This window comes from Saccharopolyspora griseoalba, assembly GCF_042665275.1.
Lineage (GTDB): Bacteria > Actinomycetota > Actinomycetes > Mycobacteriales > Pseudonocardiaceae > Saccharopolyspora > Saccharopolyspora griseoalba.
Map to the genome: position 1 here is coordinate 170,891 of NZ_JBHTCJ010000007.1, position 56,331 is coordinate 227,221.

Genomic DNA, 56,331 nt, shown 5'->3' on the forward strand with positions numbered 1-56,331 from the left:
CTCGTTGCGCACGTGCGGCAGCGCGTGCACGTCGGTGCTGGTCTCGGGCACGTCCTGGCCGTCGAGCAGCAGCTCGGTGCCGATCAGGTGGGCGACCACGTCGCGCACCCGCCACCCGGGCAGCGGCGTGTCGCGCTCCCACTCCAGCTCGGAGAGCGACTCCAGCAGTCGCGCGATCGCGTCCCACTCGTCGCCGAGCGCGGCAACGATGACGTCCTTGTCCAACGCAAACCTCCCGTGAAGCTGTCGGACCTGACGAAACCACCCCACCCACCCGAGGTCAACGCACCCACCCCGTGCGAACCCGCCCACCACCCACCCGGAAAATCCTCGGATTCCCCACCCCGATTGGGAGGTGATTCGGGGGACGGATTGGGAGGTGATTCGGGGAGTGGGTTGGGAGTGATTTCGGGTGGAGGGGTCGGGGAGACTGGGCGGGTGCGATCTCAGGTTCAGCGGGCGGCGATCGCCCTGGTGCAGGTGTTCGGTCTGGCGGTGTGGTTCTCGGTGTCCGCGGTGGTGCCCACGCTCCGCGAGGAGTGGGGGATCAGCTCCGCCGCGGCGGTGTGGCTGACCGGCTCGGTGCAGCTCGGGTTCGTCACCGGGGCGATCACCTCGGCCGCGCTCAACCTCGCCGACCGGATCCGGCCGCACCTGCTGCTGGCGGCCAGCGCCGCGCTGGCCGCCGGGTGGACGCTGCTGCTGGCCGGGTTCGTCGACGGCATGGCCGCCGCGATCCCGCTGCGCTTCCTCACCGGTGTGTGCCTGGCCGGGGTCTACCCGGTGGGCATGAAGCTGATGGCCTCCTGGTCGGAGAGCCGCGGCCGGGGCTTGGCCATGGGCGTGCTGATCGCCGCGCTGACGCTGGGCTCCACGCTGCCGCACCTCATCGGCGGGCTGGGCTCGCTGCCGTGGAGGGAGGTCCTGGTCACCGCGGCCTGCATCGGGCTGCTCGGCGCGCTGGTCGCCCTCTCCCTGGTGCGCCCCGGCCCGCACCTGGCGGCGGGCGCACCGGCGCGCAACGCCCGCTACGCGCTGACCATGTTCGCCGAGCGCGGGCCTCGGCTGGCCAACCTCGGCTACTTCGGGCACATGTGGGAGCTCTACGCGCTGTGGACCTGGATCCCGACGTTCCTGCTGGCCACCCCGGCGGGCGAGCGGCTGCCCGCTTCGACCGGGATCGTCGTGTTCACCACCATCGGCATCGCCGGTGCCATCGGCTGCCTGCTCGGCGGCTGGGGCGCCGATCGCTACGGCCGCTCGCCCGCCGCGGTGACCGCCCTGGTGATCAGCGGTGCGTGCTGCGCGCTCTCGCCGCTGGCCTTCGACGCCGGACCCGCGCTGCTGATCGCCTTCTGCGTGATCTGGGGCGCCTCGGTCATCGCCGATTCGGGGGTGTTCTCCACCGCGCTGAGCGAGGTCGCCGACAGCCGCTACATCGGCACCGCGCTGACCGCGCAGACCGCGATCGGCTTCGGGCTGACCGTGCTGAGCATCCAGCTGGTTCCGGTGGTGGCCGCGGGCGTGGGTTGGCAGTTCGCCTTCCTGCTGCTGGCCCCTGGGCCGTTCATCGGCGCCGTCGCGATGCGGACCTTGGGCGCTGGGCGAGGCTAGGACGGCTGGTCCCAGCGGCGCCGGGCCTCAGCGCCGCGGACCGGCGCCGATCCGCGGTGCTGGGATCGGTTCCCGGACGAGGGCTCCGGTCTCGCCCGGTTGTTCACCCGCTGCGAGGGGAACGCGCTCACCGGGCCGAGCGGGACGCCGCGTGGTGCTAGGCGGAGCTGCCGTCCGGCTCGGCGCGGTGCCGGGGGATCGGAACGATGGGGGCCGCGAGCAGCGCGAAGGCGCCCGCGAGGGCGAAGGCGGCCGGGTATCCCGCGGCCGCGATCAGGGCGCCCATCAGCGGGGGCACCGAGGTGGCGGTGATGAACTGGCCGGTGTTCTGGGTGCCCATGGCGCGACCGCTCCAGTGCGGCCCGGCGATCTCGGCGACCGCGGTGAAGGCGAGGCCGTTGTGCGCCACGGCCACGATCGAGGCCACGACCATGAGCGTCACCGCCAGCGGAGTGCCGGCCAGCAGCGCGAGCCCGCCCATCGCCGCGGCCGAGCCGAAGGCGATGCAGCGGATGGGGCGCAGCCTGCTGCCGATCCGGTCCGACCACGCGCCCGCGCCCACCCGCGCCAGCGCGCTGCACACCTGCGAACCTCCGACCAGCCCGCTGGCCGCCGCGGTGCTCCAGTGCTGCTCGGCGATCAGCCACACGAGCATGTAGGTCCAGGCGGTCTGCTGCGGCACGGTCAGCGCGATCGACACGCCGTGGATGCGCACCAGCCGCCGGTCGCCCCGGTAGGGGTTGGCGGAGCGGCCGTCCCGCCGCGCCTCGACCCGGGGCGGTCGTGGTGGGTCCACGATCAGCGCTGCCACCAGCGCGGTGGCCACCGCGCAGATGCCGGCCACGGTCAACAGCGTGATCAGCAGCCCGCGCGCCTCGACCAGGTTGGGCACGAGCACGGCGGTCGCGCCGACGCCCAGCGGCTGCGCGGCCTGCCGGATGCCCATCGCGATTCCGCGTCGCTCCGGCGGGAACCAGCCCGAGACCACGCGCCCGCTGGCGGAGTTGGTGCTGGCCCCGGCCGCTCCGCCGAGGAGCAGGAAGACCGCCAGCAGCACCAGCGAGCCGGAGGTCGCGGCGGCCGCGGCGCTCAGCGCGAGCATGCTCAGCCCGATGATCAGCGATCGCCGCTCGCCGACCCGATCGACGATCGCGCCCCAGATGATCAGCGTGCAGAGCGTGCCCGCCAGGGGAGCGGCGGCGATCAGCCCGGCCTGGGAGAGCGGGAGACCGCGCTCGAAGTGCAGGTTCGGGATCAGCGCGGGCGCGGAGTTGATGAACACCGTCGCGGCCAGCTGCGCGAACATCGAGACCGCGAGCATCAGCCAGCGGTTCGGGAGGCGGGTCCGGGTGGTCGGGGCGGAGGTCACCCGCCGGACGTTAAACCATTAGACGGAGTAACGAGAGTGACGGCTCGGGACTCCCGGAGCGCCAGCTATCAGTCAGGTGATTTAAAGTTGCGCGCGGCAACTGCTCGTTCGAGGAGGTCCCGTGAGCGCAACACCCGACGCGGCCGAGCAACCGGTGCGGTCGGCGAGCCTCGTCGTGGTGGTGCTGGCCTTCGCGGGCATCACCGTCTCGTTGACCCAGACCGTGGTGATCCCGCTGGTGCCGATGCTGCCGAGGGCGCTCGGCGCCTCCGCGTCGGACACCGCGTGGGCGGTCACCGCCACGCTGCTGGCCGGTGCGGTGGCCACGCCGGTGATGGGGCGGCTCGGCGACATGTTCGGCAAGCGGCGGATGCTGCTGATCTGCACCGGTTCGCTGGTGGCTGGCTCGGCGGTCTGCGCGCTGAGCGGCGCGCTCCCGCTGCTGGTGGTCGGTCGCGTGCTGCAGGGCCTGGCCGCCGGGGTGATCGCATTGGGCATCAGCATCATGCGCGACGAGGTCCCCGCCGAGCGGCTGCCCGGGGCCACCGCGCTGATGAGCGCCTCGCTGGGCGTCGGCGGCGCGCTCGGCCTGCCCGCCGCGGCGTTCCTGGCCGAGCGCACCGACTGGCACGTGCTGTTCTGGGCATCGGCCGGGATGGGGGCGCTGACCACGCTGCTGGTGCTGGTGCTCGTACCGGAATCGGCGGTGCGCTCCGGCGGGCGCTTCGACCCCGTCGGCGCGGTCGGGTTGTCGATCGGGCTGCTGAGCCTGCTGCTGGTGGTCTCCAAGGGCGCCGATTGGGGCTGGGGCAGCGCGACCACGCTGGGCCTGGTGATCATCGCGGTGGTGGTGCTCGGTGCGTGGGCCCGCTGGGAGCTGCGCGTCGAGCACCCGCTGGTGGACCTGCGCACCACGGTGCGCCGGCAGGTGCTGCTGACCAACATCGCCTCGGTGATGTTCGGGTTCGCCATGTTCGCCCAGTCGCTGGTGTTCCCGCAGGTGCTGCAGCTGCCCACCGCCACCGGCTACGGCCTGGGGAGGTCGCTGCTGGTCGTCGGCCTGGTGATGGCGCCGTCCGGGTTGGTGATGATGGCGATGTCGCCGGTCTCGGCGCGGATCTCGAAGACCAGGGGGCCCAAGGTGACCCTGATGGTCGGCGCGGTCGTGGTGGCCGCCGGGTACGGCCTCGGGGTCGTGCTGCTCTCGGCGATCTGGCAGCTGGTGCTGGTCTCCTGCGTCATCGGCGCCGGGATCGGGCTGTCCTACGGCGCGATGCCCGCGCTGATCATGTCCGCCGTGCCGCGCTCGGAAACCGCCGCGGCCAACAGCCTCAACACGCTGATGCGCTCGGTCGGGACCTCGACCTCCAGCGCGGTCTCCGGGGCGGTGCTGGCCCAGCTGACCATCTCCTTCGCGGGCCGGGCCGTGCCCTCGCACGGGGGATTCCAGGTGATCATGGGCATCGCCTGCACCGCCGCGCTCGTCGCCCTGGCCATCGCGGCGTTCCTGCCCGACCGCGACGCGCCCCTGGGAGGCGCCGTGCGGCCGCCGCTGCGGGCCGCTCGCTGAGGCCGGGCGTTCCCGAGCGCGGTTCGCCCGGGAACGCCTCGCCCGAGGCGGATCAGCCGGTGATGGGCTCACCGCGGGGCGGGATCGCCTCGGCCTCGGCCGGGTCGATCTCCTGCAGCGAGCCGTCGGCCGCGGTCCGGGCGATCGCGTGCATCGCCGTCAGCGCCGACCGGATCTGGAACTGCTCCTGACCGGGGATGTCGCTGAGCTCGACGAGCACGCTGCCCGAACCGCGCAGGCCGTAGGCGTTGCGCGCGATGCCCTGGTAGTCCCCGCCGGGGTACTGCGAGACGTTCGCACCGCCTTCGTCCATCGCGCGCTGCGCGGCGACCGCGGTCTGCTTGGCCAGGTCGAGGTCCTCCTGCGCCACACCGGAGATCGTCGGCCACATCAGCGAGGCGGTGATCTCCCGGCCGTCCTCGCCGACGTAGCGGCCCTGCATGTGGTAGTCGACGGTGATCTCCGGCCGGAAATCCGCGTGGTGCCGCTGGATCAGGCCCGCTTCGGTCGCCGGGTTGTCCTCCGGGGCGAGCGCCGGGTCGTGGTAGCGGTTGATGTCGTAGCCCTTGCCGGCCTCGCCGTACTCCGGATTCGCCTCCGGGTCGTAGTTGTAGCGCCAGTTCTGCTCGTGCCCGTCCGGGTTGGCGCGCACCACGACGTCCACGGTCAGCCGCTCGCGCAGCTCGCGCTGCTCGGGGGTGTTGCCCACGCCCACGTCGCGCAGGAACTCCACGGCGGCGGGCGTGCTCAGCGGCTCGTCGCCGTGCTGCTGGGTGACGTAGAGGACCCGCAGCGGGCCGTGCCCGACCCGCGCGCTCCACACCGGCCGTCCCCGGTTGGACTCGCCGATCGGGCTCACCCGCACGGCGCCGCGGCTGCGCAGCTGCAGGTCGAACAGCTGGCGGGTCAGCTCGGCGTTGCTGGGGCGGGGATCGATGTCCCGCGCGGCGGAAGCGGGGAGCACGAGGCCGACGACGGCGGCCAAGGCGGGCAGAAGCGAGAGAACGGCGAAACGCGTTGTTCTGGCCATGATCGGGCAGTCTGCTGCGCCGAACCGGTCCCGACAAGGCGAATCCACCCGATGGCGCAGCGGGCGCGCTACTCGTCGTCGGCGTGCTGGCACCAGCCCCACCGGGTCGAGCCGTAGCGCCAGACGCCGTCGGGCGGCGGGTACTGGCCGTGCAGGACCCAGCGGCCATCCCGCCACGACCAGTGCAGGTACGACTCCTCCCAGGGGCGCAGCTGCAACTGCCTGCGCTCCTCGGCTTCCACGCACACGTCCCAGGTGCGCACGGCCCCGCGCCACAGGCGCAGCAGCCGCCTCCTCAGATCGGCTGATTCCACGACGGTCCTCCGCGGCCGGCCGAGGCCATGCCCCACGCCTCGGCACGTACCGATGGTGTTCCCGTCGCCCGGCCCGGTGAAAGCGCCACCGCGGATTCTCTGGACTTCGTCCCACCATGCGGTCAACCTCGAACCTCCGGCCCGGCGGAGCTCGGCTGCGGGCGAGTCTCGGCTTGGGGAGCGGCGTTCGGGGCTCTACGTTGCGGGTGGCGGAAGGAGTTCGACATGGAGCTCGCGGGCAGACGGGCGCTGGTGACCGCCGGTGCTCGGGGCATCGGACGGGCGATCGCGGATCGGTTCCAGGAGCTCGGGGCGCGGGTGGTGGTCACCGACGTCGACGAGGCGGCGGTGGCCGAGGCCGACTCGGCCGGGTTGCTCGCGCGGGTCTCCGACGCCGCCGACGAGGACGCGGTGCGCTCGCTGGTCTCGGCCGTCGGGGGCGAGCTCGGCGCGCTGGACGTGCTGGTGAACAACGCGGGCATCGCCGGGCCGACCGGACCGGTCGACGAGATCGACAGCGCCGAGTGGGCCAGGACCTTCGCGGTCAACACGCACAGCCAGTTCTACTGCGTCAAGCACGGGCTGCGGCTGCTGCGCGCCGGTGCCGAGCCCTCGATCATCAACCTGTCCTCGGCGGCCGGGCGGCTGGGCATGGCCGGGCGCAGCGCCTACTCGTCGTCGAAGTGGGCGGTCGTCGGGTTCACCAAGACCCTGGCCATCGAGCTCGGCCCGGAGGGCATCCGGGCCAACGCGATCTGCCCCGGCGCGGTCGACGGTCCGCGCATCCGGTCGGTCATCGAGGCCAAGGCGCGCATGCTGCAGCGCCCGGTCGAGGAGATCACCGCGCTCTACGAGGACCAGTCCTCGATGCGGCGGATGGTCCAGGCCGACGACATCGCCGAGATGGCCGCCTTCCTCGCGGGCCCGCGCTCGCGCAACGTCAGCGGTCAGGTGATGGCCGTCGACGGCAACACCGAGAAGCTCTACTAGGAGGGGTCCCAGCGTGGCTCGCAAGGTCGTCATCACCTGCGCCGTCACCGGCGCCATCCACACGCCGTCGATGTCCGAGCACCTGCCGGTCTCCCCGGAGGAGATCACCGAGGCCGCGCTCGGGGCGGCCGAGGCCGGGGCCGCGGTGGTGCACCTGCACGCCAGGGATCCGCGCGACGGGCGCCCCTCGCAGAACCCGGACCACTTCGCGTCGATCCTGTCCGGGCTCAAGGACCACACCGACGCGGTCATCAACATCACCACCGGCGGCTCGCCGCACATGAGCGTGCGGGAGCGGATGAAGCCCGCCGAGGTCTTCCAGCCCGAGCTGGCCTCGCTGAACATGGGTTCGATGAACTTCGGGCTCTACCCGATGCTGGAGCGCTTCACCGAGTTCCAGCACGACTGGGAGCGCGAGGCCCTGGAGAACAGCCGGGACCTGGTGTTCAAGAACACCTTCGCCGACATCGAGACGATCCTGGGCATCGGCGCGGACAACGACACCCGATTCGAGTTCGAGTGCTACGACATCGCGCACCTGAGCAACCTCGCGCACTTCCTGGGCAGGGGACTGGTGCGCGGCCCGATGTTCGTGCAGTCGGTGTTCGGGCTGCTCGGCGGCATCGGCGCCGACCCCGAGGACCTGATGCACATGCGCCGCACCGCCAACCGGCTGCTCGGCGCGGACTACGAGTGGTCCATCCTCGGCGCCGGGCGCAACCAGATCCCGCTGGCGACCATCGGTGCCGCGCAGGGCTCGCACGTGCGCGTCGGCCTGGAGGACTCGCTGTGGATCGGCCCCGGCGAGCTGGCCAAGACCAACGCCGACCAGGTCACCCGCATCCGCACCGTGCTCGAAGCGCTCAACCTCGAGATCGCCACCCCCGACGAGGCGCGGCAGATCCTCCAGCTCAAGGGCAAGGACCGCGTCGGGTTCTGACGGCGGTGCCGGGAACCGGACCGGTTCCCGGCACGACCGCTACAGCGACTCGACGGTGTCCGGGTACATCGCGGCCACGGCCTGATCGTGGTTCTGCGCCACGGCCTTGCGCTTGATCTTCATGCTCGGCGTGACCTCGCCGTCCTCCACGGTCAGCTCGCGGGTCAGGGCCGTCCAGCGCTTGATCGTCTCGTGCCGCGGCAGCCCGGCGTTGAGCTCCTCGACCGCCGAATCGATCAGCTCCTCGACCTTCGGGTGCGCGGCCAGCTGCGCGTAGCCGAGCTCGCCGAGGCCGTTCTCCCGCGCCCACGGCACGATCGTCTCCTCGTCGAGGGTGACCAGCGCCGTGCAGTAGGGCCGGTCGTTGCCGAAGACCACCACGTTGCTCACGTACGGGCACAGCGCCTTGAGCTTGCCCTCCACCGACTGCGGCGCGACGTACTTGCCGCCGGAGGTCTTGATCAGGTCCTTCTTCCGGTCGGTGATGCGAAGGAACTCGCCGTCGAGCTCGCCGATGTCACCGGTGTGGAACCAGCCGTCGGCGTCGATCACCTCGGCGGTCTCCTCCGGCCGGTTGTGGTAACCGCGCATCACCCCGCCGCCGCGCAGCAGCACCTCGCCGTCCTCGGCGATGCGGACCTCGGTGCCCGGGAACGGCTTCCCGACCCAGCCCAGCCGGTAGTCGTCGTGCCGGTTGACGAAGCTGGCCGCGCTGGTCTCGGTGAGCCCGTAGCCCTCCGCGATGAGGATGCCGGCGGCGTGGAAGAACTCCGCGATGTCGGGTGCCAACGCGGCGCTGCCGGAGATGAAGTAGCGCAACCGGCCGCCGAACTTCTCCCGCAGCTTGGCGAACACCAGCCGGTCGGCCAGCGCGTGCTGGGCCTTGAGCAGCGCGCCCGGCCGCTCGCCCGCGCGCTGCATCCGGGAGACGCGCAGGCCGACGTCGCAGGCCCACCGGAAGATGCGGTACTTGGCCGCGCCGCCCTCCTTGGCCTGCAGCACGACCTTGTTGTAGACCTTCTCGAAGATCCGCGGCGCACCGGCCACGAACGTCGGGCGCACCGCGGCGAGGTTGTCCACGATCTTCTCGACGCGCCCGTCGACCGCGGTCAGGAATCCCTCGCGCAGCTGCGCGACCTGCAGCACCTTGCCGAACACGTGCGACAGCGGCAGCCACAGGTACTGCACGTCGTCGGCGGAGAGCTCGCCGGCCGCGTGGATCGCCTCGGCCTCGTAGAGCCAGTTGGCGTGCACCAGCCGGACGCCCTTGGGGTTGCCGGTGGTCCCCGAGGTGTAGATCAGCGTGGCCAGGTGCTCGGGCTCGACCGCCCCGATGATCCGGTCGAACAGGTCGGGTTCGGAGTCGGCCAGCTCGCGGCCGCGGCGCTCCAGCTCGTCGAGGGTGATCACCCAGTCCCCGTCGGCGGTGCCGTCGAAGGTGATGACCTTGCGCAGCTCGGGGACCTGCTCGCGCACCGAGCGCAGCTTGTCGACCTGCTCGTCGTCCTCGGCGAAGACCACGACCGAACCGGAGTCGCCGACGATGTGGGCGCAGCCCTCCGCGGTGGTGGTCGGGTAGATCGTGGTGGTCGCCGCGCCCGCGCACAGGATTCCCATGTCGGCCAGGATCCAGTCGATCCGCGTGCTGGCCAGGATTCCGCACCGCTGCTCGGATTCCACGCCGAGCGAGTGCAGTCCCAGGGCGATCGCGCGGGCCCGGTCCCAGGTCTGATCCCACGTCAGGCTCCGCCACTCCTCGTCGACGGGGAAGCGGAAGGCCTCGGCCGAGCCCGATCGCTGGACTCGATGACGCAGCAGGTCGGGGATCGAGCGGAATTCGGAGCTGATGTCGGCACCCATGGCCGGAAGCTAACCGAGTGGGTGTGCAGGTGCAACGGTACGGCGGGCGAATCGCGAACAGGTGTTGAAAACGTGATCCGACCGCCTGGGCGGTTCCTCCCGCCCAGCGGGAGGGCGCTCGCCCGCGGCGGGGCGGACCTGGTGGCCAGGTCCGCCTGGGCGGGCAGGTCAGGTGCCGACCGCGTTGCCGAGCAGGAGCACGGCGGCCAGCACGATCAGCGCGGTGAACACGGTCAGCGGGGGACCGAGCACGGACCTGGCGAACTGCACCAGCCCGGCGACCGCGCGGCTCAGCACCGCAGCGGCCGCGAACAGCGCGACCAGGACGCCGAGCAGCATTCCTTGCAGAACAGCGGAGAGGGGTGCGGCGGCGACCTGTGGGTCGCTTGCGAGCAGCACCGCCGAAGGTATGCTTACCAAGGCGAGTCTCCCTTTTTCGGAATTGATCCCCGGATTGCGGGGGTTCGGGATTGCGCAGCGCCCCCGGGTCGTGGCCAGACGAGGACCGGGGGCGCTCGCACGTCGGCCGACGGTCTGCCGGCCTCGCGAGGGCGTGAACCGAGATGGCGAAATTCCTCGGCACGCGGCGAAATTTCACTTCACCGTTGAAGCTTTCGCCCGGTCCGCGAAAAATGCGGAGCGACCAGATTACGACTGCGTTTTGGGAAGGTCAACGCCGCTCGGCCGAGAAGCGTTGCGGCGCGGTGGAAAATCACCCGAGCGCGCTGGTCTTCACTGGTAGGGTGAAATTCGGTGAAATTCGACCGGTGCGGTTGAAGGAGCGGCGAGATGGCGCGACCGGAAGCGCTCGGCGGGACCGCGGAGCTCGGTTCGCGGCTGCGCGAGCTGCGCGAGGAGCGGCGGTTGACCCAGAGCGAGCTCGGAAGGGCGCTCGGGGTGGCGGTTTCGAGCATCTCCTCCTGGGAGGGCGGGGTGAAGATCCCGACGATGCGCAGGCTCGCCGACTACGCCACCTACTTCGCCGCGGACGCCGACGCCCGGCTGCCCGAGCTCGATTCGCTGTCGGCCGAGCAGCGCTCCGAGCGCAACCGGCTCAAGCGCGAGCTGGAGCGGCTGCGCGCGGCCGGGAAGGACCCGGTGCCAGCGGGTTCGGGGGCGCTGGACTTCTGGCGGTTCCGCGACGAGGGACCGGTGCGCATCGTGACGGGGGAGCTGTCGGCCGAGTCGATGTCGCCCGCGGCCTCGGTGGAGCAGCTCAACTACGTCGGCCTGACCGCGCACTCGGACCTGGACGCCGCCGTGGAGCTGTTCGGCCACGTGCGCGCGCTGAACCCGGGCTCGGACGTGGGCATCCAGCTGGCCCGCAAGCTGGCGGACGACGACCTGCGCGCGCATCTGGTGTTCCTGGGCAGCGGTCTGATCAACCCGTGGGTGGGGGCGTTGACCGCGGAGTGGCCGGTGCGCCAGGTCGGTGACGACTCGGTGCCGGACGGGGAGGTCTTCGAACTCGCCGGGGAGCCGCCGCGGCGGCTCAAGCCGGTGTTCCGCCACGGGCTGCTGATCGAGGACGTCGGGATGCTCGTCCGGATCCCGAACCCGAACAACATCCGGCGCACCTTGACCATCTGCAGCGGGGTGTTCACCCGCGGCGGGTTCGGCGCCGTGCGGTCGCTGACCGATCCGAAGATCCGCGCGCGCAACCACGAGTACGTGACCGGGCGGTTCGGCGAGGCGGCGAACTTCGGGCTGTTGATGCGGGTGCCGGTGATCAACCACGCCACCGGGACGCCGGATCTGCAGAACCCCGCGACCCGCCTGCACGAGTGGCACCCGGCGACCTAGGAGCTGCGCGGAAACGCTCCGCTCGGCGTGCCAGCGGCGGAACCCGGGCACCTCCTGATGTCTGGGACATCGGCGCGTCGCATGCCCGAGCAGCGCCGAGGAGGCGCCTCGGATGCCCGCATCACCGGGGGAACGCTCTTCCGACCGGCTCATGGTCGGGGCGGTGCTGACGAGCTCGGGGGCGTTGATCGACTTCGCCGAGCGGCTTCCTAGACTTGGCGCGATCGGTCGCCGGGTCGTGACGAGGGAGCAGCTTTGCGGACAGAGCGCGTGCACATCGCCGAGTCGGCGTGGGTCGCCTCCACGGCCCGGGTCGGCGAACCGTTCCGGCCGGGTCGCTCGTGGGACCGGCTCGACCGGCCCGCCGCGGTCGGCGAGCGCTGCGAGATCGCGCACTTCAGCCTGATCGGCGAGGAGTCGCAGCTGGGCGCCGACTGCACGCTGGACGCCTACTGCTGGATCGAGGACGGCGCCAGCGTCGGCGACCGCGTGGTGCTCACCCACCGCGCTTCGGTCGGCGCCAACGCCGTGATCGGCGACGGCTGCGCCATCAGCGCCGCCACCATCGCCGCGCGCAGCCGGATCGGCGATGGCTGCCAGGTCTACGGCGACCTGGTGCACCGCAGGCTCGACCCGGGCGCGCCGCTGGAGCAGGACGCCGCCCCGGTGCTTGAGGACCGCGTGTTCGTCGGTTGGGGCGCGAAGGTCGTCGGCGGGGTCACCATCGGCCGCGGCAGCTACGTCTGCGCCGGGGCCACCGTCACCAAGGACGTCGCACCCGGCATGATCGTCACCGGCGTCAACGAGATCCGCGAGCCCGACACCTGGACCGGTGCGCTGGCCGGGTCCGCGTTCTTCGCCCAGCCCGCCGAGCCGGTCCAGCGGCCCGCGCCCGCCGAAGCCGCGCCGGAACCCGAGCCGCAGCCGGTGGAGCCCGAACCCGCCGCCGAGGCGGGCTCGAGCAGGCCGGAGCACACCGCGGACACCGGGGTCATCGAGCTGCCCAAGACCTCGGCCGCCGCCGCGAGGGCGCGCGAGCGCAGTCGCCTCGAGGACTGATCCCCCGCGCGCTCGTCGGTGGGTGTGTCTACCGTCGCTGCTGGAAGCGACGAAGGGGGAACGTCATGCCGGAGCTGAACGAGGCACAACCCGAGGGCACGCCGACCTGGATCGACCTGGGGATTCCGGACCTGGACCGGGCGACCGGCTTCTACGGCGCGGTGTTCGGCTGGGAGTTCACCAGGGGCGACGCCGACACCGGCCACTACACGATGTGCTTGCTGCGCGACAAGCCGGTCGCCGCGCTGATGCAGAACGTCGACGCCGATCCGGTCGCCTACTGGTGGAACCTCTACTTCGCGGTGGACGACTGCGAGGCCACCGCGAACCGGGCCAAGGCCGCCGGGGCCGAGCTGCTGCAGGAACCCATGCAGGTGATGGAGCACGGGAAGATGGCCGTGCTCCGCGACCCCACCGGCGGGCACTTCTCGCTCTGGCAGGCGGGCCAGCACATCGGCTCGCAGATCGTCAACGAGCCCAACAGCCTGCTGCGCAACGACCTGGTCACCCCGCAGCCGGGCCCGGCTCGGGACTTCTACTCCGAGGTCTTCGGCTTCACCCTGGACGGTGATTCGCAGCTCGAGGGTGCCGACTTCACCTTCCTGCGGCGCCCGGACGGTCACGAGATCGGTGGAATCCTCGGCGACCCGTCGGCGGAGAAGTCGGAGTGGGGCGTGCTGTTCGCCGTCACCGACGCCGATGCCGCGGTCGCCCGCATCCGCGAGGCCGGTGGGAGCGCGGACGACGCCTTCGACATGGAGTACGGGCGGCTGGCCAACGCGCGCGACCCGTTCGGCACTCCGTTCAGCATCGGGTCCAACCCGCACATCACGTGATCGAGATCGCCGGTGCTCGGGGCTGTTCGGCCGAGTCCTCCCGGGTTAGCCTGACGTTGCCGGTGGTTCACCGCTCGCACGCGCTGCGGGCGGTGAGGCAAGAGGGAACCTGGTGCGAGTCCAGGACTGCCCCGCAGCGGTGAGTGGGAACGAAAGCCGTCATCAGCACTGGACGCAGGTCCGGGAAGCGACGGCCGGTAGGAATCCCGGCTCCGGCCGGGCGCGCCCGCGAGTCCGAAGACCTGCCACCGGTACGCGCACCGCCGGTGCGCGTGGTCCGAGGTCTCGCGGGAGGACCTGGCGGACGTTCCAGCGGCCGTGGTCGTCGCTGGTCCGCGCCCTCGCGAAGCCTCGGTGGACGTCTAGCTCGCGAGGAGAGAGCGTTGACATTCATCGGATCCACCGTGCTCGGATTTCCCCGGATCGGCCCGAACCGGGAGCTCAAGCGGGCGCTGGAGAACTACTGGGCGGGTCGCTGCGACGAGAGCGAGCTGCGGTCGGTGGCGCGCCGGCTGCGCGCGGGCACCTGGCGCGATCTCGCCGCGGCCGGGCTCGACTCGATCCCGGGGAACACCTTCTCGTTCTACGACCAGGTGCTCGACGCGGCCTTCACCTTCGGCGCCGTGCCGCCCCGGCACGCCGAGCTGGGCCTGAGCGCGCTGGACACCTACTTCGCCATGGCCCGCGGCACGGCCAGCGCGCCGCCGCTGGAGATGACGAAGTGGTTCGACACCAACTACCACTACCTGGTTCCCGAGATCGGCCCGGACACCCGGTTCGAGCTCGCCGACCGCACGCCGGTCGACGACTTCCGGGAAGCCCGCAAGCTCGGAGTTGAGACCCGGCCGGTGCTCGTCGGGCCGTTGACCTTCCTGCTGCTCGCCAAGTCGGCCGAGGGCGCGCCGGAGTCCTTCCGGCCGCTGGACAAGCTGCCCGAGCTGCTCGACGCCTACGCGCGGCTGCTCGCCGAGCTGCGCGAGGCCGGGGCCGAATGGGTCCAGCTGGACGAGCCAGCTCTGGCCGTCGACCGCACGGCCGAGGAGCTGGAGGTGCTGCGCAACGCCTACCGCCGGCTCGGCGATCGCGCTGACCGGCCGGAGCTGCTGGTCGCGGGTTACTTCGGCGAGCTGGGTGAGGCGCTGCCGGTGCTGGCCGACTCGCCGGTCGAGGCGATCGCCGTGGACCTCGTCGCCGGCCCGGGTGCGCTGGACCGGTTGCCCGGGTTGCGCGGGATGCGGGACAAGACCCTCGTCGCGGGGCTGGTCGACGGTCGCAACGTGTGGCGCACCGATCTGGACCGCGCGCTGACCACCGCGGCCACCCTGCTCGGCATGGCCGGGGAGGTCGCCGTGGGCACCTCGTGCTCGCTGCTGCACGTGCCCTACGACGTCGACGCGGAAACCGACCTGGATCCCCAGGTGCGGGAGTGGTTGGCGTTCGCGCGGCAGAAGGTCGGCGAGGTCGTGCTGCTCGGCCGCGCGCTGCGCGAGGGCCGGGAGGGCGTGCGCGCCGAGCTCGATCGCGCGCGGTCGGCGGTGGCCTCGCGGACGGGTGCGAGCCGGGACCAGCGGGTGCGGGCGCGGGTGGCGTCGTTGCGCCCGGAGCACGCGCGGCGCGGCGACTACCGGCAGCGGTCCGCCGCCCAGCAGCGGTCGTTGCGGCTGCCGCCGCTGCCGACCACCACGATCGGGTCATTCCCGCAGACCACCGACGTGCGCAAGGCGCGCGCCGCGCTGCGCGCCGGGCGCATCGAGCCGGACGAGTACCGGCAGCGGATGCGCGAGGAGATCGAGCGCGTGGTGCGCCTGCAGGAGAAGCTCGGGCTGGACGTGCTGGTGCACGGCGAACCCGAGCGCAGCGACATGGTCCAGTTCTTCGCCGAGCAGCTGGCCGGGTTCGCCACGACCGACCACGGCTGGGTGCAGTCCTACGGTTCGCGCTGCGTGCGGCCGCCGGTGCTGCACGGCGACGTGCACCGGCCGGAGCCGATGACCGTCGAGTGGGCCAGGTACGCCCAGCGGCTGACCGACAAGCCGCTCAAGGGCATGCTCACCGGGCCGGTGACGATGCTGTCCTGGTCGTTCGTCCGCGATGATCAGCCGGTCGACGAGACCGCCCGGCAGGTGGCGCTGGCCATCCGCGACGAAGTGCGCGATCTGGAGGCGTCGGGCATCCGCGCGGTGCAGGTCGACGAGCCGGCGCTGCGCGAGCTGCTGCCGCTGCGCGCGGCCGACCGGCCCGCCTACCTGGAGTGGGCGGTGGCGTCCTTCCGGCTGGCGACCTCGGGCGTCTCCGACGGCACGCAGATCCACACGCACCTGTGCTACTCCGAGTTCGGCGACGTCATCGACGCGATCGTGGCCCTCGACGCGGACGTCACCAGCATCGAGGCCGCCCGGTCGCGGATGGAGGTGCTCGACGACCTCAACGCGGTCGGCTACGCGCGGGGTGTCGGGCCGGGCGTCTACGACATCCACTCGCCGCGCGTGCCAGGCGCCGACGAGGTCGCCGACCTGCTGCGGGCGGCGCTGGCAGCGGTGCCGGCCGAGCGCTTGTGGGTGAACCCGGACTGCGGTCTCAAGACCCGCGACTACCCGGAGACCGAGGCCGCCCTGGCCAACCTGGTGGCGGCGGCCCACCGGCTCCGGGAGGCCGCGGCCCACGGCTCCGACTGACGCCGCCGCTCCCCGCGGGAGCGCCCGACCGGGGTGCGGGCCGCGCGCCCGCACCCCGGTCGCGGGATCAGTCCCAGGTGAGAGCGGCGCCGGACTGGTACTCGGTGACGCGGGTTTCGAAGAAGTTCTTCTCCTTCTTCAGATCCATCGCCTCCGACATCCACGGGAACGGGTTGTCGGTCGGCTCGAACACCGGCTCCAGGCCGAGCTGGGCGCAGCGGCGGTTGGTGATGAACCGCATGTACTGCTCGCACGACTCGGCGCTGAGCCCGAGCATCCCGCGCGGCAGGGTGTCCCTGCCGTAGGCCGCCTCCAGCTCGCAGGCCTCGCGAAGCATGGTGCGGGCCTCCTGCTGGAACTCCTCGCTCCACAGGTGCGGGTTCTCCAGCTTGATCTGGTTGATGCAGTCGATGCCGAAGTTCAGGTGGATCGACTCGTCGCGCAGGATGTACTGGTACTGCTCGGCGATGCCGACCATCTTGTTGCGCCTGCCCAGCGAGAGGATCTGCGCGAAGCCGGTGTAGAACCACATGCCCTCGAAGATCACGTAGAAGGCGATGAGATCGCGCAGGAACGCCTGGTCGGCCTCCGGGGTCCCGGTGGCGAACTCGGGGTTCTCCAGGTTCTGGGTGTAGCGCAGCGCCCACGCGTCCTTGTCCGCGATCGACGGGACCTCCCGGTAGGCGTTGAACAGCTCGCCCTCGTCGAGCCCCAGGCTCTCGCAGATGTACTGGAAGGTGTGCGTGTGCACGGCTTCTTCGAAGGCCTGCCGCAGCAGGTACTGCCTGCACTCGGGGTTGGTCAGGTGCCGGTAGACGGCCAGCACGATGTTGTTGGCCACCAGCGACTCGGCGGTGGCGAAGAACCCCAGGTTGCGCTCGAGCATGGTGCGCTCGTCGTCGGTGAGCCCGTCGCGGGACTTCCACAGCGCGATGTCGGCCTGCATCGACACCTCGGTGGGCATCCAGTGGTTGCTGCAGCCGTTGAGGTACTTCTCCCAGGCCCAGCCGTACTTCAGCGGCAGCAGCTGGTTGACGTCCGCGCGCGCGTTGATCATCGCCTTGTCGGCGACGTCGACGCGCTCGCCGCCGCGGTCGATGGTGCCCAGTCCGGTCGTGGTCATCGGTTCCGAGGTCATTGGCAGGACTCGCAATCGGTCTCGGTGGTGGAGCAGGACGCGGGCACGGCGTTGAGCCGGCCGTCGGTGCCGCGCAGCGTGCTCTTCTCCACGTGCGTGGCGCTCGACGAGCGCAGGTAGTAGGTGGTCTTGAGGCCCTTGCGCCAGGCGAGCCGGTAGAGCTGGTCGAGCTCGCGGCCGCTGGGCCTGGCCAGGTAGAGGTTCAGCGACTGGGCTTGGTCGATCCACTTCTGCCTGCGCGCCGCGGCTTCGACCAGCCAGCGCGGTTCGACCTCGAAGGCGGTGGCGTAGCGGGTCTTGAGCTCGGCGGGCACGCGGTCGACGGGGCCGAGCGAGCCGTCGTGCAGCTTCAGGTCGGCGACCATCGCCTCGTCCCACAGGCCCGCGCGCTTGAGGTCGGAGACCAGGTGCGGGTTGATCGCGGTGAACTCGCCGGACATGTTCGACTTCACGTAGAGGTTGCGGTAGATCGGCTCGACGGACTGCCCGACGCCGCAGATGTTCGCGATGGTCGCGGTCGGCGCGATCGCCATCACGTTGGAGTTGCGCATCCCGCTGGCGCGCACCAGCTCCCGCAGCCCGTCCCAGTCCAGGCGGGTGGACCGGTCGAACTCGTCGTCGCCCCGGTCGCGCGCGAGCAGCTCCAGCGAGTCGATGGGCAGGATCCCCCGGCTCCACAGCGAGCCCTCGAAGGACTCGTAGCGGCCGCGTTCCTCGGCGAGGCGGGCGGAAGCGGCGATCGCGTGGTAGGAGATCTCCTCGGTGCTCCGGTCGGCGAACTCCACCGCCTCGGCCGAGGACATCGCCAGGCCCTGCCGCAGCAGCGCGTCGGAGTGACCCATCAGCCCGAGGCCCACCGGGCGGTGCCGCAGGTTGGAGTTCCGGGCTTCGTCGACGGTGTAGAAGTTGATGTCGATGACGTTGTCGAGCATGCGCACGGCCGTCCGCGTGGTTGCGGCCAGGTGCTCGCGGTCCAGCCCGTCGGCCGTGACGTGCCGGGCGAGGTTGATCGACCCCAGGTTGCAGACCGCGACCTCGTCGGCGCTGGTGTTCAGCGTGATCTCGGTGCACAGGTTCGACGAGTGCACCACCCCGGCGTGCTGCTGCGGGGAGCGCAGGTTGCACGGGTCCTTGAAGGTGATCCAGGGGTGCCCGGTCTCGAAGAGCATGGTCAGCATCCGCCGCCACAGCTCGACGGCCCGAACCCGCTTGTGCACCCGGAGCTCGCCGCGTTCGGCCGCGGCCTCGCAGGCCCGGTAGCGCTCGGCGAAGGCCCGGCCGTAGAGGTCGTGCAGGTCGGGCACCTCGTCCGGGGAGAACAGCGTCCACTGCTCGTCGGCCTCGACGCGGCGCAGGAATTCGTCGGGAACCCAGTTGGCGGTGTTCATGTCGTGCGTGCGCCGCCGGTCGTCACCGGTGTTCTTGCGCAGGTCGAGGAACTCCTCGACGTCGATGTGCCAGGTCTCCAGGTACGCGCACACCGCGCCCTTGCGCTTGCCGCCCTGGTTGACCGCCACCGCCGTGTCGTTGGCGATCTTCAGGAACGGGACCACGCCCTGCGATTCGCCGTTGGTCCCCCGGATGTGCGCACCGATCCCGCGCACCGGTGTCCAGTCGTTGCCCAGCCCGCCGGAGTACTTGGCCAGCAGCGCGTTGGTGCGGTACGAGCTGAAGATGGCCTCCAGGTCGTCCTCGACGGTGGTCAGGAAGCACGAGGAGAGCTGCGGCCGCGTGGTGCCCGCGTTGAACAGCGTCGGGGTCGAGCACATGAAGTCGAACGACGACAGCAGCTGGTAGAACTCGATCGCCCGCGCCTCCCGGTCGTCCTCGCGCAGCGACAGTCCCATGGCGACCCGCAGGAAGAACGCCTGCGGCAGCTCGTAGCGCGCGCCGTCGTGCTTGAGCAGGTAGCGGTCGTGGAGCGTCTGCAGCCCCAGGAAGTCGAACGCCAGGTCGCGGTCGGGCTCGATGGCCGCGCCGAGCCTTTCCAGGTCGAACGTCGCCAGCTCGGGATCCAGCGCGCCCAGCTCGACGCCGCGGTGGACGTAGTCGGCGAAGTAGTCGCGGTAGCGGGCGCGCATCTGCTGCTGATCGGCCTCCTGCGGTGCGCCGGCCAGGAAGCTCAGCGCCTCCCCGCGCAGCGCGTCCAGCAGCAGCCGCGCGGTCACCCTCGAGTAGTTCGGCTCCTGCTCCACCAGGGTGCGCGCGGCGAGCGTGAGCGCCTCGGCCAGCTCGGCGCTGCTGATGCCGTCGTAGACGGTGCGGCGGACCTCGGCCAGCACGGGTTCGGGATGGGCGTCGTCCAGGCCGCGGCAGGCCTGCTCGACCACCGCGGACACGCGATCCCAGTCCAGCGGGACGGGTTCGGCGCCGGGATCTCGGACGGCCAGCGGTGTTGCGGTTTCGGTCACCGGGACTCTCTCCTCGCGAGCTCGGAAGTGCTGCCCGGAACCGGCGGCGAGCACGCGAGGACGACGGCCCCGCAGGCCGCCGCTCGTCCGCGTGGACCCTCCCGCGAGGTCCCGGACCGCGCGCACCCCTCGTGCGCGCACCGGTGGCAGGTCTTCGGACTCACGGGCGGCCGGCCGGGGAGGCCGGACCTACTGGCCGTCGCTTCCCGGGCGCCGAGCGCCCAGTGCCGTTGACGGCGGTCGTTCCCGTACACCGCTGCGGGGCAGTCCCGGATTCGCACCGGGTTCCCTGTTGCCACACCGGGCCCGTTCGGCCCGGTGAACCACCAGCGTCGATCACTCTACATGTGGGGTTTCGATCTGTTGAGAACCCCTATATGGGCGTGTCTCGTTCGCTTCGCGGCCTGTTCGCGCGAGCGGGAGGGGTCAGGTGTCCGCGGCGAGAGCGGCGGCGCGCTCCTCGGCGGCGCGCTCGTGGCCGACGAAGGGCGCCAGGACGCAGTAGAGCAGGTCCGGGAGCAGCTCGGGGAGTCGAGCCGCCTCGCCGCGCCGCACCCGGTTGTAGAGCACCTCGAGCACCGCGCCGATGACGGTCTCGGCCGTGAAGTTCGGTCCTGGCGCGGTGTTCGGCAGGTCCTCGGTCTGCTCGGTGATCAGCTCGGTCAGCCTGCCGATGATCTCGGAGCGGCGCTCCAGCGCAGCGGGTCCCGCGGCGAAGACCTCGACGATCCCCAGCGCCGCGGCGTGCGGGTCGGCGGCGAGCTCGCGCAGGGCGCCGGCCAGCGCCTCGCGCGCGCTGGCCACGAAGTCCGGCTGCGAGGCGTAGGCCTTCTGCGCGGCGGCGACCACCCGTTCGGCCAGGTCGTCGTAGGTGGCCAGGAAGGCCGCTTCCTTGTTGGCGAAGTGCTGGTAGAAGGTCTTGCGCGAAACGCCGGCGCGACCGAGGAAGTCCTCCACCGTCGACTTGGCGTACCCGGACTCGCCGACGGAGGCGGTCACCGCGGCGAGGATGCGCGCGCGCTGGTCGCTGGCCACCTCGTCGGCCGGGATGCCGTGCCTGCCCGGGGGCAGCTTCCGCCGCTCGCGGGAAGCCCTGGCGCTCACCTGCCTGCTACCTCGCTCGTCCTCGAAGGGGCAAGTCCTTTTGCCAAGGCTACCGGCCCGCTACGGTTCCTGAGGTGCGCATTCCGGAAAGCGAGCCCGATCCCGTCGTTTCGCATTCGCCGGACTCCCTGGAGGCCGCGATCGAGGACTGGCACCGGTCCTGCCGGCAGGCGTGCGCGCGGGATCGCGCGTGCGCGGACAGGTTCGCGAGCGTGGTCGATTCGCTCATCACCTGGTTGGCCGAGAACCCTGACGCCGCGCGGGTCTACTTCGGCGATGCCGCCGCGGGCGGGCGGCCCGAGCTGACGCCGCGGATCCTGGCCGCGAAGCAACGGATGACCAGCGGAATCGTCGACCTCATCGCCGGCTGCGGGCGCTCGGAGCACCGCACCAGGGTCGAATTCGTGGTCGGCGCGGTCCGGCAGATCACTCGCGAGGAGCTACGCAGGGAACCGGTCGACCACGCTCGTCTGGCCCACAAGCTCACCCGCCTGGCCCCGTTGCTGGTCGAACCTGCTTGCGCAGCGCACCGATGAGCTCCTGAGCTGGCCGTTGCGGTATAGAAACACGCGTGTTTCTATATGTTTTCCCGGGTGACGCCCCGAAATCGCCGATGAGTCATCCGAAATCCCCTGCGGTGCGGGAAATCTCGAATCGGGGGCGGCGGTGGGGTGCGCTTCGACGACAGGAGGTCAGCATGAACAGCGGTCGATACAGGGTTCTGGGCGCGGCGATGATCGCGGCGATGTCCCTCGCCGGCGCGTCGGTCGCGCAGGCGGCGTCGGTCCAGGCCGTGCAGTGGAACCCGCAGAACACCGTCGAGCCGATCGCGCTCGCGAGCGGCTCGGAGCTGGTGATGCGGTCGAACACCGGTACCGAGGTCAGATGCAGCACCGTCGGGGGCAACGTCCTGGCTCCCACCGGCGGCGACCCGGCCGTCGCGGGCACCGTGGACTCCGCCGGCAACGCCGCGCCGCCCACCTTCACCAACTGCACCAACACGCTGATGCCCTCGGCGAGCACCACCGTGACCGCCTCCGGTCAGTGGCTCGCCACGGCGACCAGCACCACCAGCGTGGACATCAGCCAGGCCAGCGCGACCGTGAACATCGGCGGGGTCTGCGAGATCACCGTTCGCAACGCGTCGGTCCCCGGCAACGGCTGGGACAACGGGACCCACCAGCTGACGGCGAACTCCGGCGAATCCTTCCCGATCAGCGAGAGCGGGGTCTGCGACGGCGGGACGAGCGCCACGCTCAGCGGCACGCTCCAGCTGCCCAGCGAGGTGACCATCTCCTGATGGGCGATGGCCCGGCTGCTGCGCCCGGGCTCCGCCGCGCTTGACGTGCAACCGTTCGGCTGCCTATTCTTCATGCAGTCGAACGGTTGCACGTTGGAGTTGCGGGACGTGGACGAGGTCTTCAAGGCGCTCGCGGATGCGAACAGGCGGCGGTTGCTGGACAGCTTGAACGCCCGGAACGGCCAGACCCTGCGCGAGCTCTGCCAGGGCCTGGAGATGACCAGGCAGTCGGTCAGCAAGCACCTCTCCGTGCTGGAGGCCGCGAACCTGGTGACCACGCGGTGGCGCGGGAGGGAGAAGCTGCACCACCTCAACGCCGTGCCGATCAACGCCATCGCCGACCGCTGGATGAGCAACTACGACCGCGCGCGGGCGGGCGCGCTGGCCGACCTCAAGACCGCGTTGGAGCAGAGAGCGATGAGCGACGAGTTCGTCTACACGACCTACATCAGGACCACGCCGGACGAGCTGTGGCAGGCGTTGACCGACCCGGCCTTCACCCAGCGCTACTGGGGCGTGACCTTCGAGACCGACTGGGAGGTCGGTTCGCGGATGAGCTGGGCGCAGTTCGGCGTGACCATGACCGACCCCGAGCAGGTGGTGCTGGAATCCGATCAGCCCCGCAGGCTCTCCTACACCTGGCACACCTTCACCGAGGAGTTCGGCGAGGCCGCGGGCTTCCCCGCCGAGGCGCTGGCCGGCTTCGCGGCCGAACGCCGCTCCAAGGTCACCTTCGAGATCGAGCCGCTCGGCGAGCTGGTCAAGCTCACCGTCGTGCACGACGACTTCCCGCCGGGCAGCGCCGTTCGCGAGGCCGTCAGCGAGGGCTGGCCCGCGCTGCTCGCCAGCCTGAAGACCCTGCTGGAAACCGGTGAAGCGCTGCCGGATCCGGCGTGACGGTCAGCGGCCGCCGACGTGGACGATGACGTCCTCGCCGTCGAGCTCGACGGGGTGGGTGCGGACCGGCTCGGTGGCCGGGCCGCACAGCGGATCGCCGGTTCGGGGATCGAAGCGGGACATGTGCAGCGGGCACTCGATGGCGGTGCCGTCGAAGTGGCCCTCGCTGAGCACGGCGAAGGCGTGCGAGCACACGTCGTCCATCGCGCAGAGCTCGCCCTCGACGTTGAACACCACCAGCGGTGGCAGGCCGTCGATCGGGATCGCGGTGCCCGGCGGGATCTCCTGCAGCGCGCAAGCTCGGACCCGGCGGGTGGTCATCGGGCTCCCTCCGGCGCCGGGGACCCAGCGGCCCGGGGAGCGCGGGCGGCCGGGCCGCTGAGCCGGCGGCGCCGCGGTCCTCCGCGCCGGGGAACGGTCGGCGCGGAGGACCCGCGACGCCATCAGGCGGTCGCGGCGGAGGTCGGACACCGCCCGCGACCGCTGAGGCCGACCACGTGGTGGGAGCCGCTCAATCGCCCCGGTAGAAGTAGCCGGTGGCCTCGGCGCAAACCTCGATCACGGTGTATTCGGGCGTTTCCCAACTCATAGTGTCCTCCTGCTCCGACGTTCGGTCGAGTGGATCGGCGGTGCTCGCGGCGCGGGAATTCGCCCGGCCGCGCTTCCTCCGGGAATCGGATTCCCGGGAAATCGCCACATCGCAGCTTGGGCACCGCGGCAATTCCCCGGCAAGCTCGTCGGGACGAACGAGCGCCCAACCGCCACGAGCGGTGCGCGCGCTCCAACCGGCGGGGAATCTGCCGGATGGCTGAAACGCCTCGTCCGGCGATCGCGCGTCCGGTTTCGGCCCCACCGCGCGTGCTGCCTGGTGCGCAGGCACTATGGGGGCCCGACGGTACGGTGGGCGGCCTTCGATCCGAGCTGCTTATCGCTGCATAAACAGTCCTGCATTGAGGTTTCGCTCCGCTGGCGCGACCGTAGAGCCAATCTACGACGGAGTGGAGAACGCGGATGACGAATGCGGAACGCGTGCGCGGCGTGGTCCAAGCGCATCGCGGAGAACGAGGCGCGCTGCTGCCGATCCTGCACCAATTGCAGGAGGAGTTCGGCTGGATCGATCCACAAATCGTCCCGGTGCTCGCCGAGGAGCTCAACATCTCGCGTGCCGACGTGCACGGCGTCATCAGCTTCTACACCGATTTCCGCTCCGAGCCCGCGGGCACCACCGCGGTGCGGTTGTGCCGCGCCGAGGCCTGCCAGTCGGTGGGGGCCGAGCAGCTGGTGGCCGACGCCGAGCAGGTCTTCGGCGTCAAGTGCGGGCAGACGACCCCGGACCGCTCGCTGACGCTCGACCAGGTGTTCTGCCTGGGCAACTGCGCGCTCGGGCCGTCCGCGCAGGTCAACGGCAAGGTGTACGGCCGGGTGGACCGCAGCCGGCTCGTCGAGATCCTCGCGGAGCGGCGCGCATGATCACCGTCTACGTACCCCAGGACTCCTCGGCGGTCTCCGTCGGGGCCGACGAGGTGGCCGCCGCGCTCGAGGACGCGGCCGGCGAGCGGATCCGGTTGGTGCGCAACGGGACCCGCGGCATGCTGTGGCTCGAACCGCTGGTCGAGGTCGAGACCGAGCGGGGCCGGGTCGGCTACGGGCCGGTGACCCCCGGCGCGGTTCCCGGACTGGTGGGCGCCGGGATGCTCGACGGCGCCGAGCACGAACTGCGCGCGGGCGTGGTCGAAGAACTGCCGTGGATGCGCGACCAGCACCGGTTGTGCTTCGCCCGCGTCGGCGTCACCGACCCGGTTTCGACCGCGGACTACGAGCGCCACGGAGGGCTGGTCGGACTGCGCAGGGCGCTGGGGATGGACCCGGCCGCGGTGGTCGAGGAGGTCACCTCCTCGGGTCTGCGCGGGCGCGGCGGGGCCGGGTTCCCCGCGGGTATCAAGTGGAACACCGTGCTCAAGGCCGAGGGGCCGACGAAGTTCGTGTGCTGCAACGCCGACGAGGGCGACTCGGGCACCTTCGCCGACCGGATGCTGCTGGAGGGCGACCCGTTCTGCCTGATCGAGGGCATGCTCATCGCCGCGCGCGCCGTGGAGGCCACCGAGGGCTACGTCTACGTGCGCTCGGAGTACCCGGACGCGGTGCGCGCGCTGCGCCGAGCCATCGACGCCGCCTACGGCGCAGGCTGGCTCGGCGAGGACGTGCTGGGCAGCGGGCTGCGCTTCGACCTGCACGTGCGGGTGGGCGCGGGCGCCTACATCTGCGGCGAGGAGACCTCCATGCTGGAGAGCCTGGAGGGCAATCGCGGCATGGTCCGCCCCAAGCCCCCGATCCCGGCGATCACCGGGCTGTTCGGCAAGCCCACGGTGGTCAACAACGTGCTCACCCTGGCCAGCGTCCCGGCGATCCTCGCCGACGGCGCGCAGGCCTACGCCCAGCTGGGCACCGGCCGCTCGCTGGGCACCCAGGTCTTCCAGCTGGCGGGCAACATCGCGCGCGGCGGGGCCTTCGAGACCGCCTTCGGGCTCAGCGTCGACGAGCTGGTCAACGGTTACGGCGGGGGCACCCGCTCCGGCCGCCCGGTGCGCGCGGTGCAGATCGGCGGCCCGCTGGGCTCCTACGTGCCACCGGAGCAGTTCGACCTGCCGATGGACTACGAGGCCATGGCCGAGAGCGGTGCGATGGTCGGGCACGGCGGGATCGTGGTCTTCGACGACACCGTCGACATGGCCGCGATGGCCCGGTTCGCCTTCGAGTTCTGCGCCGAGGAGTCCTGCGGCAAGTGCACCCCCTGCCGGGTGGGCGCCGTGCGCGGCGCCGAGACCATCGACAAGATCGTCGGCGGGCAGGACCGGGACGACAACCTCGGCGTGCTCAACGACCTGTGCGAACTGATGACCGACGGCTCGCTGTGCGCGATGGGCGGCCTCACCCCCAACCCGGTGCGAAGCGCGCTCGCGCACTTCCCCGAGGACTTCCAGAAGGAGGCGAAGTAGCGATGGGCCTGCTCAAGGAACCCGACTACGGCACCCCCGCGCGACCCGGCGAGGCCACCGTCACCGTCGAGATCGACGGCACGCCGATCACGGTGCCCGAGGGCACCTCGGTGATGCGCGCCGCGGCCGAGTCCGGCACCGAGATCCCCAAGCTGTGCGCCACCGACAGCCTGGAGGCCTTCGGGTCCTGCCGGTTGTGCCTGGTCGAGATCGACGGCAAGAACGGCACCCCGGCCTCCTGCACCACGCCGGTGGCCGAGGGGATGAAGGTCCGCACCCAGACGCCCCGGCTGGAGAAGCTGCGCCAGGGCGTCATGGAGCTCTACATCTCCGACCACCCGCTGGACTGCCTGACCTGCTCGGCCAACGGCGACTGCGAGCTGCAGGACATGTCCGGCGTGGTCGGGCTGCGGCAGGTCCGCTACGGCTACGAGGGGGAGAACCACCTCGACGCGCCGACCGACGACAGCAACCCGTACTTCTCCTTCGACGCCTCCAAGTGCATCGTGTGCTCGCGCTGCGTGCGCGCCTGCGACGAGGTGCAGGGCACCTTCGCGCTGACCATCTCCGGGCGCGGGTTCGACTCCAAGGTCGCCGCGAGCAACGACGAGCCGTTCTTCGACTCCGAGTGCGTCTCCTGCGGCGCGTGCGTGCAGGCCTGCCCGACCGCCACGCTGCAGGAGAAGTCGGTGGTCGACCTGGGCATGCCCACGCGCTCGGTGCTGACCACCTGCGCCTACTGCGGGGTGGGCTGCTCGTTCAAGGCCGAGCTGCGCGGGGACGAGCTGGTGCGGATGGTGCCCTACAAGGACGGCGGCGCCAACGAGGGGCACTCCTGCGTCAAGGGCCGCTTCGCCTTCGGCTACGCCACCCACCCGGACCGGCGGACCAAGCCGATGATCCGGGAGAAGATCACCGACGAGTGGCGCGAAACCGACTGGGAGACCGCGATCTCCCACGTCGCCGCGAAGTTCCGGGACATCCAGGAGCGCAAGGGCAGCGGTTCGATCGGCGGGATCACCTCCTCGCGGTGCACCAACGAGGAGGTCTTCGCGGTGCAGAAGATGGTGCGGGCGGCCTTCGGCAACAACAACGTCGACACCTGCGCCAGGGTGTGCCACTCGCCGACCGGCTACGGGCTCAAGCAGACCTTCGGCACCTCGGCCGGTACCCAGGACTTCAGGTCGGTGGCCGCGTCCGACGTGATCGTGGTGATCGGCGCGAACCCCACCGACGGGCACCCGGTGTTCGCCTCGCGGATGAAGCGCAGGCTGCGCGAGGGCGCGAAGCTGATCGTCATCGACCCGCGGCGCATCGACCTGGTGCGAACCCCGCACGTGGAGGCCAGCCACCACCTGCAGCTGGCGCCCGGCACGAACGTGGCGCTGGTCAACGCCATGGCGCACGTGGTGGTCACCGAGGGCCTGGTCGACCGGTCGTTCGTCGAGGACCGGTGCGAGGAGTTCGACGAGTGGGCCGAGTTCATCGCCCGCGAGGAGAACAGCCCGGAGGCGGTCGAGGACATCACCGGGGTGCCCGCCGAGGACGTCCGCGAGGCGGCGCGGCTCTACGCCACCGGCGGCAACGCGGCGATCTACTACGGGCTGGGCGTCACCGAGCACAGCCAGGGCTCGACGATGGTGATGGGCATGGCCAACCTGGCCATGGCCACCGGAAACATCGGCCGCGACGGCGTCGGGGTGAACCCGCTGCGCGGGCAGAACAACGTGCAGGGCTCCTGCGACATGGGGTCGTTCCCGCACGAGCTGTCCGGCTACCGGCACGTGGCCGACGACGCGGTGCGCGAGGTGTTCGAGAAGCTCTGGGAGCGGCCGATCCTCGACGAACCGGGGCTGCGGATCCCGAACATGTTCGACGCCGCGGTGGCCGGCAGCTTCCACGGCTTGTTCGTGCAGGGCGAGGACATCGCCCAGTCGGATCCGAACACCCAGCACGTGCACGCCGCGCTGGAGGCCATGGAGCTGGTGGTGGTGCAGGACCTGTTCCTCAACGAGACCGCCGAGTTCGCGCACGTGTTCCTGCCCGGCACCTCCTTCCTGGAGAAGGACGGCACGTTCACGAACGCCGAGCGGCGGATCAACCGGGTGCGCCCGGTGATGGCGCCCAAGCCGGGCAAGGACGAGTGGCAGGTCGCCTGCGAGATCGCCCGGGCGATGGGCTACGACATGCACTACGCGCACCCGAGCGAGATCATGGACGAGATCGCCTCGGTGACACCGACCTTCGCCGGGGTGTCGTTCGCGAAGCTGGACGAGGTCGGCAGCGTGCAGTGGCCGTGCAACGACAAGGCGCCCCAGGGGACGCCGGTGATGCACGTCGGCGAGTTCGTGCGCGGCAAGGGCAGGTTCGTGCCGACGCCGTTCGTGGCCAGCCGCGAGCGCAGCACGCGGCGCTACCCGCTGGTGCTGACCACCGGGCGGATCCTGAGCCAGTACAACGTCGGCGCGCAGACCCGGCGCACGGCCAACGTGGCCTGGCACCCGGAGGACGTGCTGGAGATCCACCCGCACGACGCCGAGGACCGCGGCATCTCCAGCGGCGACCTGGTCGAGCTGACCAGCCGGGTGGGCAGCACGACGCTCAAGGCCGAGATCTCCGACCGGATGCCGGTGGGCGTGGTCTACACGACCTTCCACCACCCGGGCACCGGGGCCAACGTGGTGACCACCGAGAGCTCGGACTGGGCGACCAACTGCCCCGAGTACAAGGTCACCGCGGTTCAGGTCGGGCACGCCGTGGTGCCCGAGCAGGCGGGTGCCGAGCAGCGGGAGGCGGTGCTGAGCGAGTCATGAGCGACACCGACCTCTCGCCGCAGACGCGGATGGCCAACGACATCGCCGTGCAGTTCACCCATCAGCCACCGGACCAGGCGGCCGCGGCGATCGCCAACCACATCAAGATGTTCTGGGACCCCCGGATGAAGTCCGAACTGGACGGGATCCTGCGGAACCACCCGGACTCCCTGCACCCGCTGGCCCGCGAAGCGGCCCAGCTCCTCCACCCCGACCCCTGACCCGCCCGGCGACCCTCCCACCACACCACCCGGTCGAGTTCCCGGCACCGATTGGCCTCCCATTCCGCACCCGGATTGGGAGGTCTTTCGGGGTGCGGATCGGGAGGGTTTTCCGGAGTTCGCCGGATCGGTTCGGGGGACGGGTCGGTGTGTCGCGCACGCGGTATCCGGAGCGGTCAGGTCCGGAGGTCCGCGCGGAGCGATGCGCCCACGAGCACCGAGGACGCCGACGTCCCGGCGACGGACCCGACCGGGGCCGCCGACACGACACCACCGGCCGCGGCCGGCCCGCCCGACCACGGCCAGCAGCCGGGACGCCCCCTGGCCACGACCGGCGGGCCCGCGGGAGGCATCGCGCTGCTCGGTGGCGCGCTGCTGCGTGGTGGCGCCGCGCTCCACCGCCTCGCCCGGCACCCCGGCTGAGCGCGAGCACCGGCTCCCGAACCCCGCGGAGCGCTGCGCGGACCGGACGAGTTTGCCCGGTGCAGGGCTCGGGTAGCTCGATGGCCCGGAGCGGCGGCCCCCTTCCGAATTCCGCCGCCGCGGTTCCGGGGCCTGAATCGCCTGGTTACGGGAGGTCGTCATGCCGCAGCGTGCTTGGTCGAAGAAGCAGGAGCGCCAGTACCAGCACATCAAGCAGCAGACCGAGGAGCGCGGTTCCAGCGAGGACAGGGCGGAGGAGATCGCCGCTCGCACGGTGAACAAGAACCGCGCTCAGCAGGGCACCGCCAAGCAGCGCAGCAAGACCTCCACGCAGGACATCCCGCCGCAGCGGCGCGGTGGCCTGCGGTCGGGCAGCGGTCCTGGCGGGCGCACCAAGCAGCAGCTCTACGAGGACGCCCGCAGGCAGGACATCAAGGGCCGGTCGAAGATGACCAAGGCCGAGCTGGAGAAGGCCCTGGCGCGCCGCTGATCACGTGTACGGCGTGGGCGCGGGGAGCTGGCCCAGCAGGGCGTAGCGGCCGACTTCGGTGCGCTTGTAGGCGACCGGGTCGTGCAGGCTGTGCGTGCGCAGGTTGCGCCAGTAGATGTCCAGCCCGACGGAGTTGGCGGTGGCGCGGGCGCCGGTGAGCTCGAAGATGCGGTTGGCGACCTCGAGCCCGACGTCGACGGCGCGCTGCTTGGCCGCCGCGACGAGCACCGCCGCCCTGCCGCGCTGCTCGGCGGTGACCTCCTCGCGCGCCGAGTGCAGCAGCCGCGCGAGGTTGGTGCCCGCGGCGTCGGCGAGCGTTTCCGCTGCCCACAGCTTGGACTGCAGGTCCCCGTAACCTTCGAGGACGTAGAACTCCTCGGTTCCCGAGGTCTTGCCCTCGCCGCCGTAGGGCCAGGGGCGGGTGCGCCCGCGGGTGTAGGCGAGCCCGGCTCGGAGCGCTCCCTGCGCGATGCCCAGGTAGAAGTTGGTGAACACCAGGTGGAGGGTCGGCACGTTGAGCGTGCCGTAGGGCGTGCCCCGGAACTGCTCGTCCACGTAGCCGGCCGCTGCGGACCAGGGCACCCGCACGTCGTCGATCTCCACGCTGCCGGACTCGGTGAGCCGCTGGCCGAGGTTGTCCCAGTCGTCGCCGAAGGTGATCCCCTCGTGGTCGGAGGGCACCACGGCGAACACGTGCTGCCCGGAGTCCTCCAGCACGCCCTCCAGCAGCGTCAGGTCGGAGACCCGGCTGCCGGTCGAGAAGAACTTCTTGCCGCGGAACACGAGGGTTTCGCCCTCGTCGGTGGCCAGCAGGTCCTGGTCGCGCGGGTTGACCACGCCGCCGAAGAGGAGCTCCTCGGCGGTGTAGCGGTGTTCGGTCTCGGCGACCTGCTCCGGGGTGCCGACCAGCCGCATCGCCCACGCCCAGACGTAGTGGTGCCCGAGCAGCTGGCCGATGGAGCCGTCCCCGCCGGCGATCTCGCGCACCACGCGGCAGGCGGTGATCCAGTTCTGACCAGCTCCGCCGTGCTCGACCGGCCCCATCATGGTGACCAGCCCCGCCTGCTTGAGCAGCGCCACCTCCCGGTGCGGCGGTCGGCCCGCGCGGTCGCGGGCCACGGCGTCCTCGCCGAGCACCTCGGCCACTTCGCGGGCGCGGGCTATCCACTCGTCGGCGGTCGCCGGGCGCGGCTGGCCGCCCCAGCGCGATCCCGGATTCTCGGTGCGGCTCAAGCTGTTCCCTCCGTTGGGTGAGGCGCGACACGTGCAGACCATCGCCGAACGGCGGGCCTGTCAAGCGGATCGGCGAGATCGCCGAGAGCGGGACTGGTCGGCTTCGTGACCGAACGTGATCGAGGTGCGGGCCGCGCTCGGGGCGGGCTCGACGTGACGTCCGGGGGTGTGCGCGGTGGACGCCGGGTGGACGGCGCGCGATCTTCCGGTGACGGTATGTGACTGTCCGCGCGTTGTCTTGATTAGTTCCAAAAAATGCGGCAGACTTCGGGCATGCCTGGGACTGCGGACTACGAGCACATGTTGCGCGAGGTCGAGCTGCGCGTCACGCAGCCTCGGCTCGCCGTGCTGTCCGCGGTGCACGAACATGCGCACGCCGACACGGAATCGATCATCGGTCTGGTTCGGCAGCAACTGCCCAAGGTGTCCCACCAGGCCGTCTACGACGTCCTGCGGGCGCTCACCGCGGCCGGTCTGCTGCGCCGGATCCAGCCGATGGGAACCGTGGCCCGCTACGAAGCGCGGGTCGGGGACAACCACCACCATGTCGTGTGCCGGTCGTGCGGCGCGATCCACGACGTCGACTGCGCCGTGGGTGCCGCGCCCTGCTTGACGGCGTCCGATGCCCACGGCTTCAGCGTCGACGAGGCCGAGGTCATCTATTGGGGGCTGTGCCCTGACTGCACCCCCGAATCCAGTTGAGAACAACCGCACTGATACTCGGAAGGATTCCCGTGTCTGACAGCCCTGACACCCAAGAGACGAACGAAACCGGGGGTTGCCCGGTCGCACACGGGGGCCTCACGCACCCGACGCAGGGTGACGCCAACCGCGACTGGTGGCCGAAGCGGCTGAACCTGTCGATCCTGGCCAAGCACAACCCCGCCCGGAACCCGCTGGGCGAGGACTTCGACTACGCCGCCGAGTTCAAGAAGCTGGACCTGCCGCAGGTCAAGCGGGACATCGAAGAGATCCTGACCACCTCGCAGGACTGGTGGCCGGCGGACTTCGGCCACTACGGCCCGCTGATGATCCGCATGGCGTGGCACTCGGCCGGTACCTACCGGATCAGCGACGGCCGCGGTGGCGCCGGCGGCGGCCAGCAGCGGTTCGCCCCGCTGAACTCCTGGCCGGACAACGTCAGCCTGGACAAGGCGCGCCGCCTGCTGTGGCCCGTCAAGCAGAAGTACGGCCGCAAGCTGTCCTGGGCCGACCTGATGGTCCTGGCCGGCAACGTGGCCCTGGAGTCGATGGGCTTCGAGACCTTCGGCTTCGGCGGTGGCCGCGTCGACGACTGGGAGCCCGAGGACGACGTCTACTGGGGCTCCGAGACCACCTGGCTGGGCAGCGACAAGCGCATCTCGACCGCCAACGGCGACCGCGAGCTGGAGCGCCCGCTGGGTGCCACCCACATGGGTCTGATCTACGTCAACCCGGAGGGCCCGGAGGGCCAGCCGGACCCGGCGCTGGCCGCGCACGACATCCGCGAGACCTTCGGCCGGATGGCGATGAACGACGAGGAGACCGTCGCGCTGATCGCCGGTGGTCACACCTTCGGCAAGACCCACGGTGCCGCCCCGGACTCCAACCTCGAGGCCGAGCCGGAGGGCGCCGACCTGGAGCACCAGGGCCTGGGCTGGAAGAACAACCACGGCACCGGCAAGGGCGCCGACACCATCACCAGCGGCCTGGAGGTCACCTGGACCACCACGCCGACCAAGTGGAGCACCAACTTCCTCTGGAACCTCTTCAGCTTCGAGTGGGAGGTCTTCCAGGGTCCGGGCGGTGCCTGGCAGTGGCGTCCCAAGGGCGGCGCGGGCGAAGGCACGGTGCCGGACGCCCACGACCCGTCCAAGAAGATCGCGCCGAACATGCTGACCACCGACCTGGCGCTGAAGGTCGACCCGATCTACGAGCCGATCGCGCGCCGGTTCATGGAGAACCCGGACCAGTTCGCCGACGCGTTCGCCCGCGCCTGGTTCAAGCTGACCCACCGCGACATGGGCCCGAAGTCGCTCTACCTCGGCTCCGAGGTGCCCGACGAGGACCTGATCTGGCAGGACCCGCTGCCGGCCAACGACAACGACGAGCTGTCCGCTGAGGACGTCAAGGCCCTCAAGGCCAAGATCCTCGAGACGGGTCTGTCGGTCTCGCAGCTGGTCTCGGTCGCGTGGGCCTCGGCCTCGACCTTCCGCGCCAGCGACAAGCGGGGCGGCGCCAACGGTGCCCGCATCCGCCTGGCCCCGCAGCGGAACTGGGAGGTCAACAACCCCGAGCAGCTGGCCACCGCGCTGTCGGCCCTGGAGGGCGTGCAGCAGTCCTTCGGCAAGAAGGTCTCGCTGGCCGACCTGATCGTGCTGGGCGGTTCGGCCGCCATCGAGAAGGCCGCCTCCGAGGCCGGTTTCGACGTCGAGGTGCCCTTCACCCCGGGTCGCGTGGACGCCGGTGAGGAGCACACCGACGCCAGCTCCTTCGAGGCCCTGGAGCCGATCGCCGACGGCTTCCGCAACTACTCGGGCAAGCTGGCCGAGCTGCCGGCCGAGTACAACCTCATCGACCGGGCGAACCTGCTCACGCTGAACGCCCCGGAGGTGACCGCGCTGGTCGGCGGCCTGCGCGTGCTGGGTGCCAACTACGACGGCTCGAAGCACGGCGTGTTCACCGACAAGCCGGGCGTGCTGAGCAACGACTTCTTCGTCAACCTGCTCGACATGGCCTACACCTGGCGGTCCACCTCGGACGACAAGTCCACCTTCGAGGCCACCGACGCCTCGGGCGAGGTCGTGTGGACCGGTACCCGCGCGGACCTGGTGTTCGGCTCGAACTCCGAGCTGCGCTCGGTCGCCGAGGTCTACGCTTCGGCCGACGCGAAGGAGAAGTTCGTCCAGGACTTCGTCCAGGCCTGGGTCAAGGTCATGAACCTCGACCGCTACGACCTGGTCTGATCCGGTAGCAGTCAGCAGAGCGGGCCCCGTCCTCCGCGGACGGGGCCCGCTCTCTCGTTCGCGGGGCCTGCGGCCTCAGGCGTGCGCGATGAGGTTGGGCGCGACGGCCACCGCGGTCTTGCGCAGGTGCTCGGCCAGCTCCGGCAACCGGTCCTCGGTGATCCGCACCGTCGGGCCCTGCACGGCGATGGCCGCGATGGCGGTGTTCTGGTGCAGCACCGGCACCGCTATCGCCCGCACGCCGGGGTTGCGCTCCTCGTCGTTGATCGCCCAGCCGCGGTCCCGGACCCGGTCGAGCTCGTCCCTGAGCTGCTCGCGCTCGGTGATCGAGCGGTCGGTGACCCGCGCGAGCTGCCCGAGCCCCTCGATCTGCGCGTCGACGTCGCCCGCGTAGGCCAGCAGGCACTTGCCCATGGCCGACAGGTGCAGCGGGATCGCGGTGCCCGCGGGCTGGTCGAAGCGCAGCGGCTGCGGCGAGGGCACGCGCAGCACCACGTGCACGTCGTTGCCCGCGCGGATTCCGAGGTTGATGGACTCGCCGGTGGTCTCGGACAGCTCCCGCAGCGCGGGCAGCGCGCGGTCGTAGCCGAGCCGGTCGGCGGCCTTCTCGCCGAGCACGACCAGTGCCGGTCCGAGCTGGTAGCGCTCGGTGACCGCGTCCTGGGTGAGCAGCCCGTTGTCGGCGAGCGTGCGCGCCAGCCGGTGGGCCGTGCTGACGGTGAGCTCGGTGCGCTGGGCGAGCTGGGTGATGCCGAGTGGTTCCTCGCTCTCCTCGAGCGCGCGCAGCACGGACAGCGCCCGCTCGACGGCCTGCGCCCCGGGTCGGGTCGGAGTAGATGGCTCATCGGTCACGTCGAGCATCCTGGCACATCACCTCCCCGACGAGTCAGCAGCGCACCGGCCTCGCGCCGCACCGAGGGACCCCCTCGACGATCGACAGCGAGCCGTCGGTGGGCAGCGCGCGGGTCAGCCGCAGCCCGGCCTGGTCGAACAGCCGCGCGAAGTCGGCCTCGGTGCGCTCCCCGCCGGGCACCGCGACCATCATCATCAGGTCGAGCAGCTTGCCGAAGTGCGGCTCGTTCCCCGAGGGCAGCGCCGCGTCGACGACCACCACCCGGCCGCCTTCGTTGAGCGCCCGGCGGCAGTTGCGCGAGATCCGCGCGCACTGCTCGTCGGTCCAGTCGTGCAGCACGTACTCGAGCACGTGGACGTCCGCGGGAGGCACCGAGCCGAAGAAGTCGCCGACCTGCGCGCGCACCCGCGAGTCGTCGCCGAGCTCGCCGAGGACGTGGTCGGGCAGCGCGCTGGCCAGCTCGAACAGCACGCCGCCGAGGCCGGGCCTGCGGCGCAGGATCTCCACCAGCAGGCCGCCGAGACCGTCGCCGACGTCGACGACCGTTCCGGTCTCGGGGAAGTCGTAGGCCTCGGCGATGAAGTCCGGCGATCATCCGGTTGAACAGCTCGGCCTCGGCGGGGTGCTCGGCCAGGTAGGAGAACAGGTCGGTGCCGTGGTCGGCGTCGAAGGCGGGCGCGGCGGTGCGCGCGGTGTCGGCCAGGCGCCGCGCCGGAACCCAGAACATCGGCGAGGTCAGCCCGAGCACCGCGACGACGACCGAGTCGGGGTGCTCGCGGCGCAGCGGCAGCGAGCGGTCGGTGTGGTGGAAGCGACCGTCGGCGTCTTCGCGGAAGATCTCCTCGGTGGCCAGCAGCCGCAGGACGCGGTGCAGGTGCGCCGGGCTCGCGCCCGTGATCGCGGCGAGCTCGGCGGGGGTGCTGGGCTCGTCCAGCCGGTCGGCGACGTCGAGCTCGACGGCTGCGCGCAGCGCAGCGGGGAACAGGAACGAGGTGGCTTCGGCGATCAGGAAGTTCGCCGGGTCCGGTGTCGTCATCCCCTCATGGAAGACCGGATCCGGGGGCTGCGGCGGGGGAGCGGGCCGCGAACCACCTGGATGGCGCAGGGCCGCGCTGGGCGGCCCCGCGCGGGCTCACTCCTTTCGGCGGGTGACCCAGATGGTGATGGTCGCGCGCACCACGACCTGGTCCCGCTTGTCGTAGACGTTGACCGGGACGTCGACCTCCTGGCCCTCGTCGCCGAACTCCGGCAGGGCGTCCAGCTCGGCCACCGCGCGCAGGCCGGTCTCGGCCTTGGCCAGGTACTCGACCCGCATCTTCTTCGGCAGCCACCGGTGCGAGGTGGGCACGGTCGACTCCGCGAGCATGCCCATCGCGACCTCGGCGAGGTTGCAGGCGGCGATGGCGTGATAGGTGCCGATGTGGTTGTGCACGCCCCACCACTTGGGCGAGGTGACCACGCACCGGCCGGGCTCCATCTCGCGGATCGAGGGCAGCACGGTCCGGAAGTAGGGAGCCTTGAGGCTCACGCTCAGCGAGAACAGGCCGCGGCCGCCGAAGACCTTGGACAGCTTGTTCCAGAGCGCGTAGGTCGGAGTCTGGGAGCTCATGGCCGAGCAGACTATATTACCCACCGGTAACTTCGGCGTCCGGAGTGCGGCAGGTCACCGCCGACCCGGTCAGGACAGCAGCCGGCGGGCCAGCTTCGCCGCGGTCCCGAGCACGCGGCCGCTCCTGCCGGGCTCCGCCGGTGGCGGGACCGGTTCGTCGCCGGGCCGCGGGAGGCGGCCGGCGAACTGCATCGCCCGGTAGGGCCAGTTGCGCTCGGTGTTCCACTGGCTGACCACCAGGTGCAGGTCGTCCGAAGTGGAGCCGGGGACGATGTAGCCGCCGTAGAGCTGGGCGACGTGGCCCTGCTCGTGGTCCTCGCAGCCCCAGGCGCAGCCGCGCAGCACGGTGCTGCGCGCGGCCTCGTAGAGGTTCGCGGTCGGCCCGTCGAGGTCGAGCACGTCGATGCGGTAGTTGCCCGCGTCGAACAGCGCCAGCAGCCAGCGCCCCGAGATCCGCCGCAGGCACAGCTCTCCGTAAGCGCCGGTGAGCGCGATCGTCGGCGGGTTGTGCCAGGCCCACTGCCCGTCCCGGAATCCCCAGCCCTCCCAGGCGCGCGGCTCGGTGAGCCGGTCGGCCGGGACGCGCTGCAGGATCAGGCCCTTGTCCCGCTGGAAACCGGTGGAGAAGGCGTAGACGTAGCCGTCCTCGCCGAGCTCCCAGGTCAGCATCTGGAACAGCCCGCCGTGCGCGTCGCCGGGCCAGGTGGCGCCGGTGTGCTGCCAGGTCTCGCCGTTGTCGGTGGACCGGTGGATCTCTGTCCAGTGCACGTTGCCCAGTCCTTCGCACACCATGACGTGCAGGAACATCTCCCGGCCGATGGTGATCAGATCGGTGGGCAGCACGGTGCTCACGCGCCGCCCGTGGATCACCGAGTCGTGCGAGTACGGCAGCGCCTGGTCGGCGTAGTCGGAACGCGGCCCCACCGACCCGGCCCACCGGATCCCGCGGGTGGCGCTCGCGGCGTCGCCGAAGACCACCACGGGAGAGCGCCAACCGGGCCCGCCGACGCCCGCCCGGTCGAAGGTGTCGCCGAAGACCGTCACCAGCCGCCCGTCCGGCGCCACCGCGCACACCCCGAGATCGGTGCCCCCGATCCCGAGGTGATCGGTGATGCCCGGCCCGGTCAGATCCTTGACCTTGCGCAAACCCCTACCTTTCCGTCGACTCCAACACCCCCGACCGTACGCATCCCGGTTCGCCCCACCAGTCGAGCTGGCCGCGCGCGACTTCTCCGCGGTCCGGGCGGCGCGGTTCGCCGGTGCGCGCTCGGTCGGCGTTGGCTGGTTCTCCCGAGCGGGCTTGGGGGCGACGGGATTCCGCGCTCGGCGGGGGTTCCTAGGGTGGGGGGATGGAGATCGAGGAGCTGGTCGAGCGGGTCGAGGGCGTTTCGGCTCGGTACGCCGAGTCGCTGGGGTTCGAGCGGCACGGGGAGTGGTTCCTGCTGAAGCTGCAGGAGGAGGTCGGGGAGCTGACGCAGGCGTTCCTGATGCGGCAGGGGTTGGCCCGGCCGAAGGGGCGCGATCGGGCGGAGTTGGACGCGGATTTCCGGGCCGAGCTCGCCGACGTGTTCTGCCAGTCGCTGCTGCTCGCCCGGCATCACGGGATCGACCTCCCCGCCGCGGTCGCCGAGAAGTGGCTCGTGTGGGAGGCGAAGCAGCGCTGACCGTCCGTGTCGAATCGCGCCGATCGCTGCGTCGATCGGATGACGATCGTCCGCTTCCGATTGCCGGGCGTGCATTTTTCGGACGCGGTCGATCCGCTTGTCGGGGACGGCCGTGCATTTTCGGATGCATTCGTTCCGGTTGCGCGTGGAACTGGTTTTGTTCTGGAAGTTCTTGCGCGTCAACGGGTTCGAGTCGGGGAATTTCCGCGCCGAAATCGCAGGTGGGGCGGGCGATCGCGGTTCGCTGTGGTTCGCGTCTCCCGAATGCGGTCTATTAAGTTAGCCTTGCCTTTGTTACGTTCTCCGCTGTCGCCCTGCTTGATCAGGTCGTCGAGCTGAGGAGAAACGTGGCTATCGACACCCTGACCGAATCCGTCGCCGAACCAGTAGCCGAATCCGTCGCCGATTCCGTGCTCGACTGCGTGGGGAACACCCCCGCGGTCGCGCTGAACCGGCTGTTCCCCGAAACCGATGTCGAGGTGATCGCGAAGCTGGAGCTGATGAGCCCCGGCGGAAGCATGAAGGACCGCTCCGCGCGGTACATCGTCGAACGCGGACTCCAGCAGGGCACCATCCGTCGCGGAAGTCACCTGGTGGAGAGCAGTTCCGGCAACTTCGGGATCGCCGTGGCCATCGCCGCGCGCGTCCACGGGCTGCGGTTCACCTGCGTGCTGGACCCGAAGGCCGCCTCGGCCAACGTGGCGATCCTGCGCCAGCTCGGCGCGGAGGTCGACATCGTCGACGAGCCCGACGAGACCGGCGGGTACCTGCACACCCGGATCCGCCGGGTGCAGGAGATCGTGGACAGCTCGCCCGGTGCGGTGTGGCTCAACCAGTACGCCAACGAGTGCAACTGGCAGGCGCACTACCACGGCACCGGGGCCGAGCTGTCCCGCCAGCTGGTGGTTCCGCCGTCCTACCTGTTCGCCGCGGTCAGCACGACCGGCAGCCTGCTGGGCTGCTCCCGCCGGCTGCGCGAGAGCTTCCCGGACATGCGCACCGTGGCCGTGGACGCCGTCGGCTCGGTGATCTTCGGCGGCGCGCCGGGAAGGCGGGACGTGCCGGGGCTCGGCGCCAGCCGGGTCCCGGAGCTGCTGAGCCCGGACGAGATCGACGACGTGGTGCACGTCGACGACCTCGACGCCGCCGAGGGCTGCCGCGATCTGCTGGCCACCGAGGGAATCTTCGCCGGTGGCTCCACCGGCGCCGTCGTCGCGGCGATCCGCCGATCGCTGCCCGAGCTGCCGCGCCCCTGCCGGGTGGTCGCGGTCTTCCCCGACCGCGGGGACCGGTACCTGGACCTGGTCTACGACGACGAGTGGCTGGCCGCCACCCGGCAGCGCTGCGCGCGCTAGCACCCCTCGCGCGCTCGTTCCCGAGCCGAGCTCGTCCCGGGAGCGAAGTCGCTCGAAAACCCCCACAACTCCCGGAACACGGAGGAGAAACGCGTTGTCCGACGAACGATCCCCGCAGCTGCTGTACCTCAGCCGCGGCGACATCACCGCCGTCGGCGGTGCCGAGGCCGAGCTCTACGTCGAGGCGCTGCGCGCCGGCCTGATCGCGCACGCGGAGGGCAAGACCGTCCAACCGCTCAAGCCCTACCTGCGCGCCGCGGGCAAGCAGGGCCACATCGCCGACCGGATCATCGCGATGCCCGCGCACGTGGGCGATCCCGGGCTGTCCGGCATCAAGTGGATCGGCAGCAAGCACGACAACCCGGTGGCCCGCGGCATGGAGCGGGCCAGCGCGGTGATCGTGCTCAACGACCCGGAGAGCAACTACCCCGTCGCGCTGCTCGAAGGCAGCCAGATCAGCGCCTGGCGCACGGCCGGGGTGACCTGCCTGGCCGCCGAGCACCTGGCCCGCGACGGTTTCACCGACGTGTCGCTGGTCGGTTGCGGGCTGATCGGCAGCACCCAGATCGAGGCGCTGCTGCAGCGGTTCGGGCACATCCGCGCGATCCACCTGTTCGACGCGAACCCGGAGACCGCGAAGGCGCTGGCCGAGCGCGTGGAGCGCGATCACCCGGCGGTGACCGCCCGGGTCGCCGAGTCCGCCGAGGACGCGGTGCGCGGCGGCGACCTGGTGGTGCCCTGCACCGTGACCAGCGAGCCCTACCTCGAGTTCGACTGGCTCAAGCCGGGTTCGCTGCTGTGCAACGTGTCCATCATGGACACGCACAAGGACGCCTTCCTCGAGGCCGACAAGGTCGTGGTCGACGACTGGGAGCAGAGCAACCGGGAGAAGAAGATCATCAACCAGCTGGTGCTGGAGGGATCGTTCTCCCGCGAGCAGCTGCACGCCGAGCTCGGCGAGATCCTGGCGGGCACCCGGCCGGGGCGCACCGATGACGAGGAGATCATCGTGCTCAACCCCATGGGCATGGCCGTGGAGGACATCGCCTGCGCGGGCGCCGTCTACGAGCGGGCGCGCGAGCGCGGCGTCGGCACCTGGCTGGACCTGTACTGATGCGCGCCGAAGCGACCGAGCTGGTGCTGCGCGACCTCGTCGACGCGCTCGTGCAGGAGGACCTGGCCGGTTTCGGCTCCCGCGCCGAGGCCGACGGCTCGTGGTGCCGGGTGAAGCTGCCCGCGGGCGAGGTGTCCTTCCGCGCGCGCCCCGGCGGAGCGCTGCAGGACCACCGCCACGCGGACGGCGAGGTGTGGTTCCGGGCCGAGGGCGCTCGGGCGGTCCCGGTGCGGCCGGCCGAGCTGCTGGAGCTGGTCTGCGGGGACTTCGCCGGTGCGCGGGAGGTCTGCGCGGACCTGCGGGCGGCGGTGGCGCACACCGAGGTGCTGGCCGCGCAGCGCGCGGAGCTGGACCTCGCGCCGCGTCCGGGCGAGCTGCTGGCGGGGGAGCGCCTGGCGGCCACCCGCAACCGGCCGTTCCACCCCACCGCTCGGGCCGCTTCGGGCTGGACCCCCGCCGAGCTGGCCGAGCACGGCCCGATGCGGCGGGAACCGGTCGGCCTGGACTGGGTCGCGGTGCGGGCCGACCGGGTGCGCACCGGGGGTGACCCCGGGCGGCTGCCCGAGCTGGTGCTCGCGGACGGGGAGCTGCGCGAGCTGGCCGAAGCCCGGGAGGCCGCCGGGGTGGGTTCGGAGCACGTGGTGCTGCCGGTGCACCCGTGGCAGTTCGAGCACGCGCTGCCCGCGGAGTTCGGCTCCGAGCTCGCCGAGGGGGCGGTGGTTCCGGTCGCGCGCGGGATCGGCCGGTTCCACCCCACCTCCTCGGTCCGCACCCTGGTCACCGACCCGGAGACCCGGCACCACGTGAAGTTGCCGCTGGGCGTGGCCACCCTCGGCGCGACCCGGCTGCTGCCGCCGCGCTACCTGGCCAACTCCGCGCGGGCCGAGGACAGCGTGCGGGAGCTCATCGGGGACGTCCCCGCGCTGCGCGAACGCGTGGTGCTCTGCGACGAGCGGACCTGGTGCGGTTGGCACGACCCGGACGACGAGTTCGGCGACCGGCCCGGCCACCTGGCCGCGCAGCTGCGCACCTACCCGCAGCCCGAGGGGCTGGCGCTTCCGATGGCCGCGCTGGCCTCCCACGAGTGGGACGTGCTCGTCCCGGCGATCGACCCGGGCTTCGACCCGCTGCTGTTCTTCGCCGAGCTGGCCCGCGAGTTCTGCTCGATGGCGATCGGCTTCCTGGGCAGCGGCGTGCTTCCGGAGCTGCACGGGCAGAACGTGGTCGTCGAGCTGCGCGAGGGGAGGGTGCACCGCTTCGTGCTGCGCGACCACGACACCGTGCGGTTGCACCGGGAGTGGATGCATCGCGCGGGAACCCGCGACCCGGAGTACCTGATCAAGCCGGGAGCTCCGCAGTCGCTGCGCCTGGACTCGGCCGAGGAGCTGGTCGGCTACCTGCAGACCCTGGGCTTCCAGGTCAACCTCTACGCCATCGCCGACGCGCTGTGCAGGCACTTCGGCATCGACGAGGGCGAGATGTGGGCGCAGCTGCGCGACGCGGTGCGCGAGGCGCTGCCGGACCAGCCCGGTGCGGTCGCCGAGGTGGTCCGGGCGGTGGTGCTGGAGGCCGAAACCTGGCCGAGCCGGCAGGTGCTGGGGCCGTTGCTGCGGCGCGGGAAGTCCGGCGGCGTGAGCATGCCCGCCTCGACCGGCGTCGTGCCCAACCCGTTGCGGAGAGCGGTGTGATGCGTTCGCTCGGGCGCACGTTCGCAGTGCTGTGCCTCGGCCAGTTCGCCGCAACCGCCGGGCTGACCATCGTGGTGCCGCTGCTGCCGTTCTACCTGCGCGGCCTCGGCACTCCGGAGGCCGAGATCCCGTGGTGGACCGCGGTTTCGCTGGCCGCGCCCGCGGTGGTGCAGCTCGGCAGCGCGCCGCTGTGGGGCTGGGTCGGCGACCGGTTCGGCCGCAAGGCCATGGTGGTGCGCGCGCACGTCGGTCTGGGCCTGGCGATCGCGCTGATGGCGCTGGCCGACTCCGCGACGGGGTTCCTGGTCTGCCGGGTGCTGCAGGGCGCTTGCGGCGGCGTGGTCAGCGCGACCGCCGCCTACGCCAGCACCGCCGCGCCCACGGACCGGAGGGGACGCGCGCTGGGCGCCCTGTTCGGCGCGACCGCCGCCGGATCGCTGCTGGGCCCGCTGGTCGGCGGGCTGCTCGGCGACCGGGTCGGGTTCGGCGCGCTGTTCGCGCTGGTCGCCGGCATGCTGCTGGTCTCCAGCGTGCTGGCCGCGCTGCTGCTGACCGAGCCGCCGAAGCGGACCGAGCAGCGCGGCTCGCCGCGCACCGTGGCCGCTCTGCTGCTGCGCGGCAGGCCGAGCCGGTTGATGCTCGCCGCCGGGCTGGCCGCGCAGACCGCGATCTTCGCCCTGCTGGTGGTCTTCGCCCCGCACGTGGAGCGCACCACCGGATCGGCGACCGCGGCGGCCGGCTGGGTCGGCGTGCTGCAAGCGGTGACCTGGCTGGCCTCCTGCGGAGGCAGCCCCTGGTGGGGACGTCGCAACGACCGCAGACCGGCGCAGCTCGGGTTCGCCGCCGCGGCGGCCGGGTGCGGGCTCGCGGTCGCGCTGCAGTCGGTGGCCGGGGTGGAGCTGCTGGTCCCGCTGCGCGTGGTGCAGGGGTTCTGCTTCGCCGCGCTCGTGCAGTCGGTGCTGCACGTGACCGCGCGCCAGGTCCCGGATCGCGCGTCCGGGACCGCGTTCGGGCTGAGCACGGGAGTGCTCGACATGGGCCAGGTGCTCGGTCCGCTGCTGGGGGCCGGGCTGGCGGTGCTGCTGCCGCCGGTGCCGGTGTTCCTCGCGATCGGGTTGTTGCTGCTGGTGGCCGCGCTGCTGGCGGTCGCCGCCCGACCGCGGACCGTCGACCGGTCGGAAGGAATTCGGGAAAAGGTGTTGCGGTGAAGGAAGTTCAGGCACGCGAAGCGGCGCGGCAGCGCTTGCTCAACGCGCTGGTCCGCGAGATCGGCGGCCGGGTCGCGGACGGCGAAGCGCGGTTGGCGCTGCGCGGTGCGGACGGGACGCTGGTGGCCGAGGTGCGCCACCGCTCCGAGGCGGGCCACCACGTCTACGGCGAGGGGCTGCACCTGGAGGTCGCGGGGGAGCGAACTCCCCTGCAGCACGAGGAGTTCGTGGAGCTCGTCGCCGTCGAGCTCGGCGAGCGCGGGGTGCGGCCCCCGCCCGGTGCGGCCGCGCAGTTCCGCGAGCAGGTCGCCAACAGCGTGGCCCGCAGCGCCCGCTACCTCGCGCGCGAGGCGAGCCCCGAACCGGCCGGGCCCGCCGAGATCACCCGGCACGCCGAGCAGTCCCTCTTGCTGGGGCACCCGTTCCACCCCACCCCCAAGAGCGCCGAGGGCGTCGCCGACGAGGACCTGGAGCGCTACGCCCCGGAGTTGCGGGCCGCGTTCCCGCTGCACTACTGGGCGGTGGCGCCGGAGGTCCTGCTGCAGGAGCGCATCGGATCCGACCGGTGGATCCCCGAGGTGGTCGAGGAGAAGGCCCGCGCCGCGCTGCCAGCGGCGCAGTCGGGCTTCGAGCTGCTGCCGGTGCACCCGTGGCAGGCGGAATACCTGCGGCCGCGCGTCGCCGACCAGATCGCGGCCGGGAGGCTGGTCCCGCTCGGACCGCTGGGCCACCAGGTGTACGCGACCTCCTCGGTGCGCACGGTGTGCGATCCGGGGTTCGGCACGGTCTGGAAGCTGCCGCTGCACGTGCGCATCACCAACTTCGTGCGCAACAACCCGATCGAGCACCTGCGCCGCGCCACCGACGCGGGCCGGCTGGTCGCCGCGGTCGTCGGCGGCCACGACGGCTTCCAGGTGCTGCCCGAGACCGGTTACCGGGCCGTCGATCCGGGCGAGGTCGGCGAGCTCGCCGCCGACTTCGCCGTGCTGTTCCGGCACAACCCGTTCCCCGCGACCGGGACCGCGCCGCGCGTGCTGGCCGGGCTGCTGGAGGACCGCCTGGACGGGCGCGCGCCGGAGCTGATCGAGCTGGTCCGGCGCAGCGGGCCGCTGACCGCCGAGCACGTCGTCGAGTGGCTGCGCGCCTACCTCCGGATCTCGCTGGGACCGCTGCTGGCGGTGTTCACCGAGCACGGGGTCAGCTTCGAGGCCCACGTGCAGAACAGCCTGCTGCGCACCGACGACGGCTGGCCGCGCACCTTCCACGTGCGCGACATGGAGGGCACCAGCGCGTCCACCGAGCGCATCCCGGACGGGGTGCTGGCCCCCGACAGCCCGGTGCGCTACGACGACGCCGAGGCCTGGTTGCGGCTGCGCTACCACTTCGTCACCAACCACCTCGGGCACCTGGTCGCGGTGCTCGGCCGGTTCACCCCGGCAGGTGAGCGGCTGCTGTGGTCGACCGTGCGCGACTTCCTCGGCGGCTGCCCCGGAGAGTACGCCGCGCGGCTGCGCCGCGACTCCGCCCTGCCGGCCAAGGCGAACCTGCTCAGCCGGTTCGCCGGACGCGGTGAGAGCCCGCTCTACGTCGACATCCCCAACCCGATTCGCGAGGTGAACCGATGACCGCCGAACTGGTGCAGGCCGCGCTCACCGCACCGGCCCACCGACGCGTGCGGCGCCGCGTGTTCCGCCAGCTGGTGGAGTCCCTGGTCTACGAAGGAGCGCTGAAGACCCGCCTGGAGGGCGACGTCCACCACGTCGACGGCGCGGACGAGGCCGGTGCGCCGGTGACCTACTCCTTCTCCGCGGTTCGCCGGTTCGGCTTCGGCCGGATCGGGCTGACCTCGCCGGTGCGGCGCGGCCAGGTCGAGGCCGACTCGGTGACCCGGTTCCTGACCGAGGTGCGCGGCTCGCTGGACGCCGACCCGGAGCTGCTGCCCGGCTTCGCCCGCGAGATCGAGGAAACCCTGTTCAAGGACACCCTCGCCGAGCACCTGCGCACCGCCCCGGACCCGGCGATGGGCTACGACGAGCTCGAATCGGCCATCACCGACGGGCACCGCTACCACCCGACCTACAAGTCCCGGATGGGCTTCGACACCGCCGACAACATCGCCTACGGCCCGGAGTTCGGCAACGCGGTGCGCCCGCTGTGGTTGGCCGCGCACCGCTCGATCACGGAGGTCACCGCCTCGAAGTCCCTGGAACCGGCGCAGCTGGCCGAATCGCTGGGCGCCGACGCGGTGCGCTTCCAGCGCATCCTGGAGGACTCCGGGCTCGACCCCGAGGACTACGCGCTGGTGCCGGTGCACCCGTGGCAGTGGCGGGAGCGGCTGGCCCGCGCGTTCTCCGCGCAGCTGGCCACCGGCGAGCTCGTCCCGCTGGGCGAGGACCCGCACGAGTTCCGCGCGCAGCAGTCCATCCGCACCTTGAGCTGCCGCGACCGCCCGGAGCGGCCGTACCTGAAGCTGTCCATGTCCATCGTGAACACCTCCACCGGGCGGGGTCTGGCCGCGCACACGGTGCGCAACGCCGCACCGATCACCGACTGGCTGCGCGAGGTCGTCGCCTCGGACGAGTACCTGCGCGACGAGCTGCGGCCGGTGCTGCTCGGCGAGGAGCTCGGCGTCGCGGTCACCCCGGAGTCCGGGCTGCTGCGCGAGGACACCTACGGCGCGCTGGCCTGCATCTGGCGGGAGAGCCTGCACCCGCACCTGGGCGAGGGCGAATCGGCGATGCCCTTCACCGGGCTGACCTCGTCCGACGACGGGGACCTGCTCATCGGCCCGTGGCTGCGCGAGCACGGCGCCGAGCGGTGGGTGCGGCAGCTGACCAGGGTGGCCGCGCTGCCGCTGGTGCACCTGCTGTGCAAGCACGGCATCGCGCTGGAGACGCACGCGCAGAACGCGGTGCTGCTGCACCGCGACGGGCTGCCCAGCCGGGTGGTGCTCAAGGACTTCCACGACGGCGTGCGGTTCTCCCGCGCGCACCTCGCAGACCCGCAGCGGTGCCCGCAGCTGGCCGCGACCCCGGCGCACCACACCAACCGCAACTCCTTCGTGGAGACCGCCGATCCGGGCTTGGTCACCGACTTCCTGCTGGACGCGTTCTTCTTCATCAACTTCGGCGAGCTGGCCATCGCGCTGGACGAGGTGCTGCCGGAGCGCCGGTTCTGGCAGCTGGTGGCCGAGGAGATCCGCGCCTACCAGCAGCGCTTCGCCGAACTGGCCGAGCGCTTCGAGCTCTTCGACGTGTTCACCCCGACCATCGAGGTGGAGAAGTTGACCACGCGCAGGCTGCGCCCGGACACCGAGCTGCGGCTGCACACCGCGGCCAACCCGCTGGCGGAGGTGTCCGGATGCTGAAGCCCAACGCGGTCAAGGCCAAGCTCGGCGCCGGCGAGGAGGTCCACGGGCTGTTCTGCTCGATCCCCTCGCCAGCGCTGGTGGAGATGATCGGCTGCGCCGGTTACGACTTCGCGATCCTCGACAGCGAGCACACCCTGGTCGACCCGCAGCAGCTGGAGAACCTCATCCGGGCGGCCGAGGCGGTCGACCTGGTGCCGTTCGTGCGGGTGCCCGAAGCGGACCCGGGCGCGATCCTGCGCGCCCTCGACGCCGGCGCGATGGGCGTGGTCGTCCCGCACGTGCGCACCAGGTCCGACGTGGACGCGGCGGTCCGCGCGGCGCGCTACGCCCCGGAGGGCATGCGCAGCCTCAACGGCGGGCGGGTGCCCGGGTTCGGGCGCATCGAGCTCGCGGAGTACGTGCGCCGGGCCAACGAGGAGATCATGGTCGTGGCGATGATCGAGGACGCCGAGGGCGTCGAGGACCTGCCGGCGATCCTGGACGGCGGGGGAGTGGACCTGGTGCTGGAGGGCGCTGCGGACCTGTCCCAGTCCTACGGCTTCCCGTGGCAGACCCGGCACCCGTGGGTGCGCGAGGCGCTGCGCCGGGTGCACCAGGAGTGCGCCGACCGGGAGGTTCCCTTCTGCGCGATCCCGCGCACCCCCGAGGACCACACCGCGTGGCGCGAGGCGGGCGTGCGCGCCTTCGTGCTCGGCGAGGAGCGCGGGTTGGCCGCCCGCGCGCTGCGCGATCACCTCGACAAGCACCGGGAGGCCGCCGATGACTGACCGGATCGAGAAGATCGTGCGCGATCGCGTCGGCGAGGAGCCGGTGTGCCTGTTCGCCTACGACCTGGACCGGCTCGCCGAGCACGTGCGCGCGGTGGTGGATTCGCTGCCCGCGCGCTGCCGGATGTTCTACGCGATGAAGGCCAACAGCGCCGATCCGCTGCTGCGCGCCCTCGCTCCGCTGGTGGCCGGTTTCGAGGTCGCCTCGGGCGGCGAGCTGGACAAGGCGCGGGCGGTGGACGCCGAGGCCCCGGTGATCTTCGGCGGTCCTGCCAAGACGCTCGCCGAGATCGAGCGGGCGCTGCGCCGCGACGTCACCCGGCTGCACGCCGAGAGCGCGCTGGAGCTGCACCGCATCTCCGAAGCCGCCACGCGCCTGGGGCGCACCGTCGAGGTGCTGCTGCGGGTCAACCTCGCCGGGCCGTTCCCCAGCGCCACCCTGGCGATGGCCGGGCGGCCCACCCAGTTCGGCATCTCCGAGCAGGACCTGCCGGCCGCGGTGGCAGCGGCGCGCTCGCTGCCGGGGCTGCGGCTGACCGGGTTCCACCTGCACTCGTTGTCCAACAACCTCTCCGCCGAGGCTCACCTGGAGCTGCTGGCGCACTACGGGCGCACCGTGGCCGGCTGGGAGCGGGAGTTCGGCTTGCGCTGCGAGGTGGTCAACGTCGGCGGTGGCATCGGGGTGAACTACGCCGATCTGGACGCGCAGTTCGACTGGGCGAGCTTCTCCCGCGGCCTGCCCGCGGTGCTCGACGAGTTCCCCGCGGGCGTGCGGGAGGTCGACTTCGAGTGCGGTCGCTACCTGGTCGCGGCCTGCGGCGTCTACGCCGCGGAGGTGCTCGACGTCAAGCGCAACCACGGCGTCGACTACGCGCTGGTGCGCGGCGGGACCCACCAGTTCCGGCTTCCCTCGTCCTGGCAGCACAGCCACCCGTTCACCGTCCTGGAAGTCGACGAGTGGACCGCGCCGGTCCCGCGCCCGGAACTGCGCGAGGCGAGCGTGACGGTGGTCGGCGAGCTCTGCACGCCCAAGGACGTGCTCGCGCGGGAGGTCCCGGTCGAGCGCCTGCGCGTCGGCGACGTGCTGGTCTTCCACCACGCGGGTGCCTACGGCTGGGAGATCTCGCACCACGACTTCCTCTCCCACCCCCACCCGGAGCACGTCTTCCACGCCGACGCCTCCTGACCCCGACCCCGCCCCGGGGCGACGAAATCCCCAGTTCTCGACCGGTCGAGTTCCACGGTTTTCGGCCGGTCGAGCTCTCGGGAGATCGGCGCCGCGGGGCGGTGGGTCAGGTGCGGCGGACGTCCTCGGCGAGGATCCGGGCGATGTTGCGCTCGGCCAGGGCCGTGATCGTGACGAAGGGGTTGACGCCGGTGCTGCCCGGGATCAGCGAGCCGTCGGTGACGTAGAGGTTGTCGTAGCCCGCGACCCGGCCGTAGAGGTCGGTGGCCTCGCCGAGCACCAGGCCGCCCAGCGGGTGGTAGGTGAACCGGGTCTCGAACGCGCGGGTGTCGCCGAAGAGGTCGTAGCGGTAGCTGGTGCCCTCGACCGAGTTGATCCGGTCGAAGACCCGCTTCGCCGCGTCGATCGACGGCTGGCCCTGGTCGACGTCCCACTGCAGCACCGCGCGGTCGGCGCCCGGGTCGTAGCGGAAGGTGCCGCGCTCCGGGTTGCGGGTGATCGCCAGGTACAGGCTCGCCCAGGTCTCCAGACCCGCTGGCACGGGCGCGATCTCGGCGAACACCGGATCGGGCCGGTCCCAGGCGTCGATGCCCAGCGCCGGCATGCCCGACTCCAGCGGCCCCACCGGGTCCCACGCGTGGTTGGCGCGGCCGAGCATCACGTTGCCGTTGGTGCCCCAGCCTCGGCCGACCGCCTCGCCGAGCTCGGGCAGCTTGCCGGTGTCGCGGGCGCGCACCAGCAGCTCGGTCGAGCCCAGGCTGCCCGCGCCCAGGAACAGGTGCTTCGCCGACATCTGGTGCACGCCGAGCACGTTGCCCAGCTCGTCGATGCGCCGCACCTCCAGCACGTAGGTGCCGTCCTGCTGGCGGGTGATGTCGCGGACCTCGCTGAGCGTCCGGATCGTGACGTTCCCGGTGCCCACCGCCGCGGCGAGGTAGGACTTGTCCAGCGAGCGCTTGCCGTGGTTGTTGCCGTAGACGACCTCGGAGGCCAGCGCCGAGCGCGGCACCAGCTCGGCCTCCTCGCGCCGCATGTAGTCGAAGTCGTACACGCTGGGCACGAAGGTGGTGCGGAAACCCGCCCGGTGAGCGGCCTTCCGGGACACCCGCGCGAACCGGTAGGCGCGGCTGGTCTCGAACCACTCCGGGTCGACGTGGTTGGTGCCCAGCATCGAGTTGGCCAGCGGGAAGTACTGGCCGTACATCTCGTCGGCGTCGACCCGGGGCAGGATCTCCTCGAAGTAGGAGCGCTTCGGGATCACCGCCATCGCCCCGTTGACCAGAGAACCGCCGCCGACGCCGCGTCCGACGTAGACCGACATGTCGCCGAAGCTCACCCGGTCGAGAACCCCGGCGTACGGGTCGATGTCGTGGTTGGCTACGTCGAGCCAGAGGAACGACGCGAGCGGTGCTTCCGTGCGGTCCTTGAACCACGTCGAGCGGCGGTCGGGGCTGAGCATGTCGGAGAAGGTGGTGCCGTCCTCGGCGGGGTCGTTCCAGAGCTTGCCCATCTCCAGCATCACCGTCGGAACGCCCGCGGCGCCCAGCCGCAGGGCGGTGACCGCGGCGCCGTAGCCGGTTCCGATGATCACGGCGGGGGAGTGGTCGGCCGCGGCGGCGGGACGGGTCGACACGGTGGTCAGGCCGAGCGCGGCTGCCGAGCTGAGCGCGCTCATGCCGAGGAAGCGGCGGCGGGACAGTTCGGACATCAGCTCAGCTCCCCTCGTGCGCGGGGACCGGTCGGTGCGGGGGCCGGTCCGGCCAGGCGAGGCCTGCTGCGCTGGTGGGTTTCCGGTGGTGAAGCGCGCACGCCGCTCCCTTCGTCGTTGACAGCTCCTTACACGAGCTGTCAACGATGTAAAGGTCAGGAGGTGACGCCGAGCGCCGGGACCAGGCGCCGGTGCAGGTAGGCGCGCAGCTTGTCGTCCGAGCGCGAGGTGGAGCTCTCGAACATCACCAGCGAGATCAGGAACCGCAGCGTGGTCTCGGAGATCTCGTCGAGCTCGGGCTCCAGCTCGGGGTCGAACTCCAGCAGCGGCAGCAGGAACGATCGCGACAGCTCCAGCGCGCCGGGTCCGATCGGATCGCCGTCGAAGAGGATGGACCCGCGCTGCGGGAAGGCGATCGGCGCCAGCGCGGGCTGGCTGCGGAACTCGGCGCGCGCGGCGACCATGACCTCCACGACGTAGTCGGCCGCGGAACCGGCTTCGCGGGCCCGCTCGACCACCCGCGAGATCACCCGGACCGCGGCGACCTCCAGCGCCTCGGCGGCCAGCTGCTCGAGCGATCCGAAGTGCGCGTAGATGGTCGGCCGGGACACGCCGGACAGGCGGGAGACCGCGCTGATGGACAGCCCGTCGTAGCCCGCGGCCGCGATCCGGTCTATCGCCGCAGCGACGATCCTGGTGTGGACATCCATCCGCCCAGTATCCGGATCGCCTCACCGGCATCGCTCGACCGGATGACCGATGAGTTCCGCGCGGCCGGATTGTCGTAACCGGTGGATACCTTCTCGTCGACGCACGGGTGACACCGGGAGACGCAGGACATGCAGGACGTCGCAACCGAGGCCGCGCGCTTCATCGCAGCGCACGCCGAGGAGAAGCTGAGCCTGGCCGACGTGGCCGACCACGTCGGCTACAGCCCCTTCCACCTCGCTCGCGCGTTCGAGTGGTCCACGGGGCAGCCGCCGGGGCGGTTCCTCGCCGCGCACCGGTTCCAGCGCGCCAAGCGGCTGCTGCTGGACACCGACGCGCGGATCTCGGAGGTCTGCTGCGCGGTCGGGTTCAGCTCGCAGGGGACGTTCACCCGCCGGTTCACCGCCGAGGTCGGCGTCTCGCCCGGCGAGTTCCGCAGGTTGCCGCACCGGCTGGCCGACGCGCCGCCGCGCCCGGTCGCCGTGCCCGGCAGGGCGGGCGGCGGCGGTGCGGTCAGCGGGACCGTCGAGCTCAGCCCCGCCGCGCGGATCGCGCTCGGCGGTGGCGCGTCGATCTACGTCGGCCTGTTCCTCTCGCGCGCGCCCAGCGGCGTTCCGGTCAGCGGGGCGCTGCTCGACGGGGAGGGGAGGTTCCACCTCACCGGAGTTCCGCCCGGCCGATACTGGCTGATGTCGACCGCCTTGGCCGCGCGCGCCTGCCCGAGCGCGCAGCTGGTGCCGTCCTGGAACGTCGTCGGCGGTTCGCCCGCCCCCGTGCGCGTGGTGGCGGGTTCGGCCGAGCGCCGCGAGATCACCTTGCGCGTGGCGCCCCCGTGGTCGGCCCCGGTGCTGGTCGCGCTGCCCCCGCTGGCCGCGCCGATCGCGCAAGATCGGAGAAGACAGCGGCCGTCGGCGGGCCTACCTTCGAGTTCACCAGTGAAAACAGGGTCACCAGGGAGCAGGCTATGAGCAGTGTCCGCGTTCTCGTCGGCACCACCAAGGGCGCCTTCATCCTCACCGCAGACGGCAAGCGCGAGTCCTGGGACGTCGAAGGACCGCTGTTCGGCGGCTGGGAGCTCTACCACCTCAAGGGCTCGCCGGCCGATCCGAACCGGCTCTACGCCTCCCAGTCGATGGGCTGGTTCGGCCAGCAGATCCAGCGCTCCGACGACGGCGGCAAGACCTGGGACCCGGTGGACAACCACTTCGCCTACGACGGCGAGCCGGGAACCCACCTCTGGTACGACGGCACGTCGCGCCCGTTCGAGTTCACCAGGGTGTGGCACCTGGAACCCTCGGCGACCGACCCGGACACCGTCTACGCCGGTGTCGAGGACGCCGCGTTCTTCCGCACCACCGACGGCGGGCGCAGCTGGACCGAGCTGCCCGCGCTGCGCACGCACGAGTCCGCGCCCAAGTGGCAGCCCGGGGCCGGTGGGATGTGCCTGCACACGATCATGCAGGCGCCGAACGACCCGGAGCGGTTCTACATCGCGATCTCGGCGGCCGGGGTGTTCCGCACCGAGGACGAGGGCAAGTCCTGGACGCCGATCAACCGCGGCCTGCAGTCCGGCGAGATCCCCTCGCCGAAGGCCGAGGTGGGGCACTGCGTGCACCGGCTGGCCATGCACCGCGACCGGCCGGACGTGCTGTTCATGCAGAAGCACTGGGACGTGATGCGCAGCGACGACGCCGGGGAGAACTGGTACGAGATCAGCGGTGACCTGCCAAGCGACTTCGGCTTCCCGATCTCGGTGCACGCCCACGAGCCCGAGACGGTCTACGTGGTGCCGATCCACAGCGACGAGCAGCACTACCCGCCGGAGGGCAAGCTGCGCGTCTACCGCAGCCGCGTCGGCGGCAACGAGTGGGAACCGCTGACCGAGGGGCTGCCGCAGCAGAACTGCTACGTCAACGTGCTGCGCGACGCCATGGCCGTCGACGAGCTCGACGACTGCGGCGTCTACTTCGGCACCACCGGCGGTCAGGTCTACGTCTCCCCGGACTCCGGGGACACCTGGCGGACGATCGTCCGGGACCTGCCGCGGGTCCTGTCGGTGGAGGTGCAAACGCTGCCATGATCCGCATTTCCGTTCCCGCGCACCTGCGCACGCTGGCCAAGATCCCCGAGCACGAGGTGCTGGTGGACGTCGACGGCACCGCCACCCAGCGCACCGTGCTCGACGCCCTGGAGGCGCGGTACCCGGCGCTGCGCGGCTGCGTCCGCGACCACGACACCAAGAAGCGCCGCGCCTTCATCCGCTTCTACGCCTGCGAGGAGGACCTCTCCAACGAGGGCATCGACGACCCGCTGCCGGTGGAGGTCATCAGCGGCGAGGAGCCGTACATGATCGTGGGGGCGATGGCGGGCGGCTGACCCCGGAAACCGGTGCGCACCGGGACTTCCAGCTCTGGACTCCGGGTGCGCCCGGGGAGATGCTGGGACGTGCATGGCCGCGCCGCCGCCGCGGGTTCGCCCGCGCCGGTGGTGACGCGATCGGGAACTCGTCGGACCGCTGCCCGACGGCTCGCGGCAACTCCGGTCGCGACGCCGCGACGACGAGCGCGCGGATGGACGGCTGCCGCCGGACCCGGAACGAGGGTGACCGAGGATGCCCCGGCACGAATGGGCGGAGCTGCCAGCCGGCGTGCGCGCCGCGATCGAGTTCCGAACGGGTCCGGTCGTGTCGGCGCTGAGCTCGCCGGCGGGCCGGAACTCGGAGCTGTCGGTGCGGGTGTCCACCCGGGACGGGCAGGTGCTGTTCTGCAAGGGCGTGCGGATCGCCGAGGAGGAGCGGGCGCGGATGCACCGGCACGAAGCGCGCATCGCGCCCTACCTGCCGCGGATCGCGCCCGCGCTGCTGTGGTCGATCGAGGCCGACGGGTGGTTGATCAACGGGTTCGAGCACGTCGAAGGCCGGTTCGCCGATCTGTCCCCGGGCTCGCCGGACCTGCCCAGGCTGGCCACCGCGATCGACGATTTCACGGCCGAAGCCGAAGCGGTCCTGCGGCACGCTCCCGAGGACATCGCCCCGTCGCTGGTCGAGCGGTGGGCGGACCTGGCCGCCTGGCGGAGCCTGGCCCGGGAGTCCGCGTCCGAGCTGGACGCGTGGGAGCGCTTCTACCTGCACAGCCTCATCTCGTGGGAGCACATGGCCTTGCCGCTGGTCGACGGGACCGCCGTGTGCCACGCCGACCTGCACGAGCTGAACATCCTGGTCGGCGAGGAGGTTCGCGTGATCGATTGGGCCTGGTCGCGACGCGCGGCGCCGTTCGTCGACCTGGCCATCCTGGTGACCCGGCTGATCGCGGCCGGGCACACCCCGCGAGCGGCCGAGGCCTGGGCGGGGGACCTGCGCGCCTGGAAGCGGGCGAGCGTGGACGCGATCACCGCGTGCGCGGTGGCGCTGCTGGGGGTCTGGGAGCACGAGCTGCGCGAAGAGCCCGGCCCGCAGTTCCCCCCGCTGACCGACGCCGCCCGCGCGTGGGTGCAGTTCCGCGTGTGCAGCACCGACTAGGACGGCGCGGGCAGCGCTGCGGTGCTGCCTCCGGCGGAGTCGCCCGCGCCCGGGCGGCTCCGCACCAGGGCAGAAAGCCCCTGGTCGGTCGGTGCCGGGCGGGCACACGATGAACTGGTCCGAGTTCTCGACGAAGGGGCGGATCATGGCCACGCGAAGCGCTGAAGCCGTCGAACTGCGCGCGTTCGGCGAACCCGACGACGTCCGGGAGTTCGACCACGGGCGCGCCGAGGTCCTCGACATGGCCGGTGGCACCATCGGCCGTCTGGTGCTGCACCCGGGCTGGCGGTGGAGCCAGGACGTCAAACCCATCGCGGGCACCGAGTGGTGCGAGGCGCCCCACTTCCAGTACCACGTCTCCGGAACGCTGCACGTGATGATGTCCGACGGCAGGGAGTTCGACGTCGAGCCCGGTTCGGTCAGCTCGCTGCCGGAGGGGCACGATGCATGGGTCGTCGGTGACGACGACGTCGTGCTCGTCGACTGGTACGGCGCGAGCGAATACGCCAAGCGCGCCTGACGCCCGAGCGAGAGCGGGTCCGACCACCGGTGCGGGCCCGCTCCTGCCTGCGGTGCCCGGCGCGGACGTTCTTGGAGGAGGCGTCCTTGTCCGCTGTTTGGCCGAACGGAAAACCACAGGTGGGAGCGAGCGCCGAGTTGTCCCGCGCGGTGCGCGCCGAGGACGTCGAGCTGTTCACCCGGATCAGCGGTGACCGCAACCCGCTGCACTACGACGAGGAGGCCGCCCGGTCGTCGAAGTTCGGCGAGATCGTCGTCCAGGGCGGCATCACCAGCGCGATCCTCAACGCGGTCGTGGCCGAGGAGCTGCCCGGGCCGGGGTCGGTCTTCCTGAACGTGTCCTGGAACTTCACCGCTCCGGTGCGCCCCGGCGACACGATCACCGGCCGGGTCGAGGTCACCGAGGTCCGGGAGGACAAGCCGATCACCACGCTGGCCACCCGCGTCACCCGCGACGACGGCACCACCGCGCTGGAGGGGACCGCCGTGTGCTGGACGATGGCGATGCCCGCCCGCGACGCCTGAGCAGCACCCGGCCGCGTCCGAGCGGCGGAACGGGTTTGACGCGGTGATCGCCCGGCACAAGACTGGGCGATCGCGTGCGTTGAATCGATTCGACAGCTGGGGGATGGCCGGTGGTGGTGCGAGTGCGCCCGGAGCGGGCCGTGCTGCGGTCCCGCAATGCCGTGGCGGTGGTGTTCGCGCTCAACGGGTTCGCCGCGGCGAACTGGATGGCCCGCATCCCGGAGGCCCGCGACTCGCTGCAGATCAACCCGGCGCAGCTGGGCACGCTGCTGCTGGCCATCTCGATCGGCGCGATCAGCGCGCTGCCGCTGGCCGGCTCGCTGGTGCACCGCTTCGGCGGCCGGGTGGTCATCACCGGTGGCGGCGCGGCGGCCGCGTTCGGCTTGGCGCTGGCCGGCTTCGCCTCCGCCGGGCTGGGCTCGTACTGGCCGACCGCGCTGGGCCTGCTGGCCCTGGGGCTGGGCTCCGGGGTCTGGGACGTGGCGATGAACATCGAAGCAGCCGCCGTG

The 56,331-nt window shown here is 71.6% G+C and carries 52 protein-coding genes, 1 pseudogene and 2 riboswitches (2 of these 55 only partly in view); of the genes and pseudogenes, 35 read left to right on the forward strand and 18 right to left on the reverse strand.

The genetic code is table 11. The features are described 5' to 3' along the window. A protein-coding gene (locus ACFQRI_RS15465; protein ID WP_380669048.1) for a maleylpyruvate isomerase family mycothiol-dependent enzyme crosses the window boundary here: on the reverse strand, positions 1-225 show its start. It extends 579 nt beyond the left edge of the window; 225 of the gene's 804 nt are visible here — the first part of the coding sequence; its start codon is at positions 223-225; the stop codon falls past the left edge of the window. Between the two features lie 213 nt (positions 226-438). On the opposite strand from ACFQRI_RS15465, the gene ACFQRI_RS15470 reads away from it, so the two are divergent. After that, complete coding sequence (locus tag ACFQRI_RS15470) at positions 439-1,614, forward strand: MFS transporter (protein ID WP_380669050.1); 1,176 nt, start codon at positions 439-441, stop codon at positions 1,612-1,614. Positions 1,615-1,771: 157 nt separating this feature from the next. Here ACFQRI_RS15470 and ACFQRI_RS15475 read toward each other — a convergent pair whose 3' ends face one another. After that, a complete protein-coding gene (locus ACFQRI_RS15475) occupies positions 1,772-2,983 on the reverse strand; it encodes an MFS transporter (RefSeq protein ID WP_380669052.1) in 1,212 nt (403 codons plus the stop codon). A gap of 121 nt (positions 2,984-3,104) precedes the next feature. Here ACFQRI_RS15475 and ACFQRI_RS15480 point away from each other — a divergent pair, with 121 nt between their 5' ends. Next, positions 3,105-4,553: an MFS transporter gene (locus tag ACFQRI_RS15480; protein ID WP_380669054.1), complete on the forward strand. Its 1,449-nt coding sequence runs from the start codon at positions 3,105-3,107 to the stop codon at positions 4,551-4,553. Between the two features lie 52 nt (positions 4,554-4,605). Here the strand turns inward: ACFQRI_RS15480 and ACFQRI_RS15485 are convergent, their stop codons facing one another. Both ACFQRI_RS15485 and ACFQRI_RS15490 read right to left on the reverse strand, forming a co-directional pair. After that, positions 4,606-5,583 (reverse strand): M14 family zinc carboxypeptidase, encoded by a 978-nt coding sequence (locus ACFQRI_RS15485; protein ID WP_380669056.1) that lies wholly within the window; start codon positions 5,581-5,583, stop codon positions 4,606-4,608. 68 nt (positions 5,584-5,651) lie between these two features. Beyond that, positions 5,652-5,897: a hypothetical protein gene (locus tag ACFQRI_RS15490; protein WP_380669058.1), complete on the reverse strand. Its 246-nt coding sequence runs from the start codon at positions 5,895-5,897 to the stop codon at positions 5,652-5,654. Between the two features lie 225 nt (positions 5,898-6,122). Here ACFQRI_RS15490 and ACFQRI_RS15495 point away from each other — a divergent pair, with 225 nt between their 5' ends. Both ACFQRI_RS15495 and kce read left to right on the forward strand, forming a co-directional pair. Next, positions 6,123-6,887 (forward strand): SDR family oxidoreductase, encoded by a 765-nt coding sequence (locus ACFQRI_RS15495; RefSeq protein ID WP_380669060.1) that lies wholly within the window; start codon positions 6,123-6,125, stop codon positions 6,885-6,887. A gap of 13 nt (positions 6,888-6,900) precedes the next feature. Continuing rightward, positions 6,901-7,827 carry a 3,5-dioxohexanoate:acetyl-CoA acetone transferase gene (gene kce, locus ACFQRI_RS15500; RefSeq protein WP_380669062.1) on the forward strand — a complete coding sequence of 309 codons (927 nt, stop codon included), beginning with the start codon at positions 6,901-6,903 and terminating at the stop codon, positions 7,825-7,827. 39 nt (positions 7,828-7,866) lie between these two features. Here kce and ACFQRI_RS15505 read toward each other — a convergent pair whose 3' ends face one another. Further along, positions 7,867-9,687 (reverse strand): AMP-dependent synthetase/ligase, encoded by a 1,821-nt coding sequence (locus ACFQRI_RS15505; protein ID WP_380669064.1) that lies wholly within the window; start codon positions 9,685-9,687, stop codon positions 7,867-7,869. 168 nt (positions 9,688-9,855) lie between these two features. Then, positions 9,856-10,026 (reverse strand): hypothetical protein, encoded by a 171-nt coding sequence (locus ACFQRI_RS15510; RefSeq protein WP_380669066.1) that lies wholly within the window; start codon positions 10,024-10,026, stop codon positions 9,856-9,858. Between the two features lie 450 nt (positions 10,027-10,476). Here ACFQRI_RS15510 and ACFQRI_RS15515 point away from each other — a divergent pair, with 450 nt between their 5' ends. The 4 genes from ACFQRI_RS15515 to metE all read left to right on the forward strand — a co-directional run bounded on the left by ACFQRI_RS15515 (position 10,477) and on the right by metE (position 16,060). Next, a complete protein-coding gene (locus ACFQRI_RS15515) occupies positions 10,477-11,490 on the forward strand; it encodes a helix-turn-helix domain-containing protein (RefSeq protein ID WP_380669068.1) in 1,014 nt (337 codons plus the stop codon). Between the two features lie 255 nt (positions 11,491-11,745). Next, positions 11,746-12,549: a DapH/DapD/GlmU-related protein gene (locus ACFQRI_RS15520; protein WP_380669070.1), complete on the forward strand. Its 804-nt coding sequence runs from the start codon at positions 11,746-11,748 to the stop codon at positions 12,547-12,549. Positions 12,550-12,614: 65 nt separating this feature from the next. Further along, positions 12,615-13,385: a VOC family protein gene (locus ACFQRI_RS15525; protein WP_380669072.1), complete on the forward strand. Its 771-nt coding sequence runs from the start codon at positions 12,615-12,617 to the stop codon at positions 13,383-13,385. A 46-nt stretch (positions 13,386-13,431) separates the two neighbouring features. Further along, a riboswitch (cobalamin riboswitch) is annotated at positions 13,432-13,649 on the forward strand. 119 nt (positions 13,650-13,768) lie between these two features. After that, positions 13,769-16,060 (forward strand): 5-methyltetrahydropteroyltriglutamate--homocysteine S-methyltransferase, encoded by a 2,292-nt coding sequence (gene metE / locus ACFQRI_RS15530; protein ID WP_380669074.1) that lies wholly within the window; start codon positions 13,769-13,771, stop codon positions 16,058-16,060. Between the two features lie 67 nt (positions 16,061-16,127). Here metE and ACFQRI_RS15535 read toward each other — a convergent pair whose 3' ends face one another. The 3 genes from ACFQRI_RS15535 to ACFQRI_RS15545 all read right to left on the reverse strand — a co-directional run bounded on the left by ACFQRI_RS15535 (position 16,128) and on the right by ACFQRI_RS15545 (position 20,713). After that, positions 16,128-17,183, reverse strand: coding sequence for a ribonucleotide-diphosphate reductase subunit beta (locus ACFQRI_RS15535; protein WP_380669076.1), 1,056 nt, complete (start codon positions 17,181-17,183; stop codon positions 16,128-16,130). 11 nt (positions 17,184-17,194) lie between these two features. Beyond that, positions 17,195-19,609, reverse strand: a complete 2,415-nt coding sequence (locus tag ACFQRI_RS15540) for a ribonucleoside-diphosphate reductase subunit alpha (protein ID WP_380669078.1) — start codon at positions 19,607-19,609, stop codon at positions 17,195-17,197. Between the two features lie 128 nt (positions 19,610-19,737). After that, positions 19,738-19,952, reverse strand: a riboswitch (cobalamin riboswitch). 83 nt (positions 19,953-20,035) lie between these two features. Then, a complete protein-coding gene (locus ACFQRI_RS15545; RefSeq protein ID WP_380669080.1) occupies positions 20,036-20,713 on the reverse strand; it encodes a TetR/AcrR family transcriptional regulator in 678 nt (225 codons plus the stop codon). Between the two features lie 212 nt (positions 20,714-20,925). On the opposite strand from ACFQRI_RS15545, the gene ACFQRI_RS15550 reads away from it, so the two are divergent. From ACFQRI_RS15550 to ACFQRI_RS15560, 3 genes are all read left to right on the forward strand, one after another. After that, complete coding sequence (locus ACFQRI_RS15550; RefSeq protein WP_380669082.1) at positions 20,926-21,249, forward strand: hypothetical protein; 324 nt, start codon at positions 20,926-20,928, stop codon at positions 21,247-21,249. 161 nt (positions 21,250-21,410) lie between these two features. Next, entirely contained in the window at positions 21,411-22,013 is a 603-nt protein-coding gene (locus ACFQRI_RS15555) for a hypothetical protein (RefSeq protein WP_380669084.1), read from the forward strand. A 108-nt stretch (positions 22,014-22,121) separates the two neighbouring features. Next, on the forward strand, positions 22,122-22,910 hold the full coding sequence (locus tag ACFQRI_RS15560) for an ArsR/SmtB family transcription factor (protein ID WP_380669387.1): 789 nt from the start codon (positions 22,122-22,124) through the stop codon (positions 22,908-22,910). Between the two features lie 3 nt (positions 22,911-22,913). Here ACFQRI_RS15560 and ACFQRI_RS15565 read toward each other — a convergent pair whose 3' ends face one another. Continuing rightward, the gene (locus ACFQRI_RS15565; protein WP_380669086.1) at positions 22,914-23,231 is read right to left on the reverse strand and encodes a bifunctional 3-phenylpropionate/cinnamic acid dioxygenase ferredoxin subunit; all 318 of its coding nucleotides are present in this window, start codon (positions 23,229-23,231) and stop codon (positions 22,914-22,916) included. Between the two features lie 690 nt (positions 23,232-23,921). Here ACFQRI_RS15565 and ACFQRI_RS15570 point away from each other — a divergent pair. The 6 genes from ACFQRI_RS15570 (at position 23,922) to ACFQRI_RS15595 (ending at position 29,853) form a co-directional block, all read left to right on the forward strand. Continuing rightward, positions 23,922-24,380, forward strand: a complete 459-nt coding sequence (locus ACFQRI_RS15570) for an NADH-quinone oxidoreductase subunit NuoE family protein (RefSeq protein ID WP_380669088.1) — start codon at positions 23,922-23,924, stop codon at positions 24,378-24,380. Next, positions 24,377-25,906, forward strand: a complete 1,530-nt coding sequence (locus ACFQRI_RS15575; RefSeq protein ID WP_380669090.1) for a formate dehydrogenase beta subunit — start codon at positions 24,377-24,379, stop codon at positions 25,904-25,906. The genes ACFQRI_RS15570 and ACFQRI_RS15575 overlap by 4 nt, the downstream gene beginning before the upstream one ends. A gap of 2 nt (positions 25,907-25,908) precedes the next feature. Next, positions 25,909-28,719, forward strand: coding sequence for a formate dehydrogenase subunit alpha (gene fdhF, locus ACFQRI_RS15580; protein ID WP_380669092.1), 2,811 nt, complete (start codon positions 25,909-25,911; stop codon positions 28,717-28,719). Further along, positions 28,716-28,940, forward strand: coding sequence for a formate dehydrogenase subunit delta (locus ACFQRI_RS15585; RefSeq protein ID WP_380669094.1), 225 nt, complete (start codon positions 28,716-28,718; stop codon positions 28,938-28,940). Before fdhF ends, ACFQRI_RS15585 begins: the two co-directional genes overlap by 4 nt. A 147-nt stretch (positions 28,941-29,087) precedes the next feature. Beyond that, positions 29,088-29,363, forward strand: coding sequence for a hypothetical protein (locus ACFQRI_RS15590; protein ID WP_380669096.1), 276 nt, complete (start codon positions 29,088-29,090; stop codon positions 29,361-29,363). Positions 29,364-29,523: 160 nt separating this feature from the next. After that, entirely contained in the window at positions 29,524-29,853 is a 330-nt protein-coding gene (locus tag ACFQRI_RS15595; RefSeq protein WP_380669098.1) for a plasmid stabilization protein, read from the forward strand. Here ACFQRI_RS15595 and ACFQRI_RS15600 read toward each other — a convergent pair whose 3' ends face one another. Further along, complete coding sequence (locus ACFQRI_RS15600; RefSeq protein WP_380669100.1) at positions 29,854-31,086, reverse strand: acyl-CoA dehydrogenase family protein; 1,233 nt, start codon at positions 31,084-31,086, stop codon at positions 29,854-29,856. A gap of 273 nt (positions 31,087-31,359) precedes the next feature. On the opposite strand from ACFQRI_RS15600, the gene ACFQRI_RS15605 reads away from it, so the two are divergent. Continuing rightward, entirely contained in the window at positions 31,360-31,788 is a 429-nt protein-coding gene (locus ACFQRI_RS15605) for a Fur family transcriptional regulator (RefSeq protein WP_380669102.1), read from the forward strand. Between the two features lie 32 nt (positions 31,789-31,820). Continuing rightward, positions 31,821-34,031 carry a catalase/peroxidase HPI gene (katG, locus tag ACFQRI_RS15610; RefSeq protein ID WP_380669104.1) on the forward strand — a complete coding sequence of 737 codons (2,211 nt, stop codon included), beginning with the start codon at positions 31,821-31,823 and terminating at the stop codon, positions 34,029-34,031. Between the two features lie 75 nt (positions 34,032-34,106). Here katG and ACFQRI_RS15615 read toward each other — a convergent pair whose 3' ends face one another. From ACFQRI_RS15615 to ACFQRI_RS15630, 5 genes and pseudogenes are all read right to left on the reverse strand, one after another. Beyond that, positions 34,107-34,892 (reverse strand): IclR family transcriptional regulator, encoded by a 786-nt coding sequence (locus ACFQRI_RS15615; protein ID WP_380669106.1) that lies wholly within the window; start codon positions 34,890-34,892, stop codon positions 34,107-34,109. Between the two features lie 25 nt (positions 34,893-34,917). Then, positions 34,918-35,463 (reverse strand): methyltransferase, encoded by a 546-nt coding sequence (locus tag ACFQRI_RS15620; protein WP_380669389.1) that lies wholly within the window; start codon positions 35,461-35,463, stop codon positions 34,918-34,920. A 223-nt stretch (positions 35,464-35,686) separates the two neighbouring features. Further along, positions 35,687-35,920: pseudogene (locus ACFQRI_RS27125) on the reverse strand (methyltransferase family protein); the annotation flags it as partial. A gap of 96 nt (positions 35,921-36,016) precedes the next feature. Then, positions 36,017-36,493: a hotdog fold domain-containing protein gene (locus tag ACFQRI_RS15625; protein ID WP_380669108.1), complete on the reverse strand. Its 477-nt coding sequence runs from the start codon at positions 36,491-36,493 to the stop codon at positions 36,017-36,019. Between the two features lie 69 nt (positions 36,494-36,562). After that, a complete protein-coding gene (locus ACFQRI_RS15630; protein ID WP_380669110.1) occupies positions 36,563-37,639 on the reverse strand; it encodes a DUF4185 domain-containing protein in 1,077 nt (358 codons plus the stop codon). Between the two features lie 203 nt (positions 37,640-37,842). Here ACFQRI_RS15630 and ACFQRI_RS15635 point away from each other — a divergent pair, with 203 nt between their 5' ends. The 9 genes from ACFQRI_RS15635 (at position 37,843) to ACFQRI_RS15675 (ending at position 48,845) form a co-directional block, all read left to right on the forward strand. After that, a complete protein-coding gene (locus ACFQRI_RS15635) occupies positions 37,843-38,157 on the forward strand; it encodes a nucleoside triphosphate pyrophosphohydrolase family protein (protein ID WP_380669112.1) in 315 nt (104 codons plus the stop codon). A 347-nt stretch (positions 38,158-38,504) separates the two neighbouring features. Continuing rightward, complete coding sequence (gene sbnA, locus ACFQRI_RS15640) at positions 38,505-39,512, forward strand: 2,3-diaminopropionate biosynthesis protein SbnA (protein WP_380669114.1); 1,008 nt, start codon at positions 38,505-38,507, stop codon at positions 39,510-39,512. Positions 39,513-39,606: 94 nt separating this feature from the next. Then, positions 39,607-40,626 (forward strand): 2,3-diaminopropionate biosynthesis protein SbnB, encoded by a 1,020-nt coding sequence (gene sbnB / locus ACFQRI_RS15645; RefSeq protein ID WP_380669116.1) that lies wholly within the window; start codon positions 39,607-39,609, stop codon positions 40,624-40,626. Next, positions 40,626-42,314, forward strand: a complete 1,689-nt coding sequence (locus ACFQRI_RS15650; protein ID WP_380669118.1) for an IucA/IucC family protein — start codon at positions 40,626-40,628, stop codon at positions 42,312-42,314. Before sbnB ends, ACFQRI_RS15650 begins: the two co-directional genes overlap by 1 nt. Then, positions 42,314-43,522 carry an MFS transporter gene (locus ACFQRI_RS15655; RefSeq protein WP_380669391.1) on the forward strand — a complete coding sequence of 403 codons (1,209 nt, stop codon included), beginning with the start codon at positions 42,314-42,316 and terminating at the stop codon, positions 43,520-43,522. Before ACFQRI_RS15650 ends, ACFQRI_RS15655 begins: the two co-directional genes overlap by 1 nt. Then, entirely contained in the window at positions 43,519-45,147 is a 1,629-nt protein-coding gene (locus ACFQRI_RS15660; protein WP_380669120.1) for an IucA/IucC family protein, read from the forward strand. The genes ACFQRI_RS15655 and ACFQRI_RS15660 overlap by 4 nt, the downstream gene beginning before the upstream one ends. After that, the gene (locus ACFQRI_RS15665) at positions 45,144-46,889 is read left to right on the forward strand and encodes an IucA/IucC family protein (protein ID WP_380669122.1); all 1,746 of its coding nucleotides are present in this window, start codon (positions 45,144-45,146) and stop codon (positions 46,887-46,889) included. Before ACFQRI_RS15660 ends, ACFQRI_RS15665 begins: the two co-directional genes overlap by 4 nt. Beyond that, positions 46,883-47,659, forward strand: a complete 777-nt coding sequence (locus ACFQRI_RS15670; RefSeq protein WP_380669124.1) for an HpcH/HpaI aldolase family protein — start codon at positions 46,883-46,885, stop codon at positions 47,657-47,659. Before ACFQRI_RS15665 ends, ACFQRI_RS15670 begins: the two co-directional genes overlap by 7 nt. Further along, the gene (locus ACFQRI_RS15675; RefSeq protein WP_380669126.1) at positions 47,652-48,845 is read left to right on the forward strand and encodes a type III PLP-dependent enzyme; all 1,194 of its coding nucleotides are present in this window, start codon (positions 47,652-47,654) and stop codon (positions 48,843-48,845) included. The genes ACFQRI_RS15670 and ACFQRI_RS15675 overlap by 8 nt, the downstream gene beginning before the upstream one ends. 106 nt (positions 48,846-48,951) lie before the next feature. Here ACFQRI_RS15675 and ACFQRI_RS15680 read toward each other — a convergent pair whose 3' ends face one another. Beyond that, positions 48,952-50,553 (reverse strand): GMC oxidoreductase, encoded by a 1,602-nt coding sequence (locus ACFQRI_RS15680; protein WP_380669128.1) that lies wholly within the window; start codon positions 50,551-50,553, stop codon positions 48,952-48,954. A gap of 155 nt (positions 50,554-50,708) precedes the next feature. Further along, positions 50,709-51,263, reverse strand: coding sequence for a TetR/AcrR family transcriptional regulator (locus ACFQRI_RS15685; RefSeq protein WP_380669130.1), 555 nt, complete (start codon positions 51,261-51,263; stop codon positions 50,709-50,711). Positions 51,264-51,392: 129 nt separating this feature from the next. On the opposite strand from ACFQRI_RS15685, the gene ACFQRI_RS15690 reads away from it, so the two are divergent. The 7 genes from ACFQRI_RS15690 to ACFQRI_RS15720 all read left to right on the forward strand — a co-directional run. Further along, positions 51,393-52,229 (forward strand): helix-turn-helix domain-containing protein, encoded by an 837-nt coding sequence (locus ACFQRI_RS15690; protein ID WP_380669132.1) that lies wholly within the window; start codon positions 51,393-51,395, stop codon positions 52,227-52,229. Next, on the forward strand, positions 52,226-53,341 hold the full coding sequence (locus ACFQRI_RS15695; RefSeq protein WP_380669134.1) for a WD40/YVTN/BNR-like repeat-containing protein: 1,116 nt from the start codon (positions 52,226-52,228) through the stop codon (positions 53,339-53,341). The genes ACFQRI_RS15690 and ACFQRI_RS15695 overlap by 4 nt, the downstream gene beginning before the upstream one ends. Beyond that, the gene (locus ACFQRI_RS15700) at positions 53,338-53,637 is read left to right on the forward strand and encodes a MoaD/ThiS family protein (RefSeq protein WP_380669136.1); all 300 of its coding nucleotides are present in this window, start codon (positions 53,338-53,340) and stop codon (positions 53,635-53,637) included. The genes ACFQRI_RS15695 and ACFQRI_RS15700 overlap by 4 nt, the downstream gene beginning before the upstream one ends. A 235-nt stretch (positions 53,638-53,872) precedes the next feature. After that, positions 53,873-54,778, forward strand: a complete 906-nt coding sequence (locus ACFQRI_RS15705) for a phosphotransferase family protein (RefSeq protein WP_380669138.1) — start codon at positions 53,873-53,875, stop codon at positions 54,776-54,778. A gap of 145 nt (positions 54,779-54,923) precedes the next feature. Then, the gene (locus tag ACFQRI_RS15710) at positions 54,924-55,298 is read left to right on the forward strand and encodes a cupin domain-containing protein (RefSeq protein ID WP_380669140.1); all 375 of its coding nucleotides are present in this window, start codon (positions 54,924-54,926) and stop codon (positions 55,296-55,298) included. A 119-nt stretch (positions 55,299-55,417) separates the two neighbouring features. Further along, positions 55,418-55,822 carry a MaoC family dehydratase gene (locus tag ACFQRI_RS15715; RefSeq protein ID WP_380669142.1) on the forward strand — a complete coding sequence of 135 codons (405 nt, stop codon included), beginning with the start codon at positions 55,418-55,420 and terminating at the stop codon, positions 55,820-55,822. A gap of 110 nt (positions 55,823-55,932) precedes the next feature. Further along, on the forward strand, positions 55,933-56,331 hold the 5' portion of the coding sequence (locus tag ACFQRI_RS15720; RefSeq protein ID WP_380669144.1) for an MFS transporter. 780 nt of this gene lie beyond the right edge of the window; only the first 399 of its 1,179 coding nucleotides appear in the window; it begins with the start codon at positions 55,933-55,935; its stop codon lies beyond the right edge, outside the window.

Coding starts and splice junctions, on each gene's coding strand:
- ACFQRI_RS15575 (WP_380669090.1), top strand. CDS start 24,377: ATGATCACCGTCTACGTACCCCAGGACTCCTCGGCGGTCTCCGTCGGG.
- ACFQRI_RS15700 (WP_380669136.1), top strand. CDS start 53,338: ATGATCCGCATTTCCGTTCCCGCGCACCTGCGCACGCTGGCCAAGATC.
- ACFQRI_RS15515 (WP_380669068.1), top strand. CDS start 10,477: ATGGCGCGACCGGAAGCGCTCGGCGGGACCGCGGAGCTCGGTTCGCGG.
- ACFQRI_RS15650 (WP_380669118.1), top strand. CDS start 40,626: ATGCGCGCCGAAGCGACCGAGCTGGTGCTGCGCGACCTCGTCGACGCG.
- ACFQRI_RS15670 (WP_380669124.1), top strand. CDS start 46,883: ATGCTGAAGCCCAACGCGGTCAAGGCCAAGCTCGGCGCCGGCGAGGAG.
- ACFQRI_RS15675 (WP_380669126.1), top strand. CDS start 47,652: ATGACTGACCGGATCGAGAAGATCGTGCGCGATCGCGTCGGCGAGGAG.
- ACFQRI_RS15495 (WP_380669060.1), top strand. CDS start 6,123: ATGGAGCTCGCGGGCAGACGGGCGCTGGTGACCGCCGGTGCTCGGGGC.
- ACFQRI_RS15510 (WP_380669066.1), bottom strand. CDS start 10,026: ATGCTGCTCGGCGTCCTGGTCGCGCTGTTCGCGGCCGCTGCGGTGCTG.
- ACFQRI_RS15615 (WP_380669106.1), bottom strand. CDS start 34,892: ATGCTCGACGTGACCGATGAGCCATCTACTCCGACCCGACCCGGGGCG.
- ACFQRI_RS15655 (WP_380669391.1), top strand. CDS start 42,314: ATGCGTTCGCTCGGGCGCACGTTCGCAGTGCTGTGCCTCGGCCAGTTC.
- ACFQRI_RS15485 (WP_380669056.1), bottom strand. CDS start 5,583: ATGGCCAGAACAACGCGTTTCGCCGTTCTCTCGCTTCTGCCCGCCTTG.
- ACFQRI_RS15535 (WP_380669076.1), bottom strand. CDS start 17,183: ATGACCACGACCGGACTGGGCACCATCGACCGCGGCGGCGAGCGCGTC.
- ACFQRI_RS15595 (WP_380669098.1), top strand. CDS start 29,524: ATGCCGCAGCGTGCTTGGTCGAAGAAGCAGGAGCGCCAGTACCAGCAC.
- ACFQRI_RS15635 (WP_380669112.1), top strand. CDS start 37,843: ATGGAGATCGAGGAGCTGGTCGAGCGGGTCGAGGGCGTTTCGGCTCGG.
- ACFQRI_RS15665 (WP_380669122.1), top strand. CDS start 45,144: ATGACCGCCGAACTGGTGCAGGCCGCGCTCACCGCACCGGCCCACCGA.
- ACFQRI_RS15555 (WP_380669084.1), top strand. CDS start 21,411: ATGAACAGCGGTCGATACAGGGTTCTGGGCGCGGCGATGATCGCGGCG.
- ACFQRI_RS15625 (WP_380669108.1), bottom strand. CDS start 36,493: ATGAGCTCCCAGACTCCGACCTACGCGCTCTGGAACAAGCTGTCCAAG.
- ACFQRI_RS15585 (WP_380669094.1), top strand. CDS start 28,716: ATGAGCGACACCGACCTCTCGCCGCAGACGCGGATGGCCAACGACATC.
- ACFQRI_RS15710 (WP_380669140.1), top strand. CDS start 54,924: ATGGCCACGCGAAGCGCTGAAGCCGTCGAACTGCGCGCGTTCGGCGAA.
- ACFQRI_RS15505 (WP_380669064.1), bottom strand. CDS start 9,687: ATGGGTGCCGACATCAGCTCCGAATTCCGCTCGATCCCCGACCTGCTG.
- ACFQRI_RS15705 (WP_380669138.1), top strand. CDS start 53,873: ATGCCCCGGCACGAATGGGCGGAGCTGCCAGCCGGCGTGCGCGCCGCG.
- ACFQRI_RS15695 (WP_380669134.1), top strand. CDS start 52,226: ATGAGCAGTGTCCGCGTTCTCGTCGGCACCACCAAGGGCGCCTTCATC.
- fdhF (WP_380669092.1), top strand. CDS start 25,909: ATGGGCCTGCTCAAGGAACCCGACTACGGCACCCCCGCGCGACCCGGC.
- ACFQRI_RS15565 (WP_380669086.1), bottom strand. CDS start 23,231: ATGACCACCCGCCGGGTCCGAGCTTGCGCGCTGCAGGAGATCCCGCCG.
- ACFQRI_RS15685 (WP_380669130.1), bottom strand. CDS start 51,263: ATGGATGTCCACACCAGGATCGTCGCTGCGGCGATAGACCGGATCGCG.
- ACFQRI_RS15680 (WP_380669128.1), bottom strand. CDS start 50,553: ATGTCCGAACTGTCCCGCCGCCGCTTCCTCGGCATGAGCGCGCTCAGC.
- ACFQRI_RS15525 (WP_380669072.1), top strand. CDS start 12,615: ATGCCGGAGCTGAACGAGGCACAACCCGAGGGCACGCCGACCTGGATC.
- ACFQRI_RS15605 (WP_380669102.1), top strand. CDS start 31,360: ATGCCTGGGACTGCGGACTACGAGCACATGTTGCGCGAGGTCGAGCTG.
- ACFQRI_RS15690 (WP_380669132.1), top strand. CDS start 51,393: ATGCAGGACGTCGCAACCGAGGCCGCGCGCTTCATCGCAGCGCACGCC.
- ACFQRI_RS15570 (WP_380669088.1), top strand. CDS start 23,922: ATGACGAATGCGGAACGCGTGCGCGGCGTGGTCCAAGCGCATCGCGGA.